The organism is Bradyrhizobium sp. LeoB3 (assembly GCF_055456055.1).
In genome coordinates this window covers 113,138-170,408 of the sequence record NZ_JBVBEF010000004.1, presented here as the reverse complement: position 1 = coordinate 170,408, position 57,271 = coordinate 113,138, and the positions used below count along the sequence as shown (strand labels likewise).

General features: G+C 64.7%; 48 protein-coding genes and 1 other RNA gene (1 of these 49 only partly in view). 37 read left to right on the top strand and 12 right to left on the bottom strand.

From position 1 onward, the window contains the following. Nucleotides 1–192 precede the first annotated feature (192 nt). The 3 genes from ACZXDY_RS06300 to ACZXDY_RS06290 all read left to right on the top strand — a co-directional run bounded on the left by ACZXDY_RS06300 (nt 193) and on the right by ACZXDY_RS06290 (nt 2,917). Complete coding sequence (locus ACZXDY_RS06300) at nt 193–1,788, top strand: hypothetical protein (protein WP_464344883.1); 1,596 nt, start codon at nt 193–195, stop codon at nt 1,786–1,788. Between the two features lie 87 nt (nt 1,789–1,875). Beyond that, nucleotides 1,876–2,418 (top strand): tetratricopeptide repeat protein, encoded by a 543-nt coding sequence (locus ACZXDY_RS06295; RefSeq protein ID WP_464344882.1) that lies wholly within the window; start codon nt 1,876–1,878, stop codon nt 2,416–2,418. An 82-nt stretch (nt 2,419–2,500) separates the two neighbouring features. After that, nucleotides 2,501–2,917 (top strand): ester cyclase, encoded by a 417-nt coding sequence (locus ACZXDY_RS06290; RefSeq protein WP_464344881.1) that lies wholly within the window; start codon nt 2,501–2,503, stop codon nt 2,915–2,917. 75 nt (nt 2,918–2,992) lie between these two features. Here ACZXDY_RS06290 and ACZXDY_RS06285 read toward each other — a convergent pair whose 3' ends face one another. After that, nucleotides 2,993–3,757: a tetratricopeptide repeat protein gene (locus ACZXDY_RS06285; protein ID WP_464344906.1), complete on the bottom strand. Its 765-nt coding sequence runs from the start codon at nt 3,755–3,757 to the stop codon at nt 2,993–2,995. 280 nt (nt 3,758–4,037) lie between these two features. Here ACZXDY_RS06285 and ACZXDY_RS06280 point away from each other — a divergent pair, with 280 nt between their 5' ends. From ACZXDY_RS06280 to ACZXDY_RS06250, 7 genes are all read left to right on the top strand, one after another. After that, nucleotides 4,038–7,577, top strand: a complete 3,540-nt coding sequence (locus tag ACZXDY_RS06280; protein WP_464344880.1) for an autotransporter domain-containing protein — start codon at nt 4,038–4,040, stop codon at nt 7,575–7,577. A 348-nt stretch (nt 7,578–7,925) separates the two neighbouring features. After that, nucleotides 7,926–9,137, top strand: coding sequence for an extensin-like domain-containing protein (locus ACZXDY_RS06275; RefSeq protein WP_464344879.1), 1,212 nt, complete (start codon nt 7,926–7,928; stop codon nt 9,135–9,137). Between the two features lie 248 nt (nt 9,138–9,385). Further along, on the top strand, nt 9,386–10,207 hold the full coding sequence (locus ACZXDY_RS06270) for an ABC transporter permease (RefSeq protein ID WP_130227684.1): 822 nt from the start codon (nt 9,386–9,388) through the stop codon (nt 10,205–10,207). Continuing rightward, nucleotides 10,204–11,010 (top strand): ABC transporter permease, encoded by an 807-nt coding sequence (locus tag ACZXDY_RS06265; RefSeq protein ID WP_130227683.1) that lies wholly within the window; start codon nt 10,204–10,206, stop codon nt 11,008–11,010. The genes ACZXDY_RS06270 and ACZXDY_RS06265 overlap by 4 nt, the downstream gene beginning before the upstream one ends. After that, nucleotides 11,007–11,765, top strand: coding sequence for an ABC transporter ATP-binding protein (locus ACZXDY_RS06260; protein ID WP_464344878.1), 759 nt, complete (start codon nt 11,007–11,009; stop codon nt 11,763–11,765). Before ACZXDY_RS06265 ends, ACZXDY_RS06260 begins: the two co-directional genes overlap by 4 nt. Next, nucleotides 11,762–12,094 carry a hypothetical protein gene (locus tag ACZXDY_RS06255; protein WP_130577548.1) on the top strand — a complete coding sequence of 111 codons (333 nt, stop codon included), beginning with the start codon at nt 11,762–11,764 and terminating at the stop codon, nt 12,092–12,094. The genes ACZXDY_RS06260 and ACZXDY_RS06255 overlap by 4 nt, the downstream gene beginning before the upstream one ends. A gap of 4 nt (nt 12,095–12,098) precedes the next feature. Beyond that, nucleotides 12,099–13,154 (top strand): ABC transporter substrate-binding protein, encoded by a 1,056-nt coding sequence (locus tag ACZXDY_RS06250; RefSeq protein WP_464344877.1) that lies wholly within the window; start codon nt 12,099–12,101, stop codon nt 13,152–13,154. Between the two features lie 325 nt (nt 13,155–13,479). Here the strand turns inward: ACZXDY_RS06250 and ACZXDY_RS06245 are convergent, their stop codons facing one another. Then, entirely contained in the window at nt 13,480–14,121 is a 642-nt protein-coding gene (locus ACZXDY_RS06245; RefSeq protein ID WP_028167516.1) for a TetR/AcrR family transcriptional regulator, read from the bottom strand. Between the two features lie 185 nt (nt 14,122–14,306). On the opposite strand from ACZXDY_RS06245, the gene ACZXDY_RS06240 reads away from it, so the two are divergent. The 3 genes from ACZXDY_RS06240 to ACZXDY_RS06230 all read left to right on the top strand — a co-directional run bounded on the left by ACZXDY_RS06240 (nt 14,307) and on the right by ACZXDY_RS06230 (nt 18,546). Then, on the top strand, nt 14,307–15,593 hold the full coding sequence (locus ACZXDY_RS06240) for an HlyD family secretion protein (protein WP_464344876.1): 1,287 nt from the start codon (nt 14,307–14,309) through the stop codon (nt 15,591–15,593). A gap of 42 nt (nt 15,594–15,635) precedes the next feature. After that, nucleotides 15,636–17,219 (top strand): DHA2 family efflux MFS transporter permease subunit, encoded by a 1,584-nt coding sequence (locus ACZXDY_RS06235; RefSeq protein WP_464344875.1) that lies wholly within the window; start codon nt 15,636–15,638, stop codon nt 17,217–17,219. 316 nt (nt 17,220–17,535) lie between these two features. Then, nucleotides 17,536–18,546: an ABC transporter ATP-binding protein gene (locus tag ACZXDY_RS06230; RefSeq protein ID WP_464344874.1), complete on the top strand. Its 1,011-nt coding sequence runs from the start codon at nt 17,536–17,538 to the stop codon at nt 18,544–18,546. Between the two features lie 72 nt (nt 18,547–18,618). On the opposite strand, the gene ACZXDY_RS06225 is transcribed toward ACZXDY_RS06230, so the two are convergent. The 3 genes from ACZXDY_RS06225 to rnpB all read right to left on the bottom strand — a co-directional run bounded on the left by ACZXDY_RS06225 (nt 18,619) and on the right by rnpB (nt 21,004). Next, nucleotides 18,619–19,554, bottom strand: a complete 936-nt coding sequence (locus ACZXDY_RS06225; protein WP_464344873.1) for a DMT family transporter — start codon at nt 19,552–19,554, stop codon at nt 18,619–18,621. A 73-nt stretch (nt 19,555–19,627) separates the two neighbouring features. After that, nucleotides 19,628–20,371, bottom strand: a complete 744-nt coding sequence (locus tag ACZXDY_RS06220) for a sulfite exporter TauE/SafE family protein (protein WP_464344905.1) — start codon at nt 20,369–20,371, stop codon at nt 19,628–19,630. A 208-nt stretch (nt 20,372–20,579) separates the two neighbouring features. Next, an RNA gene (gene rnpB, locus ACZXDY_RS06215) (RNase P RNA component class A) lies at nt 20,580–21,004 on the bottom strand. A gap of 151 nt (nt 21,005–21,155) precedes the next feature. Between rnpB and ACZXDY_RS06210 the strand changes: the two genes are divergently transcribed. Together ACZXDY_RS06210 and ACZXDY_RS06205 are read left to right on the top strand one after the other, a co-directional pair. Next, entirely contained in the window at nt 21,156–21,509 is a 354-nt protein-coding gene (locus tag ACZXDY_RS06210) for a YciI family protein (protein WP_464344872.1), read from the top strand. Between the two features lie 39 nt (nt 21,510–21,548). Continuing rightward, nucleotides 21,549–22,787: an RNA polymerase sigma factor gene (locus ACZXDY_RS06205; protein ID WP_464344871.1), complete on the top strand. Its 1,239-nt coding sequence runs from the start codon at nt 21,549–21,551 to the stop codon at nt 22,785–22,787. Nucleotides 22,788–22,889: 102 nt separating this feature from the next. On the opposite strand, the gene ACZXDY_RS06200 is transcribed toward ACZXDY_RS06205, so the two are convergent. After that, the gene (locus ACZXDY_RS06200) at nt 22,890–23,753 is read right to left on the bottom strand and encodes an N-acetylmuramoyl-L-alanine amidase (RefSeq protein WP_464344870.1); all 864 of its coding nucleotides are present in this window, start codon (nt 23,751–23,753) and stop codon (nt 22,890–22,892) included. A gap of 281 nt (nt 23,754–24,034) precedes the next feature. Here ACZXDY_RS06200 and rsmH point away from each other — a divergent pair, with 281 nt between their 5' ends. The 18 genes from rsmH (at nt 24,035) to recN (ending at nt 47,631) form a co-directional block, all read left to right on the top strand. Next, nucleotides 24,035–25,210, top strand: coding sequence for a 16S rRNA (cytosine(1402)-N(4))-methyltransferase RsmH (gene rsmH, locus ACZXDY_RS06195; protein WP_464344869.1), 1,176 nt, complete (start codon nt 24,035–24,037; stop codon nt 25,208–25,210). Between the two features lie 3 nt (nt 25,211–25,213). Further along, complete coding sequence (gene ftsL / locus ACZXDY_RS06190; RefSeq protein WP_464344868.1) at nt 25,214–25,615, top strand: cell division protein FtsL; 402 nt, start codon at nt 25,214–25,216, stop codon at nt 25,613–25,615. Beyond that, nucleotides 25,612–27,357 carry a peptidoglycan D,D-transpeptidase FtsI family protein gene (locus tag ACZXDY_RS06185; RefSeq protein WP_464344867.1) on the top strand — a complete coding sequence of 582 codons (1,746 nt, stop codon included), beginning with the start codon at nt 25,612–25,614 and terminating at the stop codon, nt 27,355–27,357. Before ftsL ends, ACZXDY_RS06185 begins: the two co-directional genes overlap by 4 nt. A gap of 94 nt (nt 27,358–27,451) precedes the next feature. Further along, entirely contained in the window at nt 27,452–28,909 is a 1,458-nt protein-coding gene (locus tag ACZXDY_RS06180) for a UDP-N-acetylmuramoyl-L-alanyl-D-glutamate--2,6-diaminopimelate ligase (protein WP_464344866.1), read from the top strand. Continuing rightward, the gene (locus ACZXDY_RS06175) at nt 28,906–30,339 is read left to right on the top strand and encodes a UDP-N-acetylmuramoylalanyl-D-glutamyl-2,6-diaminopimelate--D-alanyl-D-alanine ligase (protein ID WP_464344865.1); all 1,434 of its coding nucleotides are present in this window, start codon (nt 28,906–28,908) and stop codon (nt 30,337–30,339) included. Before ACZXDY_RS06180 ends, ACZXDY_RS06175 begins: the two co-directional genes overlap by 4 nt. Nucleotides 30,340–30,348: 9 nt before the next feature. After that, on the top strand, nt 30,349–31,455 hold the full coding sequence (mraY, locus tag ACZXDY_RS06170) for a phospho-N-acetylmuramoyl-pentapeptide-transferase (protein ID WP_028167502.1): 1,107 nt from the start codon (nt 30,349–30,351) through the stop codon (nt 31,453–31,455). After that, nucleotides 31,452–32,855, top strand: coding sequence for a UDP-N-acetylmuramoyl-L-alanine--D-glutamate ligase (gene murD / locus ACZXDY_RS06165; protein ID WP_464344864.1), 1,404 nt, complete (start codon nt 31,452–31,454; stop codon nt 32,853–32,855). Before mraY ends, murD begins: the two co-directional genes overlap by 4 nt. A 197-nt stretch (nt 32,856–33,052) precedes the next feature. Next, entirely contained in the window at nt 33,053–34,204 is a 1,152-nt protein-coding gene (gene ftsW / locus ACZXDY_RS06160; RefSeq protein ID WP_028167500.1) for a putative lipid II flippase FtsW, read from the top strand. Nucleotides 34,205–34,229: 25 nt separating this feature from the next. Next, a complete protein-coding gene (gene murG, locus ACZXDY_RS06155) occupies nt 34,230–35,330 on the top strand; it encodes an undecaprenyldiphospho-muramoylpentapeptide beta-N-acetylglucosaminyltransferase (protein ID WP_463327865.1) in 1,101 nt (366 codons plus the stop codon). A 110-nt stretch (nt 35,331–35,440) separates the two neighbouring features. Next, nucleotides 35,441–36,844, top strand: coding sequence for a UDP-N-acetylmuramate--L-alanine ligase (murC, locus tag ACZXDY_RS06150; RefSeq protein ID WP_130227668.1), 1,404 nt, complete (start codon nt 35,441–35,443; stop codon nt 36,842–36,844). Nucleotides 36,845–36,887: 43 nt separating this feature from the next. After that, the gene (murB, locus tag ACZXDY_RS06145) at nt 36,888–37,769 is read left to right on the top strand and encodes a UDP-N-acetylmuramate dehydrogenase (RefSeq protein WP_464344904.1); all 882 of its coding nucleotides are present in this window, start codon (nt 36,888–36,890) and stop codon (nt 37,767–37,769) included. Nucleotides 37,770–37,877: 108 nt separating this feature from the next. Next, nucleotides 37,878–38,870 carry a D-alanine--D-alanine ligase family protein gene (locus ACZXDY_RS06140; protein WP_464344863.1) on the top strand — a complete coding sequence of 331 codons (993 nt, stop codon included), beginning with the start codon at nt 37,878–37,880 and terminating at the stop codon, nt 38,868–38,870. A 422-nt stretch (nt 38,871–39,292) separates the two neighbouring features. Next, a complete protein-coding gene (locus ACZXDY_RS06135; RefSeq protein ID WP_028167495.1) occupies nt 39,293–40,291 on the top strand; it encodes a cell division protein FtsQ/DivIB in 999 nt (332 codons plus the stop codon). Continuing rightward, nucleotides 40,288–41,607, top strand: coding sequence for a cell division protein FtsA (gene ftsA / locus ACZXDY_RS06130; protein ID WP_028167494.1), 1,320 nt, complete (start codon nt 40,288–40,290; stop codon nt 41,605–41,607). The genes ACZXDY_RS06135 and ftsA overlap by 4 nt, the downstream gene beginning before the upstream one ends. 90 nt (nt 41,608–41,697) lie before the next feature. Then, complete coding sequence (ftsZ, locus tag ACZXDY_RS06125) at nt 41,698–43,491, top strand: cell division protein FtsZ (RefSeq protein ID WP_464344862.1); 1,794 nt, start codon at nt 41,698–41,700, stop codon at nt 43,489–43,491. A gap of 350 nt (nt 43,492–43,841) precedes the next feature. After that, nucleotides 43,842–44,801, top strand: a complete 960-nt coding sequence (lpxC, locus tag ACZXDY_RS06120) for a UDP-3-O-acyl-N-acetylglucosamine deacetylase (protein WP_464344861.1) — start codon at nt 43,842–43,844, stop codon at nt 44,799–44,801. 241 nt (nt 44,802–45,042) lie between these two features. After that, nucleotides 45,043–45,939 (top strand): outer membrane protein assembly factor BamD, encoded by an 897-nt coding sequence (locus tag ACZXDY_RS06115; RefSeq protein WP_028167491.1) that lies wholly within the window; start codon nt 45,043–45,045, stop codon nt 45,937–45,939. 18 nt (nt 45,940–45,957) lie between these two features. Next, entirely contained in the window at nt 45,958–47,631 is a 1,674-nt protein-coding gene (recN, locus tag ACZXDY_RS06110; RefSeq protein WP_464344860.1) for a DNA repair protein RecN, read from the top strand. Nucleotides 47,632–47,725: 94 nt separating this feature from the next. On the opposite strand, the gene ACZXDY_RS06105 is transcribed toward recN, so the two are convergent. Next, a complete protein-coding gene (locus ACZXDY_RS06105; RefSeq protein ID WP_464344859.1) occupies nt 47,726–48,013 on the bottom strand; it encodes a GIY-YIG nuclease family protein in 288 nt (95 codons plus the stop codon). Between the two features lie 78 nt (nt 48,014–48,091). Between ACZXDY_RS06105 and ligA the strand changes: the two genes are divergently transcribed. Then, nucleotides 48,092–50,239 carry an NAD-dependent DNA ligase LigA gene (gene ligA, locus ACZXDY_RS06100; RefSeq protein WP_464344858.1) on the top strand — a complete coding sequence of 716 codons (2,148 nt, stop codon included), beginning with the start codon at nt 48,092–48,094 and terminating at the stop codon, nt 50,237–50,239. Between the two features lie 128 nt (nt 50,240–50,367). Here the strand turns inward: ligA and ACZXDY_RS06095 are convergent, their stop codons facing one another. Together ACZXDY_RS06095 and ACZXDY_RS06090 are read right to left on the bottom strand one after the other, a co-directional pair. Then, entirely contained in the window at nt 50,368–51,645 is a 1,278-nt protein-coding gene (locus ACZXDY_RS06095; RefSeq protein WP_464344857.1) for a multidrug effflux MFS transporter, read from the bottom strand. Between the two features lie 213 nt (nt 51,646–51,858). Next, nucleotides 51,859–53,688, bottom strand: a complete 1,830-nt coding sequence (locus ACZXDY_RS06090) for an aminopeptidase P family protein (protein ID WP_464344856.1) — start codon at nt 53,686–53,688, stop codon at nt 51,859–51,861. Nucleotides 53,689–53,880: 192 nt separating this feature from the next. On the opposite strand from ACZXDY_RS06090, the gene ACZXDY_RS06085 reads away from it, so the two are divergent. After that, complete coding sequence (locus ACZXDY_RS06085; RefSeq protein ID WP_028167486.1) at nt 53,881–54,066, top strand: hypothetical protein; 186 nt, start codon at nt 53,881–53,883, stop codon at nt 54,064–54,066. Between the two features lie 31 nt (nt 54,067–54,097). Here the strand turns inward: ACZXDY_RS06085 and ACZXDY_RS06080 are convergent, their stop codons facing one another. Together ACZXDY_RS06080 and ACZXDY_RS06075 are read right to left on the bottom strand one after the other, a co-directional pair. Then, nucleotides 54,098–54,259, bottom strand: a complete 162-nt coding sequence (locus ACZXDY_RS06080) for a hypothetical protein (RefSeq protein ID WP_464344855.1) — start codon at nt 54,257–54,259, stop codon at nt 54,098–54,100. Nucleotides 54,260–54,606: 347 nt separating this feature from the next. Next, entirely contained in the window at nt 54,607–55,494 is an 888-nt protein-coding gene (locus tag ACZXDY_RS06075; protein WP_464344854.1) for a 50S ribosomal protein L11 methyltransferase, read from the bottom strand. Nucleotides 55,495–56,068: 574 nt separating this feature from the next. Here ACZXDY_RS06075 and ACZXDY_RS06070 point away from each other — a divergent pair. Together ACZXDY_RS06070 and ACZXDY_RS06065 are read left to right on the top strand one after the other, a co-directional pair. Further along, nucleotides 56,069–56,401, top strand: coding sequence for an H-NS histone family protein (locus ACZXDY_RS06070; RefSeq protein WP_028167483.1), 333 nt, complete (start codon nt 56,069–56,071; stop codon nt 56,399–56,401). A 236-nt stretch (nt 56,402–56,637) separates the two neighbouring features. Further along, entirely contained in the window at nt 56,638–56,910 is a 273-nt protein-coding gene (locus ACZXDY_RS06065) for a hypothetical protein (protein ID WP_456642454.1), read from the top strand. A gap of 58 nt (nt 56,911–56,968) precedes the next feature. Here the strand turns inward: ACZXDY_RS06065 and ACZXDY_RS06060 are convergent, their stop codons facing one another. Beyond that, on the bottom strand, nt 56,969–57,271 hold the final stretch of the coding sequence (locus ACZXDY_RS06060; protein WP_464344853.1) for a phytoene desaturase family protein. The gene runs 1,305 nt beyond the window's last position; only the last 303 of its 1,608 coding nucleotides appear in the window; its start codon lies beyond the right edge, outside the window; the stop codon is at nt 56,969–56,971.

Here is a 57,271-nt window from a genome sequence, read left to right as displayed (position 1 = left end):
CTTTCGAGACGGGATTTGCCGACGTCTCCGCTAGAGCCGAATGGGCAGCGAAACATGCTGTCGGCAGGCATCGCACGCTCCTAAAACCGACAATCCTTTTATGCCGGTCTCTCACTGAGCATTTGCACTGCGCACGACCGCGCGGCGGTGATTGCGCTGAAACTGCCATTTCGACCCAAAGGAGAGAGCGCCATGAGACCGAATTTGGGAACGTTCGTCACAGCGCTGTTGGCGAGCACCTTCGCCACCGCGGCCTGGGCGCAAGGACTTGGCCGCGTGCACTTCGAGACCTCGTGTACGCCGCAGGCGCAAGAGAAATTCGATCGCGGCCTGGCGATGGTGCATTCATTCTTTTATCCGGACAGCATCCAGGTTTTCACCGAAGCGGCGACCGCCGATCCGCAATGTGCGATTGCGTACTGGGGCATCGCCATAAGCAGCCGTCCCAATCCATTGATCCTGCCGCTCACCGCCGCCGCTTTGAAGAATGGATGGGAGGCGGTGGAGAAGGGCAAGGCGATCGGTGCCAAGACCGAGCGCGAGCGCGACTGGCTCAACGCGATCGAGGTTTACTACAAGGACTTTGACAAAGTCGATCAAACCAAGCGCGGGCTTGCCTACGAAAAGGCGATGGAAGCGCTGATGCAGAAATATCCGGATGATCCGGAGGCGGCCGTTTTTTATGCGCTCGCCCTCAACGAGACGGCCCTGCACAGCGACAAGACCTTTGCCAATCAGCTCAAGGCCGGCACGATCCTCGAAAAGGTCGAGGCCAAACTGCCGGAGCACCCGGGCGTGCTGCACTACCTGATCCACACCTACGATTATCCGACGCTAGCGCAGCGCGGTCTTGATGCCGCCAACAGATATGCCGAGGTCGCCCCCGCGTCTCAGCATGCCCAGCACATGCCTTCGCACACCTATTCCATGCTCGGGATGTGGACGCAATCGGTCGCATCGAACACGAAATCGCTCGCGCTCGCCGAAGCGCAAGCCGCGAAGCTCTGGCCTGGGGCGGCACATCCAGGTCAGCCGCACCATCTGGATTTCATGGAGTACGCCCTGCTGCAGATGGGACAGGAGGGACCGGCGAAGCAGCTACGCGACGAGAGCAATGCGATAAAGAAGCTCGGGTTTGACTATCTCGCCAGCTATACCGCTCTTGCGGCGGTGCCGGCGCGCTTTGCGTTGGAACGTCAGGCATGGACGGAAGCGGCAGTGCTCGAGCCGAGAGGCAGCCAATTTCCACAGGCCGAGGCCATCACCTATTTTGCCCGCGCCATGGGATCGGCCCGCAGCGGCGACCTTGCCGCCGCCGAGCGCGATGTCGCCAAACTTAAGGAGCTTCACGCTGCGCTGGACAACGCAAGTCAGTCCTATTGGGCGGGCCAAGTCGAAATCCAGATGTTGGCGGTATCGGCTTGGCTTGCGCAAGCCAAGGGCGAGAAGGAGATGTCGCTGAAGCTGATGCGAACGGCGGCGGACCTGGAGGATGACAGCGAAAAGCACATCGCGATGGAGAACCGACTCTATCCGATGCGGGAATTGTTGGGCGATCTGCTGATTCAACAGCAGCAACCGGGAGCAGCGCTGACGGAGTACGAGACGTCGCTGGTGTCGGCGCCCAATCGGCTTCGCGGCTTGTACGGTGCAGCCACCGCGGCGAAGGCCATAAATCAGCCGGAGAAAGCCGCGCGGTATTACCGCAAGCTTGCCGAGATGACGAAAGACGCGGACACGGATCGGGTGGAAATCAGCGAGGCCAAGGCATCCATGATGCAGCAGTGAAAATAACGAGGTTGCCGCGCACAGATGTGCGGCAACCGGCTAACCGGCATGATGACCATGATGCGATCAATCCTAATCGCCGCCGTGATGGGCGTGATGACCGCAGTGGCGGCGGCGTACATCCTGACCGCATCCGGTCGGCACGATCAGGTCGCGGCTGCTCGTGGAGACGACGCCAAGTCCGCGGCGGCGATCGCGGTCGACGCCTGGCCGATCTGCTCGACGATGGGATCGATGGTGGAGACCGCGGATTGGGCGGTGCTCGATCCGGATTTCGCGGCGGGGAAACGAGCGATCGCCGCCGGCGAATGGGATGAAGCAATCAAAGCGCTTACATCAGCTGCGCTCCGTGATGACCGCAATGCCGACATTCAGAACTACCTTGGTTACGCCTATCGGCGCCTGCGGCAGTTCGATCCGGCAATCCGGCATTATCAGCAGGCTCTGGCGTTAAATCCCCGGCATCGCAGCGCACATGAACATTTGGGCGAAGCCTACTTGACGCAAGGTGATGCTGCCAAAGCCAATGAGCATCTCGCGGCTCTGGAACGAATCTGCCTGATACAATGCAACGAATATGACGATTTGAAGCGCATCATTGCAACGTACGACAAAGTCGCGAAACGCTGATCGACTTCGATTCGTTCGCGGCCCGCAACGGCCGAAGTGCTAAAAAAGAGACATTCCGTCCACGCGCACAGGGGAAGCAGCCATGGCGTCGATCTCGGCAATTGCCAAGGATTTCTTTGCCGCTTGCGAAACTGGAAAGGGCTGGGAGATCTGCAAGATCTACTGTGCCCCAGATGCGAGTTTCGCCGCTCAGGCGGAACCGCTAGCCGATATCAAGACTCTTGCGGAATATACTGACTGGATGAAGGGGGTAATGACCACCTTGCCGGACGGCAGCTATCAGGTGAAATCCTTCGCCACCGACACCGAACGGAACAACGTCGCAGCCTATGCCGTCTTTTCGGGCACCCATACCGGTCCCGGTGGTCCATGTGAGCCGACCGGCAAAAAGACGAATTCGGACTACGTCTACGTGATGCAATTTACTGGCGACAAGATCAGCCATATGACGAAGATATGGCATTCAGGCATGGCGCTGAAGGAACTGGGCTGGGTTTGAGCGGCCGCGTTCCCGTGATCGCGACGCTGCACTTAGGACGCAACAGGTCTGGTTCGGCTAAGCAGGCTTTCCGCCTTAGCCCGTCAAAAATTTCGCGGCGGCGCTGGGGCGCAGGAAGAAGCGGCCGTGCGAGGCGGCGGCGAGCGACATGATTGCGCGACCCATCATGTCCGGCCTGCCGCGTGCGGCTTCGCGCAGGCTTGCCTCGCCGGCGGCGCGTTCATTCATCTCCATCAGGCAGATGCCGAGGTTGGCGCGCGTTGGCGTATCATCCGGGCGCAGCGCGAGCGCGCGGCGGAAGACATCGACGGCCGCGGCGTAGTCACCGTCCAGCACCATCACGCGCGCGAGTTCGGCCAGCACGTCGGGGCGCGCAGCCGCCGTCTGCTGCAGCAACGCGCGCGCCTCGGCACGCTTGTTGCGGCCGATGTAAAGGGTTGCCAAACGAAGTTGCAGCTCGACGATTCCAGGCGCGAGCGCAAGACCCTGTTCGAGCGCGGCGATCGCCTCGTCGATCTTTCCGCCCGATGCGAGCTGGCCGGCATATTCAAGGAAAGCCGGCGGGAAGGCAGGCCGTCGCGTGATCGCTTTGCGCAGGAGAGCAAGCGCGTCGTCGCGCCGGCCGGTGGCCGCAAACGCCGCCGCAAGCAGGGTCTCGGCTGCGGGGTCGTCGCCGCGACGCGAGGCCTTCTGCAGCGGAGTGATCGCCTCATCGAAGCGGTTCTGCAGCATCAGCGCGCGGCCAAGCAGCGCCGCGGCCGCCACGTTGCCGCGGTTCGCCTTGAACACCGCTGCCGCCAATCTCTCGGCCTCGTCGGGCCGCTGCATCTGCAGTGCCAACGCGGCGCGTTGCAACGTCTGGTCGGCGACGCCGGGTCGTTCAGTCTTTGAAGACAAGTGAGATCTTCGGTCGTTGTAATTATATCACAAGTGCCACGCATGTCTTACACGCAAATGCGTTGTTATCAAACTGTTACATGCAGACTCCAGATTGCCGCGCACTGCAGGTTTCAGGGGACTGGTGGTGAAAGTTGAATTGTTGAGCCATGCGAGCAAGCTCGCATTGGTTGTTGCTGCGTCGTCTATTGCGTTTGGTTCTGCCTTAGCTGCAAGCTTCAGTGTGCCACCGGACGATCCGGCGACCGCGAAGACGGTCTCGAATAACGATACTGGTTTTGTCGCAGATGGAAGCACGCTCTCGGTCATCGGGACGGCGATCGCATGGACCACCGGGCTTGCTTCGCCCGGCGTGGTCATCACCAACGACGGCACGATTTCCGCGACGTCGCGCGGCATCGATACGTCCAACAGCGCGATCAGTGGCAACTTCACGCTGATCAACAACAAGGATGCGCTGTTCACTTCGTCCAACGATGCGTTCCGGATCCAGAGCGGTCTCACCAGCGGAGCGGTCAAGGTCGACAATTTCGGGACCATCCAGTCGACGAACAACGGTCGCGTGTTCGACTTCAACTCGGTGACTTCGAACGCGGCGGTGTTCTCGATCACCAACCAAGCCGGTGGCACGCTCAAGGCGACCGGCAATGACGTGATGCGCATCGGCGGGGGCACCACCACCATCACCAATTCCGGATTGATCGACGCCTCGGCCCGCGCGATCCGGGCGACCACCAATCTCGACAACGTCACGTCGCTCACGATCATCAACAATGCCGGCGCGACCATCCAGTCGGTCGACGACGCCATCCAGATCAACGGCTCCGGCAGCGGACTCAGCGACACCGATTTGAGCACAAGGGCGTCGTTCTCGATCGATAATGCCGGCACCATCAAGTCGGCGACGGGGCAGGCGCTCGACTTCGACAACCTGACCTCGACCGCCGCGACGGTCACGATCACCAACCGCGCCAGCGGTCTCATCACCGCTGACAATGCCGACGCGATGCGGCCGGGCCAGAATTTCACGGTCTACAATTACGGCCAGATCGTCGCCAATTCGGCGCCGGAGCCGACGGACCGCCCTGGCTCCGATGGTATCGACCTGCAGGAGGGACATAGCGGCACCGTCTACAACTACGCGGGCGGCCTGATCTCGGGCGCCAAGAATGGCACCGCAGGCGGCCTTGGCAGCAACATCACGGTCTACAACTACGCCGGCGCCACCATCATTGGCCGCGACGGCGCCGGTGTCGGATCCGGCGGCGATGCCGTGGTGACCAACTACGGTACCATCACGGGCGCGATCGATACCACGTCGGCGCGCGGCGACGGCGACGGCATCGATGTCGACTTCGCGCTCACGTTGACGAACTACGGCACCATCCAGGGCACGGGCGCGAAAGGCGCGGATGATGGCCTCCGCTTCAACAACAGCGAAGGCCTTGCGATCGGCGGCGGCGCGATCCGCAACTATGGCACCATTTCGGGGGCCGCTGCGGGTATCGTCGTCAACAATGATTCCAACCCCGATGGTTCGCGCAGCGGATCGTCCGCACTTGATCTGATCAACTATGCCGGCGGCATAATTGTCGGCAACAACAGCTATGCAATCCGTTCCGAGAACAAGACCGGTACCGCCGCCGACAAGGACACCATCGTCAACTACGGCACCATCATCGGCAATGGCACGATCCCGGACCCGAACGGAACGACGCTGCTGCAGAACGGCAATCCCGATCCCGGTTCGGTCGGCACGCTCAATGGCGTGACCTATACCGGCACCGGCTCGACCCGCTTCATTCGCGGCGACGGCGCGGCGATCCAGACCGGCGAGGGCGATGACGTTCTCTCCAACTACGGCGTGATCATCGGCAATTCCGGCCGTGCCATCAGCATGGAAGGCGGCAACGACACGCTCAATCTGTACGGCGGCTCGAGCATCGTCGGCCGGATCGACGGCGGCGTCGGCACCAACACCATCAACCTGTTCGGCCCGGGTTCGGGCACGCTGTCGAACGTTATCAACTTCCAGGCGTTGAACGTGCAGGGCGGCAGGTGGACCATCACCGACGCACAGACCTATCAGAACGGCACCGGCGTGTTCGCCGGCGCCACCTTGCTGGTGAACGGCGCGCTGGCCAGCGACGTCACGGTCAATAATGGTGGCACGCTCAGCGGCATCGGCAGCGTCGGGAACACCGCGGTCAGCGGCGGCGTCCTCGCCCCGGGCACGACGACGTCAGGCACGCTGACGGTGCGGGGCAACCTCAGCTTCACGGCGGCTTCGATCTATCTGGTGCAGGTCGACGGAGCGGGCACCGGTCGAACCAACGTCACCGGCACTGCGACACCGGGCGGCGCGGCGGTGAATGTGTCTTTGCTCAGTTCGTCCCTGCAGAAGCACTACACGATCCTAAACGCGAGCGGCGGCGTCAGCGGTACCTTTGGCTCATCAGTCGCGACGAACCTGCCTTCGGTCAGCGGCGGCCTGAACTATGACGCCAACAACGTCTATCTGGACCTGGCGCTCAACTTTGCGCCCAACTCCGGCCTCAACATCAATCAGGCCAGGCTGGCGAACGTGCTGACCGGCTTCTTCAACGCCGGCGGCAGCATCCCCGTCGCTTTCGGCGGCCTGACGCCGGCTGGGTTGACGCAGGCCTCAGGCGAGACGTCGACCGGCTCGCAGCAGACCACCTTCAACGCGATGAACATGTTCATGGGGATCATGACAGATCCCACCATCGCCGGACGTGGCGACAACGTATCTCCATCGCCCGGCGCTGCGCAGTTCGCCGATGATGATTCCGAGAGCGCCAACGCCTATGCGCCGGCGCGGAAGCCGCGATCGCGCGCCGAACGCGATGCCTATACCGCCGTGTATCGGAAGGCGCCGCCGCCGGTGCAGGCCTTGCAACGCTGGAGTGTCTGGGCGTCCGGCTTCGGCGGCTCGCAGACGACCGACGGCAACGCCGCGCTTGGATCGAACAACACGTCCAGCCGCATCTACGGCGCGGCTGTTGGGGCCGACTACCGGATCGCACCGAACACGCTCGTAGGCTTCACGCTCGCCGGCGGTGGCACCAATTTCTCGGTCGCCAATTCGCTCGGCAGCGGTCGCTCCGACCTGTTTCAGGCTGGCGTCTTCGCGCGCCACGATGTCGGTGCGGCCTATGTCCTGGGCGCGCTCGCCTATGGCTGGCAGGACATCACGACCGATCGCACCGTGATCGGCGCCGGCCTCGATCGATTGCACGCTGAGTTCAATGCCACTGCTTACTCGGGCCGCGTCGAGGGCGGCTATCGGCTGCTGACGCCGTGGATCGGAGCGGTCACGCCCTATGCCGCCGCACAGTTCACGACGTTCGATCTGCCGGCCTATACGGAACAGGTCGTGGCCGGCGTCGGTGCGTTCGCGTTGGCCTACGGCGCCAAGACCGTCACCGCGCCGCGCAGCGAATTGGGCGTGCGAACCGACAAGTCCTTCGCGATACCGGATGCGGTCCTCACCTTGCGCGGCCGCCTTGCCTGGGCGCATGATTTCAACACCGATCGCAATGTCGCAGCGACCTTCCAGACGCTGCCCGGCGCGTCCTTTGTCGTAGGCGGCGCGGCGCTGGCGCATGATGCCGCGCTCACCACCGCGTCTGCCGAATTGAACTGGATGAACGGCTGGTCGGCAGCCGCGACCTTCGAGGGCGAGTTCTCCGACGTTACGCGCTCCTACGCCGGCAAGGGCGTCGTGCGTTATAGCTGGTAGCAATCAAACTGGCGCCCGGCGGGAGAGCCGCCGGGCGCAAGTCCAATCCAGGTTTCCAGGGAAAGCCTACAGCAGGCCAAGCACGATCGCGCCGACAAAGGCGAGCGCAACATAGGCGGCGACGACACTCAGCCGGCTGACGAGAAGACTCATAGCCATCGAGAACGCTCCCAGCGTTTGCGCCTGCCCGCATAGAACGCCGAAATTTACCAAACCGTTCCCCGCCGAAAAAGCCAGCGGTGCTGTCCGTCCTGCCTGAGGCGTCCCGGGCCGGCGGCCGTATGGTTAAAGATGTGTAAAAACAACGCGTTGAAGAGTCCTTAAATAAATTCGCCGAATCTGCCGCGCATGACGCGTGGAGTTCGTTTGTATCTCGTCGGCTCCGTCGTCCTTGTTTCGCTGGTAGGTTGCGGTCGCGGTTTCTTCCAGGCCGAGCGTGAACCCTGGCGGGCCGAGGCCGAAGTCGCTTGCCTGAAATCCGGAGCGGTGAAGGAAGGGCCGGACCTCGTGCGCATCGACCCGATCTCGGGTCCCGGCGCGTGCGGTGCGCAATTCCCGCTCAAGGTCGCAGCGCTCGGCGAGAGCGACCAGACTCTTGGTTTCGTCGACGATCTGCGTCCGCCGGCCGATATCGGATCGAGCCGGAGCCAGCCGCGCTGGCCGATCGCGCGGCAACCGGCGCCGCCGCCGGCCCCTTATCCGAATTCGGCCGCGGGCCAACCCGGCTACGGCGCGCCGTCGAACGGGCCGATCTCGCTGAGCGCTCCCGGCGTCGCGCCGCAGCAGGACGACATCGATTTGCCGGCGGAGGGCTCCCCGGAGCCGCCGGGCGGTCCGGCCTATGGCACACCGCAAGGCTATCCGCCGCGCGACCGCGCTTCCGCACCTTATTCCCCCGGGCCTTATTCGCCGTCGCAAGGCGCCGCCGCGCCGTTGCCGCGGCTCGGGCCGGAGCGCGGCAATCCCGTCACTGCAGTCGGCCCGGTTACGCTGAAACCGACCGCGACGCTCGCCTGTCCGATCGTCTCCGCGCTCGACCGCTGGCTTGCCGATTCCGTGCAGCCCGCGGCGACGCGCTGGTTCGGCGCGCGCGTGGTCGAGATCAAGCAGATTTCCGCCTATTCCTGCCGCGGCATGAACGGCAATCCGAGTGCGCATATTTCCGAGCACGCCTTCGGCAATGCGCTCGACATCGCCGGCTTCACGCTCGCCGACGGCCGCCGCATCTCGGTGAAGGATGGCTGGCGCGGCCTGCCGGAAGAGCAGGGATTCCTGCGTGACGTCCAGGGCGGGGCCTGCCAGCAGTTCAACACCGTGCTGGCGCCGGGCTCCAACCGCTTCCACTACGATCACATCCACGTCGACCTGATGCGCCGCGCCAGTCGCCGCATCATCTGCGAGCCCGCCGCCGTCTCCGGCGAGCAGATCGCCGCGCGCGCCAACTCGCGCAACCCCTATGCCTCGCGCGATCCTAATGTCACGGGCTCGCTCGGCGGCAAGAAGTCCTCCTGGTTCGGCAAGGCCAAGGTCAACGAAGAAGACGAATTCACCGACGAATAGCCTTTGCTCGCTTGTGTGAGGGTAGCGCGCTGAGGCAGTGCAGGGATCGCCGAGATCCGGTGCTGCGCACATCCTTTGGTTGTTTGCTGGGCGTCCGGCTCCCGCCTGGGTGATCTACGCAGGATAGGCGATTGCGCGACATCACAATTTGCGCAACATGAGGCATGGCGTCGCGTGTCTAAGGCGGCACGGACGCGATAAACGACAATAAAGGCCGGCAAAGGCTGCATCATATCAGGGGAGGCGGCATGGAGGTGACGCGCAGTCTGAAGCGGCGATCGCCGTGGCTTGCGCGCAGCGTCAATTCGCTCGCGGGGGCTGCGATGTTCGTCGCCCCGCTGCTTGCGCTGGTTGCGATCTGGGCCATCGTCGTTCCGCTGTTCGATATCAATCCGCGGGTCTTCCCCTCTGTTGGCGCGGTCGGCACGGCCGCGATGGATTCGATCCGCGACGGCACGCTGCTTGCCCATGTCGGCGCGAGCCTGCTGCGCGTCGGCCTCGGCACGCTGATCGGCGTCGTCACCGCCGTACCGCTCGGGATCGCGATGGGCGTGAGCCCGACGGTTGCCGCGTTCCTGACGCCGCTGTTCCGCTTCTTCTCCGTGCTCGCCGGCATCGCCTGGATTCCGATCGCCACGCTCTGGTTCGGCTATGGCTTCGGCGCCATCGTCTTCGTGATCTTCAACGCCGTGTTCTTCGTCGTCGCCTACAACACGCTGCTCGGTGTCAAGACCATCCCGCACACGCTACGCAACGCCGCAAGCTCGCTCGGCGCCGGCCGCTGGGCCTTGCTGACGGAAGTGCTGCTACCGGGCGCGCTGCCGAACATCGTCACCGGCGTTCGCACCGGGCTCGGCTTTGCCTGGCGCGGCCTGATCGCGGCCGAGATGATCGCGACCAATGTCGGGCTCGGCTACATGCTGTTCGTCGCCCGCGATTTCTACCGCACCGAGGTCATCGTGTTCGGCATGATCGTGATCGGCGTGCTGTGGCTCTTGATCGACCGTCTGCTGCTGGTTCCGCTGGAGCGGGCGACCATCGAGCGCTGGGGCATGGTGAGGCGCGCATGAATGTTCTCTTGCAATGCTGGAGCGGCTACGCACGGATGACGCGGCGCTGGCCCGCGCTCGCGGCCATCATCCCCTTCATTCCGGTGGTGGCGCTCTGGAGCGCGGTTGCCGCAGCCGGCATCTTTCCGCGTGCGTTCTTCCCCGGCCCGGTCGATGTCGTGAACTCCTTCGTCACGCTGACCTACAAAGGCATCCTGCCGGATTATCTCGGCGACAGCGTGATCCGCCTGTTCACCGGCGCCGCCGTCGGCATGGCGCTCGGGATTCCCTTGGGCGTATTGATCGGCACCAGCCGCTGGGCGCATCGCATCTGCTGGCCGATCCTGTTGTTCTTCCAAGCGATCGGCGACATCGCCTGGCTGCCGATCCTCCTGATCTGGTTCGGTTTCGGGCTCACGACGATGACCTTCGTCATTGTCTACACCGTGCTGTTCCCGGTCGTGCTCAACACCGTGCTCGGCGTCGAATCGGTGCCGCGCGATCTCGCGCGCGCCGCACGCAGTCTCGGCGCCTCGCCGGCGCGCGTGCTCTGGGAGGTGACGCTGCCCGGCGCGCTGCCCAACATCATCACGGGCCTCCGCAACGGCCTCGGCTATGGCTGGCGCGCGCTGATCGCGGTCGAGATGATCGTCGGCACCAGCGGCATCGGCTTCATGATGTTCGATGCGCGCCGTTCCGGCTCCACCGTCGAGATCCTGCTTGGCATGATCATTCTCGGACTGCTCTGGTACATCGTGGACGCCTGGATCCTCGCGCCGCTCGAGCGCGCGACCGGCCAGCGCTGGGGATTGGTGACATCATGAAGACGCTTTCGCTCAAGAACCTCGCAAAGACCTATTTCGATCCCTATGCCGGCTCGCATGTCAACGCGGTCCACGACGTCTCGATCGACGTCGAGCAGGGCGAATTCGTCTCCGTGGTCGGCCCGTCCGGTTGCGGCAAGACCACCATCCTCAACATGATCGCCGGCTTCATTCCCTATACCGGCGGCGAGATCCTGCTCGACGGCAAGCCGGTCAAGGGACCGGGCCCGGAGCGCGGCGTCGTGTTCCAGTCGTTTGCGCTGTTTCCCTGGAAGACCGTGCTCGACAATGTCGGCTTCGGCCCGAAGATGCGCGGCGTGCCGAAGGCCGAGCGCGACCGCATCGCGCGCGAATATCTCGCGCTCGCCGGCCTCTCGCATGCGGCGCATCGCTACCCCAATGAATTGTCCGGCGGCATGCAGCAGCGCGTCGGCGTGGTGCGCGCGCTCGCCAACAATCCGGATGTGCTGCTGATGGACGAGCCCTTCGCCAGCGTCGACGCGCAGACGCGCATGACCTTGCAGGAGGAGCTGACGCGGATCTGGCAGGAGCGCAAGCCGACGGTGCTCTTCATCACCCATGACGTGTCGGAGGCGGTGTTCCTTGCCAACCGCGTCGTCGTGCTTTCGAAGGGGCGCGTCCTCGACCAGATCGAGATCGATTTGCCGCGGCCGCGGGTGTGGGATGATCTGGTCAAGGACGACAAGTTCAAACAGCTCTCCGCGCGCGTGCTGCAGATGGTGCGCGCCGCATGAGCCTCGTCGCGCAAGCCTTCCGCTCGACCAAGGGCCGCATCGTGCTCGGCGTCATCGCCGCCTGGGCCGGCTTTCAGCTTTGGCTGACCCTGGCCGCGCCCGGCAAGATTTCGCCGGAGCTCGCCGGCACGTCCGAGAAGGTCAATGTGCAGATCGAGCTGCCATTCACGCCCGAGCGTTTCCACGTGCTCGCATTCCAGCAATATGGACGTGTCTCGGGCACTGACGAGCATTCCATTGAATTGCGTGGCGTCAAACGAACGGACCTCAACGCCGTCGCCCGGCCGTACTGGGTGACGGCGGTGGGGCCGATAAAACCGGGAGGGTAGGAGAATGAAACGATTATTGCTGCTCGCGATGGCGTTCGCGCTGCTCTGCACGCCGTCGGGCGCGCAGACGCTGACCAAGCTGAAGGCCGGCATGGTCACCGGCATCGACCAGATCGGATTGCCGATCGCGCTCGAGCGCGGCTTCTTCGAGAAATACGGCCTCGACGTCACCATCGCGCGGCCCTATGCCACCGGCGTCGATGCCCTCAACGCGCTGCAGGCCGGCGAGAGCGAGATCGTGCAGGTCGGCGTGCCCATGATCGGCGCGGTGCTGCGCGGCATGGATCTCGTTGCGCTCGGCAATTACAGCGGCAACGCCACCAAGGCCGGCTCTGATGCGACCATGGCGATTGTTGCGCGCGAAGGCTCAGGGATCGTTAAGGGCGACCTTGCGAGCCTGAAGGGCAAGAAGATCGCGGCGTCCTTCGGCACCATCAATCACCTCTACATCCTCGGCATCCTGGAGAAGGCCGGGCTGAAGCCGGAGGAGGTCACCTTGGTGAACACGCCGCCGCCGGACATGACCGTCGCCCTGCTCGCCAAGGGCATCGACGCCTTCTCCGGCTGGGATCCGTGGCCGATCGTCGCCGGCAAGGATGTGCCCGGTGCGGTCGAGATCATCCGCGGCGGCGACGTGATCTCCTATCTCGGCTTCAACGTCGCCTTGCGTCCATGGGTGCAGGCCAACGGGGACACCATCGAGAAATTCCTGGCGGCGGTCTCTGAGGCCGACCAGTGGATGCGCAAGAACCCGAAGCAGGCCGCGCAGGTCGCAACCCGTTGGATCCCTGGCCTCAAGCAGGAAATCGCCGAAGCCGCGATGCAGTTCAACATCCAGCAGGCGGACCGCCGTCTGTCAGCGAACAATTACCGCGCGCTCTTTGGTGCTGAAGACCGCCTGTCACGGCTGGGGATCATCAAGGCGACCTTCGATGTCAACAAGCATATCGAGCCGAAATACATTCTGAAGGTGATGAAGGATCACCCCGAACTGTTCTCCGACCTGCCGCCAATCCCGGAGGCCGTAGCGATCGGTCCGGGCTACGTCTTCAAGCCGTGAGCACCTCCGATGTCATTCCGGGGCGCGCGTAGCGCGAGCCCGGAATCCATCAGGCCACAGGCGCAAGCGACGAAATGGATTCCGGGCTCGATGCTTCGCATCGCCCCGGAATGACGGCTCTCGGTGATTGCGAACAGGGACGATGGAGAGAGTTGCGACCCCAGTCTATCTCCTCACCCTGAGGAGGCCGCGTAGCGGCCGTCTCGAAGGGCGAGGCCCCTAGCGGGGCCTCATCGTTCGAGACGCGCGGAGCCTGTCATCGGGCCGCGCCTTGCGCGGACCCGTTGGCGCTCCTCACCATGAGGGGGCAAAACCGGCGTCGCCGCTACGCGGGCTTCGGCCGATACGCCGCCAGGAACACGCGCGTTGCGCTGTCGACGACGGTGGCGATCTGCTCCGGCGATGGCGAGGGCTTGGCCTGGAAGATGAAGGCCTGGAACAGCGTCGCCTGGCACATCTGCATGAATTGCCAGGCAGCGAGCTCGAAATTGTCGATCGCAAGCTCGCCGTGCGCGGCGCGAGCTTCGAGATAGGTCGCGAAGCGTTTGACGTTGCTCGCGATCACCTGTTCGTAAAATCGGCTGCCGACCTCCGGCATCCGCTCGGCGATCGCCATCACCGTGCGGATCGCCGAGCCGCCGCCCGGCCGGCACAGCAGGGCGATGTAGGCCCGCCCGAATTCGGGCAGGGTGGTATCGACGTCGCGCTGCGGATCGAAATTGAAAGCCGCCTTGCTCTGCTCGATCTTCTCTTCCTCGACGATCGCCTCGAACAGCCGGCACTTGTCGTCGAAGTAGACGTAGAGCGTGCCCTTGGAGACGCCGGCGGCGCGGGCGATCTCGCCCATACTGGCTCCGTCGAAACCCAATTCCAGGAACACCTTGCGGGCACCGTCGAGAATCTGCCGCCGCTTCGAGGAGTCCTCCTCGGCAACGATCTGAAGCGGGGATGTCCGGCCTGCAACCATTGGTTTAGTCTCTCGGAGAACATTTCCGTCCGGGCTACTGTCCGGAAGCGATTTTCTCCTTAGGGTTCCTCCAAAGTAATGTAACTTGACCGAACCGTTCGGTCAATGATAGATGTAAAGACACGATGCCGCACCAGCCGCAGGGCCTCGCTTGCGTCGTGACGGGGTAAATGAGGAGTCCGGCCATGGCCGCGGCGAGAGATCAGGCTGCACGCGTCGTTCGCTCCGAGCCGGAGGTCGAGGGCGAGTCCGTGCGCAACACATCAGCTCAGCCGGCAGAGCAGCTTCGTAGCCCCGCTCCCGAAGAAGCCAAGCGCCGGCCTGCCGAAACGCCGGCCGCGCCTGCACCGGAGCAGCCGGCAGCGCCAGCCGCCGCGCCAAAACCCGCCAAGCGCAGATTCGTCATGATGGGTGTGCTCGGCCTGCTCGCACTCGCCGCCGTCGGCTACGGCGTCTACTGGTTCGTTGCCGGACGCTTCTACATCTCGACCGACGACGCCTATGTGCGCGCCAACAACTCCATGCTCGGCGCGCGTGTCTCCGGCCATCTGGCGGCGATCCTGCCTGCCGACAACGCGATCGTTCGCGCCGGCGAAGTGATCTTCCGGATCGACGACGGCGACTACCGGATCGCGGTCGACGCGGCGCGCAGCAGGATCGCCACCCAGCAGGCGACCATCGAGCGCATCGGCCGCCAGGTCACCGCGTTGGAAAGCGCAGTCGAGCAAGCGCAGGCACAACTCGTCTCCGCCGAAGCGAACCTGAAGCGCTTCGGCCTCGATTTCGACCGCCAGCAGGCGCTGAGCACCAAGGGCTTTGCCTCGCGCGCCACCTTCGAAGTCTCGGAGGCAAACCGTGACCAGGGCGTTGCCGCGGTGAAGTCGGCGCAGGCCGCCTATGACGCTGCGCGCGACAATGTCGAGGTGACCAAGGCGCAGCAGAACGAGGCCCGCGCCACGCTCGCCGAACTGCAGACCCAGCTCGCCAAGGCCGAGCGCGATCTCGATTTCGCCACGGTGCGCGCGCCGGTCGACGGCACCTTCTCCAACCGTCTCGTCAATGTCGGCGACTTCATCCAGGTCGGCCAGCGGCTCGGCAATGTGGTGCCGCTCGACGATGTCTTCATCGACGCCAACTATAAAGAGACGCAGCTCAAGCGTGTCCGCCCGGGCCAGCCGGTGACGATCTCGGTCGACGCCTACGGCCACCGCAAGTTCAAGGGCGTGGTTGACAGCATTTCACCGGCCGCAGGTTCGGTGTTCACGCTGCTGCCGCCGGACAACGCCACCGGCAATTTCACCAAGATCGTGCAGCGATTGCCGGTCCGCATCCGCGTGCCGAAGAGCGTCGCGCGACAGAACCTGCTGCGCGCAGGCATGTCGGTCTACACCACCGTGGATACAAGCGAGGGTGCACACGACGCCGACAATGATGCCGATCTCGACGCACCGATGATGATTCATCCGCAGTGATAGTTTGAGCCCGGAGAACGCTCCGCGCGCAGGTGAGCAGATATGGCCGACGCCACCACCGCTTCGCCGAACATGATGAATGCCGCGGCCGCCAGCGAGCGCATCGAGCCGAAGCGGGTGGTCGCCTTCGTCATCATGGTGTTCGGGATGTTCATGTCGATCCTGGACATCCAGATCGTCTCCGCATCGCTCTCGGACATCCAGGCCGGCCTCTCGGCGAGCTCGAGCGAAGTCTCCTGGGTGCAGACCGCCTATCTGATCGCCGAGGTCATCGCCATTCCCCTGTCCGGCTTCCTGTCGCGCGCGCTCGGCACGCGGCTGCTGTTCGCGATCTCCGCCTTCGGCTTCACCGTCTCGAGCTTCCTGTGCGGTTTTGCCACCTCGATCGAGCAGATGATCCTCTGGCGCGCCCTGCAGGGATTTCTCGGCGCCGGCATGATCCCGACGGTGTTCGCCTCGGCCTACACGATCTTTCCGCGCTCGAAGTTCCACATCGTCGCGCCGATCATCGGACTGGTCGCGACGCTGGCGCCGACCGTCGGTCCCACGGTTGGCGGCTACATCACGGACCTGATGTCGTGGCACTGGCTGTTTTTCATCAACATCGTGCCCGGCATCGGCATCACCATCGGCGTGCTCGCGCTGATCGATTTCGACCAGCCGAATTTCTCGCTGCTCGAGCGCTTCGACTGGTGGGGCCTCTTGTTCATGGCGGGCTTCCTCGGCTCGCTGGAATATGTGCTGGAGGAGGGGCCGCAATACGAGTGGCTGCAGGACACCTCGGTCGCGTTCTTCGCCGCGGTCTGCCTTATCTCCGCGATTGCCTTCTTCTGGCGCGTATTCGCGGTGGAAGAGCCGATCGTCGATCTCAGGACGTTCGGCAACCGCAATTTCGCGATCGGCTGCGTGCTGCAGTTCTGCATCGGCATCGGCCTCTACGGCCTGACCTACATCTATCCGCGCTATCTCGCGGAGGTTCGCGGCTACAGCGCGCTGATGATCGGCGAGACCATGTTCGTCTCCGGCATCACGATGTTCCTGATGGCGCCGGTCGTCGGGAAGCTGATGCAGAAGGTCGATCTGCGCTACATCATCGCCTTCGGCCTCGTCACCTTCGCGCTTGGCTCCTGGCAGATGACCTGGATCACGCGCGACTATGACTTCTACGAACTCTTGGTGCCGCAGATCCTGCGCGGCATCGGCATGATGTGCGCGATGGTGCCGACCAACAACATTGCGCTGGGCACGCTGGCACCACATCTGGTCAAGAATGCCTCCGGCCTGTTCAACCTGATGCGCAATCTCGGCGGCGCGGTGGGACTGGCCATCATCAACCAGGTGCTGAACGAGCGCACCGACCTGCACATTTCGCGTCTGCACGATCGGGTGCATTGGGGCAATGCGACGGCGGTCGAGACGCTCAACATGTTCACCCAGCGCATGCAGGGCATGGGCGATTCCGCGATGATGGCGCTGAAGCAATTGTCGCAGATCGTGCACCGCCAGGCCGCGGTCATGGGTTATGGCGACGCCTTCTTCATGCTGACGGTGTTCTATGTCGGCCTCAGTCTTCTCGTGCTGCTCCTGAACAAGCCGTCGGCGGCGGCACCTGGCGGCGGCCATTAGCGCGAAGGCGCAGCTCACGGCTTTGTCATCTTGCAAATCAGGCGTGACGCATTTATAAGCAACGCGTCGTCGCTCGAACCGGGGAGATTTGCATGATTTTGGCTTATTCGCAGATCGCGCGCCCCCGTTCGATGCTTGTGCTGGGTATTCGGTCGCACCACTGACCGCCGGTTCTGACCGGGGCTGACGTCCCGGTCCTCCAAGCCTTCCAACAACTTACCGATCTTTCAACGACGTCCGCGTTGCGCGCTTTTGCGCCGTCGCGCGTCAATTCAGATGGAGCCGGCCTGCGCGACGAGCGCGGCCGGATTGCGCCATGACTCTTTCGACTAGCAAACGTCCCGCCGCGATCCGCGTCGTGATCCCGTTTGTATTCCGCCACTGGCTGAGGCAGCCCATCCGCGCCACCACCGTAATGGTCGGCTTTCTCGGCGCCACTGTCGCCGACCTTTTCATGCCGGTCTATTCCGGCCATCTGGTCGACGCGCTTACGCTCGGCACCGCGGACCAGGCGGCGCGGCATGCGGCGATGGTTGCATTCGGCGGCATCGTCGCGCTCGGCCTGTTGTCGATCATCCTGCGGTTCGACAATGTCACCTTCCTCTACGGCGGCCATCGCACGCCGCTCTATGACGCGCTGTCGATCGATATCCGCGCCGGCGAGCGTGTCGGCCTGGTCGGCAGGTCCGGCTCGGGCAAGACCACGTTCGTGAAACTGGTGCAGCGGCTCTATGACGTCTCGGGTGGACGGATCCTGATCGACGGCCAGGATATCGCTCACGCCACGCAGCAATCGCTGCGCAGCCAGATCGCGATCGTCCAGCAGGAGCCGATCCTGTTCCACCGTTCGCTGGCGGAGAACATCGCCTATGGCCGGCCCGGCGCCAGCATGGCGGCGATCGAGCAGGCGGCGCGGCTTGCCAATGCGCACGATTTCATCATGCGATTGCCGAAGGGCTACGGCACGCTGGTCGGTGAGCGCGGCGTCAAACTGTCCGGCGGCGAGCGGCAGCGCGTCGCGCTGGCACGCGCGTTCCTCGCCGATGCGCCGATCCTGATCCTGGACGAGGCGACCTCGAGCCTGGATTCGGAATCGGAGGCGCTGATTCAGGAGGCGATGGAGCGGCTGATGAAGGGCCGCACCTCGATCGTGATCGCGCACCGGCTGTCGACGGTGCGCGGCCTCGACCGCATCCTGGTGTTCGATCGCGGCGAGATCGTCGAGCAGGGCACCCATGCCGCGCTGACCGCGCGGCCGGGCGGCATCTATCGCAGCCTGTTCGAGCGGCAGACGATGGAGTTCGACGAGGTCTCCGCGGCGGAGTAGTCGCCGTCATTCCGTGGCGCGCGTGAGCGCGAACTACGATGCGCAATTGCGCATCTGAGAATCTCGAGGTTCTCAGGTGCGCAAGTGCGCACCATAGTTCGGGGCTTTGCGCCGCTCCGGAACGACAGCCTTTCGCCCCCGCGTGCGCGCGCTGATCGCGACCGTCGCCACCACGGCGGCGGCGAACAGCACGACCTGCCAAGTGATCGTCTCGCCATTGAACAGCGAGGCGAGCACGAAGGTGACGAAGGGCTGCAACAATTGCACCTGCGACACCCGCGCGATCCCGCCCATCGCCATGCCGGCATTCCAGGCGAAGAAGCCGATCCATTGCGAGAACAGCGCGACGTAGAGCAGACCAAGCCAGGGTTTAAGCGAGATGTGCATCGGATCGGCCGGCATCGTCAGCGCCGCCGCCGGCAGCGCGAACGGCAACGCAATCACCAGCACCCAACTGATGACTTCCCAGCCCGGCATCTCCGCGGTGAGCCGTCCGGAGAAGGCATAGCCAACGGCGGAAACCGCAACGGAGGCGAACAGGAAGAGGTCGCCCGTCGACAGCGTGCCGCCGCCGTCACGCAGCGCAAAGGCGATCACGAGCGCGGCGCCGACGACAGCGGCGACCCAGAACAAGGGCCGCGGCCGCTCGTGGGTGATGGCGACCGCCACCAGCGCGGTCGCGATCGGCAGCACGCCGAGCACGACGCCGCCATGGGAGGCGTCAACCCGCTGCATGCCCTCGGCCATCAGCAGTGGAAACAGGATGGCGACGCACAGCATCACCAGCGCAAGCTGCGGCCATAGCGCGCGCCGCGGCAGCGGCCGCCGCAACACGAGCAGGAGCGCGAGCGAGCATAGACCGGCGATTGCGGTGCGGATCGCGGTCAGGGCAATCGGATCAATTTCCGCGACGGCAAGCCGCGTCGCCGGCAGCGTGCCGCCGAAGATCGCCATGCCGATGAAGCCCAGCAACAGGCCGAAACGTTCGCGCGAGGAGGATGACGACATGATAGGCGTGGATAGCGGGTTCACTGCCCCGCGTACAGCAATCTACTCGGTGCATATGGCAGCCATGCGCGCGCTATCTCGGAGCAATTCCGCTCCACACCAGCCCGATCCCGGAGAGAAACAAAAGCCCGAGCACGATGTTTGTGAAATTCCGGTCGCTCAGCGCGTGATAGATTCGCGCGCCGAGCCAGGCGCCGGCCACCGTTGCCGGAAAGGTCACGACAGCGAGCGTGAGAACTTGCTTTGTGACGAAGCCGGCGAATGCCTGAAGCACCAGCGCCGTCGCCAGCACCGTGAAGTTGAAGGTCTGGAAAATCCCGCGCCGCTGCTCCTTGGTCCAGCCGCGCACGCTGGCCCAAAGAATCGGAAGTGGGCCGGACAGGCCGGCGAGGCCGCCAAGGATGCCGCCGGCAAATCCGATGGCGCCGTCGAACGGCTTGCCGCCAAACTTGATCGCCATTGGCCTGCGCTGAAAATAGAGCGCGATGGGAAAGACCAGCAGAAACACGCCGATGCTCAGCTTGAAGGTGTTGGGATCGGCATGGGCAATCAGCAGCGTGCCGAGCGGCACGCCGGCGAGCCCGCCGACCACAAATGGCCAGACCAGCCTGAAATCGATCGAGCGCCAGATCGAGGGCAGGGTCGTGAGCTGGCCGACGACCGAGCAGATCAGGACCAAAGGTACGGCAACCGCAGGCGGCGCAACGTAAAGCCAGATCCCCAGCGCCATCAGCGCGGTGCCGAAGCCGGCAAGGCCGGATACGAAGCCACCAGCGAGCGCGCCGACAAACAGCACCGCCAGGGCGAATCCGCCCATCATCGTCTTGTTCTCATTGCCATTGGCCTGACGTTTACACGACGAGCCGGGCAGGGACTATCGCAATCCGCCCCGGAACGATGGTCAAAGCGAAGCTGCCAAAAATGGCGAGGGGTCCAGCGTGTTTGCGCCGAACCCCTCATTTGGTCCACCAAGAGGCGTTTTCTTCACGCGAACCGGAAACCCACTTCGCTTGAAAACGCTTTAGAACATCAGCCGGCCTGTAAGCCGGGTTCTGTAGGGCACCATTCTCGCGAATGGTACGTGACGGCCATTCCTCTGGGACCGCCTTTGCAGACGGCCTCGAGCAACCTACCCGGACGGCGGGCCTGACATCGCCCTGCGGTGTTATCGCTTTCGCGAACCATCCGCGGTGCCGTCCCTATTCGGTTTTGCTCCCGGTGGGGTTTGCCATGCCGTTTCCGTTGCCGGAAACGCGGTGCGCTCTTACCGCACCTTTTCACCCTTGCCGCGCCAAAGCCCCGAGGGGCGAGGCGGGCGGTTCGTTCTCTGTGGCACTTTCCCTGGGGTTGCCCCCGCCGGACGTTATCCGGCACCGCATGTCGATGGAGCCCGGACTTTCCTCCCCCGCGGCCTTTCGGCGCTTGCGGGAGCGGCCGTCCGGCCGACTGACGCCCGTAGGCATGAGGGTTTGTGGCCGCAAGGTCAAGGCGAAAGCGGCCTGCGGAACCTCGCAAAAATAAACTATCCTGAAGATGTCGTTTTGCGTCCGCCCCGCTCGACTGGATGTCGGCGATCCAGCCGATGAAAAGGAGACTTCGCGATGCGGTATCTGTTGATGATCTACCAGAACGAGGTCGAGTACGCGAAACTCGACGCGGCAACGAGTCAGAAGATGATGGAGGAATACGGCAAGTTCACCCAGTCCATCATCCAGAGCGGCAATTTCAAGGCCGGCGACCGGCTGCGGCCGACGACGACCGCGACCACGGTGCGCGTGCGCGACGGCAAGACGCTGACGACGGATGGACCGTTCGCGGAGACGCGCGAGCAGCTCGGCGGCTACTATCTGATCGAAGCCAAGGACCTCGATACGGCGCTCGCGATCGCCGCGCGCATCCCGAGTGCAAGGCTCGGCGCGATCGAGGTGAGGCCGATCTGGGTGTATGATAAGTGATGGCCTAGCGCCGCCACTCCGGGGTAATGGCGTCACCGTATGACTCCGACCCAGATCGAAAAGATCTTCCGCGACGAGGCGAGCCGGGCGCTGGCGACGCTGATCCGCCTCGTCGGCGATTTCGATCTTGCGGAGGATGCGCTGCAGGAGGCGTTCGCGGTGGCGCTGGAGCGTTGGTATGCGGGCGAGCCGCCGGAGAATCCACGGGCGTGGCTCGTCAATGTCGGCCGCAACAAGGCGATCGATCGCATCCGTCGCAACTCCGTATTCCGCGGCAAGCAGCAGGAGCTGACGCACGAACTTCTGCTCAACGCATCCACTCCTTCCGAACTCGCCGATGCCACGCTCGACGACGACATGCTGCGGTTGATCTTCACCTGCTGTCATCCGTCGTTTGCGGACGAGGTGCAGGTCGCCCTGACGCTGCGCACGGTTTGCGGCCTCTCGACGGCCCAGGTCGCGCGCGCCTTCCTCATCAGCGAGGACGCGATGGCGCAGCGGCTCTTGCGCGCGAAGCAGAAGATTCGCCTCGCCGGCATTCCCTATGAGGTGCCGGAGCGCGAGGCGCTGGAGCCGAGGCTGCGCGGCGTGCTGGCGGTGATCTATCTCGTCTTCACCGAAGGCTATGCTGCGACCTCCGGCGAGGACCTGATGCGCCCGGATCTGGCGCGCGAGGCGATCCGGCTGGCGCGGCTGATCGATGCACTGATCCCCGGCCGCGGCGAGATCAAGGGACTGCTAGCATTGATGCTGCTGCACGACGCGCGCCGCGCCGGCCGCGAAACCGCAGGCGGCGACATCGTGCTGTTGGAGGAGCAGGATCGCTCGCTGTGGGACATCAGCCAGATCGCCGAAGGCCTGCGATTGGTGGAGGAAGCGCTGCGCATGCCCGGCCGGCCGCAATCCTACACGGTGCAGGCCGCGATCGCGGCGCTGCATGCCCGCGCGCCGAGTTATAATGACACCGACTGGCCGCAGATCGCCGGCCTTTATGAAGTGCTGCTCCGCATCAGCCCCTCACCGGTGATCGAGCTGAATCATGCCGCGGCGGTGTCGATGGTCGACGGCCCAGCGCGCGCACTCGATTTGATCGACGCGCTGGAAGCGCGCGGCAGCCTTAAGGGTTACGAATTGCTGCCGGCCGTCCGCGCCGATCTGCTGCGCCGCCTCGGGCGCACCGACGCCGCGCGCCAAGCGTATCGGGCGGCAACCGCCGCGACGCAACTGGAGCCGCTGCGCCGGCTCTATGCGCGGCGGATCGCGGAGATGGACCAGTAGTCGTCATGGCCGGGCTTGTCCCGGCCATCCACGTCCTTACGCGCGAAGAACGCGTGGATGCCCGGAAGAAGCCCGGGCATGACGGCGACGAAAAAGACTTGCCTACTTCTCCGCAACCACTGTCGCGGTCGCTTCCGGCGGCAGGCTCTCCAGCAGCGCATGCAACGTGGTCATGGTCGAGCGATCGACGATGCCGTCGACGCGCTCCTGGCGGAAATGGCGCTGGAATGCGGTGACGACTTCCATGGTGGGGCCGTCGAACTTGCCGTTGGTCGGGATGTTGTAGCCGTAGCGGGCGAATGCCTGCTGCATGTTGGTGACGTTATCGTTGATCGCGCCGAGCTGGAGCGTCTCCCCGCGTACGATCGGCGCCGGCTGAACCCAATGCCCGACGCCGGAATTGGCCAGCGAATGCCACGGGAATTTTTCGCCGGGGTCCTTCTTGCGCGCCGGCGCCACGTCGGAATGAGCGAGCACGCGATACGAAGGCACGTTGCGGCGGAGCATGACGCCGCGGCACAGCGCGATCACCGCTGCGATCTGGCGCAGCGGATAATCCGGATAGCCCCAGTCATGGCCGCGGTTGATGATCTCGATGCCGATCGAGCAGGAATTGATGTCCTCTTCGCCGGCCCAGCAGGAGACGCCGGCATGCCAGGCGCGCTTGCTCTCCGGCACGCACTGCACGATGCGGCCGTCCTCCAGCACGATGTAATGTGCGGAGACCTCGGTGCCGGCGGTGCAGAGCTGGGCGATGGCGCCCTCGACGTCGGGCATGCCGGTGTAATGCAGCACGATCATGTCGGGCTGCCGGTCGTTGGCGCGTTCGCCGAAATTCACCGAAGGGATGACGTCGGAGACGATCGAGGAGTCCGGAGTAAAGGTCTTCATGTCGGCGATGGCCCTCGGAACGGGAAGGGCGCGTTGACGCTTCGAATCAGCAGACGCGAACGAACCAGACGACATCCCAAATCTCAAATTCAAAACGGCAGTCCTGCAATTTCCGGGCAGCCTTCAATTTACTATTCCTTTACCCTGCCGCGGGCGCAATCACATCGGCGCCATCCCGCGAATTTTAGGTCCGCCTGTGGATGGTGCGCATCAGCGAGTTCCACGTGTGACTAAAAAGCAAAATAAACCGTGAAGGATTCGGCAACGCTTTCTTAACGCTAAGTGCCGTTACTAAGTGGTGAATAGCCGAACCGGTTTTTGAGGGGCGGCCGAGGCCCGCTTGCGCGCGAAATCCCATGGCAGCCCAGCAAACTCCGGTCGGGAATCAGGATTTGCGGCCTGATATGGGAACCGGCGCGTGCTCCGTGCCGCGGCTGCTCGGACGGAACCGCGGCGTGACGCGTAACTATTCGAGGCGCCATGGGCTGGTCCGTGTCCAGTTTCGATCCCCTACGCCGGACAACATTCGGAGCCGGCGCATGACGCCTGCTGCGCCGCACATTTCCGTGCTCGGCCGCGAGGCGGTCGACATGCTGAATCCGCGCACCGGCGGCATCTATATCGATGCCACCTTCGGTGCCGGTGGCTACAGCCGCCTGATTCTCGACGTGGCTGGAACCCGCGTCATCGGTCTCGATCGCGACCGGTCGGCGATCGCGCGCGGCTTCGATCTGGTTGATCGCTCCGAAGGCCGGCTGACGCTGGTCGAGGACCGCTTCTCCAATCTCGCTGACGTCTGTGCCGCCCAAGGTGTGGAGGCCGTCGACGGCGTGGTGATGGACATCGGCGTCTCCTCGATGCAGCTCGACCAGGCTGCGCGCGGCTTCTCGTTCCGTCTGGCGGGCCCGCTCGACATGCGGATGGGGCATGCGGGGCCGACCGCGGCGGATGTGATCGCAACCGCGTCGGAGCGCGATCTTGCCGACATCATCTATCTCTTTGGCGAGGAGCGGCACTCGCGCGGCGTGGCGCGCGCCATCGTGGCCGCGCGCAAGGAAGCGCCGATCGAGACGACGCAAGCGCTGGCCGACATCGTCGCCAGGGTCGTCCGCTCCAAGCCGAACGATATCCATCCGGCGACGCGGACGTTCCAGGCGCTGCGCATCTTCGTCAACGAAGAGCTCGATGAGTTGCTGCGTGCGCTCACCGCCGCCGAGCGTGTGCTGAAGCCGGGCGGACGGCTCGTGGTTGTTTCGTTCCATTCGCTGGAAGACCGCATCGTCAAGAATTTCTTCGGCGAGCGCGGAAAGGTTTCCAGCGGTTCGCGGCATCTGCCCGAAGTGGCGCAGATGGCGCCGAGCTTGAAGATTTTGACCAAGCGCCCGCTGACGCCGTCCGAGGACGAGATCGCGGCCAATCCTCGCGCGCGGTCGGCCAAACTGCGCGCCGCCGAGCGCACCGAAGCACCAGTGCATGCCGAGGGTGAGCCGCCGTCATGGCCGACGCTCGAACGCGTGATGAGGGGAGGCTAGCGCATGCGCATCCTCCATTTCCTCGTGATCGGTTTCCTCGTGGTCTGTGCGGCCTATGTCTACCGCATCAAGATGGAATCGACGGCCCGTACCGAGCGCGTGCTGCGGCTGAATGCGGAAATCCGCGAGCAGCGCGATGCGATCGCGACCCTGCGCGCCGAATGGGCCAAGCTCGACTCGCCGCTTCGGCTGCAGGGATTGGCCGAGCGTCATCTCGCGTTGAAGCCGCTCATCGCCAATCAATATGACTCGTTGAAGAACTTGCCCGAACGTCCGCCGAACTTCGCGCGGCCGGGCGCGCCTGACCCGATCGGCGCGATGATCAACACCATCGAGGCCGCCGCCGACCAGGAGAGCGTGACCGGGTCGGTACCAGACCCCGCGCAGCAGGGAGATCAGCAATGACCGACCGCGCGCCAAGTACAAAGCCGGCCGAGCCGTGGCGGCAGCGGCTGATCCGCGGCCTGCTCTACGGGCGGAATGTCGACCGCAGCGCGAAGGCGCGCGCCCGGGTCGGTCTCGCGATCATCGCGTTTGCCGCCGTCTACGCCATCATTGCCGGGCGGCTCGTGATGTTCGCGATGGGCGCCGACAGCCACGGCGCGCGCCGCACCGCCTCGCAGGATGCGATCGCCACCGCGCGCCCTGATATCATCGACCGCAATGGCGCAATCCTCGCGACCGACGTCAAAGCGCCGAGCCTGTTTGGCGAACCGCGCCGCATCATCGACAAGGACGAGGCGATCGAGCTTCTGACCGCGACGCTGCCTGATCTCGACACCGCCGAAGTGCGCGACCGTCTGTCGTCGCGAAAAGGTTTCGTCTGGCTGAAGCGCGAGATCACGCCGCAACAGCAGCAGGATATCCATCGCCTCGGCGTTCCCGGCATCGGCTTCCTGCGCGAGAACAGGCGCATCTATCCGACCGGCCCCACCGTTGCCCATTTGATCGGCCTTGTGAACATCGACAACCAGGGCATCGCCGGCATGGAGAAGTGGCTGGACAATAACGGTCTGGCCGATCTGCATCGCGCGGGCTTTGCCACCGACCGCTTGCAGAAGCCGGTGGAACTGTCGATCGATCTGCGCGTCGAGCATGCGCTGCGCGACGAGCTCCTGAAGGCCAAGGAGAAGTACAAGGCCAAGGCGGCATCGGGCCTCGTCTCCAATGTTCGGACCGGCGAGATCGTCGCGCTGGTCTCACTGCCCGATTTCGATCCCAACAATCCGAAGGAAGCGCACGATCCCGATCGCATCAACCGCCTGACCACGGGCGTGTTCGAGATGGGCTCGACCTTCAAGACGCTGACGCTGGCGATGGCGCTGGATTCCGGCAAGGCCACGCTCCACACCATGTATGATGCGCGCGGCGCGCTGCACTATGGCAAGTTCGCGATCCACGACTCCCATCCGCTCGGCCGGGCGATCTCGCTGTCGGAAGTGTTCACCTTCTCCTCCAATGTCGGCGCGGCGCGCATCGCGCTTGCGCAAGGAGTCGAGGCGCACAAGGCGTTCCTGAAGAAGGTCGGCCAGCTCGACCGTCTCCGCACCGAATTGCCGGAGAGCGCATCGCCGATCGTGCCGAAGCGCTGGGGTGAACTGAACACGATCACCATCTCCTTCGGCCACGGCATCGCGGTTGCGCCGCTGCAGGCGGTGATGGGCATCAATGCGATGGTCAATGGCGGCAATCTGATTCCGCCGACCTTCCTCAAGCGCTCGGAGGAAGACGCCAAGGCGATCGCCAAGCGGGTGATCAAGCCTGAGACGTCGGACAAGATCCGTTACCTGATGCGACTTAATGCCGAAATCGGAACCGCCAAGTCGGCCGACGTGAAGGGTTATTATATCGGCGGCAAGACCGGCACTGCGGAAAAGGTGGTCAATGGCCGCTACTCCAAGAAACAGGTGCTGAACTCCTTCACCGCCATCCTCCCGGCCGATAATCCGAAGTACCAGCTTCTGGTGATGCTGGATGAGCCGAAGGCGCTGCCGGAGACCCATGGTTTCATCACCTCGGGCTGGAACGCGGTGCCGACCGGCGGCAAGGTGATCGCCCGTATTGCGCCGCTTTTGGGGCTCGAGCCGCGGTTCGACCTGCCGCCGTCCGACCGCCTTATTCTTGCGGCATCGAGGACAACCCAGTAAGGCGTGGGGGCAGGCATGATCCGGAAGCGCGGATACGGGGTTTCCGCGAGGATCATGATCTGAGCGTGTGAGCAGCCGGCCGGACTGGAAGATCATGAGACTTCGCGACCTTTTCAGCGCTGATGCCACGATCGATCCGCAGGCGGAAGCCATCGAGATCGGAGGGGTGACGGCTGATAGCCGCGCGGTGAAGCCGGGCGATCTGTTCTTCGCGCTCGCGGGCTACAAGACCGACGGGGCGCGCTTCATCGATGCCGCGATTGCCGCAGGCGCGGCCGCGGTCGCCGTCGATCATCGGCCGCAAGGCGCTCCGCACGTGCCTTTTGTCGTGACGGCAAATCCGCGCCGCGCATTGGCACTGGCCGCGGCGAAGTTCTTCCCGCGCGAGCCCGAGACAATCGCGGCTGTGACCGGCACCAGCGGCAAGACATCGGTGGCGGCTTTCACGCGCCAGATCTGGCAGCGACTGGGGCACGATGCCGCGAGCATCGGTACCATCGGCCTGGTGTCGCCGAAGCGTACGGTCTATGGCTCGCTGACCACGCCTGATCCGATCGCGCTGCATCGCCAGCTCGACGAGATCGCCCGCGATGGCGTCACGCATCTCGCATTCGAAGCGTCCTCGCACGGGCTCGACCAATATCGGCTTGACGGCGTGCGCATTGCCGCCGGCGGCTTCACCAACCTGTCGCGCGACCACATGGATTATCACCCCGACGTGGCGCACTATCTCAACGCGAAGCTGCGGCTGTTCCGCGATCTCGTGATGGATGGCGGCGCGGCGGTGATTTCGGCCGATCATGACTGTTCGCCTGACGTGATCGATGCGGCGCGCACGCGCAAGCTCAGGATCATTACGGTTGGCCGCAACGCCGACGGCGGAGATGGCATTCGCCTGCTCGACGCTTCGATCGAAGGTTTTGCACAAAAGCTTACGATCGAGCACCGCGGCGGGAAGCGCGCCATCCATTTGCCGCTGGTCGGCGAGTTCCAGATCGAGAATGCGCTGGTGGCTGCCGGCCTTGCGATCGGCACCGGCAGCGACGCCGATGCCGTCTTCGCAAGCCTCGAACATCTCGAGGGCGCCAAGGGCCGGCTCGAACGCGTCGGCGAGCGCAACGGCGCGCCGATTTTCGTCGACTATGCGCACAAGCCGGACGCACTCGCCAAGGCGCTGCAGGCGCTGCGGCCCTATGCGAAGCGCAAGCTGATCGTCGTCTTTGGCGCCGGCGGCGACCGCGACGCGGGCAAGCGTCCACTGATGGGCGCGATTGCCGCTGACAATGCCGACAGCGTCATCGTCACCGACGACAACCCGCGCAGCGAGAATCCGGCGGCGATCCGTGCTGCCATCCTCGCCGCCGCGAAGGGCGCGAGCGAAATCGGCGATCGCGCGGAAGCGATCAGGGCCGGCATTGCTGCGTTGCAGCCGGGCGATGCGCTCCTGATCGCCGGCAAGGGGCATGAAGTCGGGCAGATCATCGGCGACAAGACGCTGCCGTTCAGCGATCATGAGGCGGTGGCCGCGGCGCTGGAAGCGAGAGGCGCATGAGTACATTACTGTGGACGTCGGCGGCAATGGCGGATGCGATGCGCGCCGCAACGCAAGGGACCTTGCCCTCCGGGGTCACCGGCCTTTCTATCGACAGCCGCACGCTGCGGCCGGGTGAGGCCTATTTCGCCATCAAGGGCGACGTGCATGATGGCCACGATTTTGTCGAGGCCGCATTGAAGGCGGGCGCCGCCCTCGCGGTGGTCGAAAGCGCACAGCGCGACAAGTTCCCCGCCGATGCACCGCTCTTGATCGTCGACGACGTGCTCGCCGGTCTCGTCGATCTTGCCCATGCCTCTCGCGCGCGGCTCACCGCGAGGATCATCGCGGTCACCGGCTCGGTCGGCAAGACCTCGACCAAGGAAGCGCTGCGGCACGTGCTCTCGGCGCAAGGCGAGACCCATGCCTCCGTTGCTTCCTTCAACAATCACTGGGGCGTGCCGCTGTCGCTCGCGCGCTGTCCGGCGTCGGCGCGGTTTGCGGTGTTCGAGATCGGCATGAACCATGTCGGCGAGATCACGCCGCTGGTGAAGCTGGTGCGGCCGCATGTTGCCGTCGTCACCACCGTGGAGCCGGTGCATCTGGAGTTCTTCTCCGGCATCGAAGAGATCGCGGACGCCAAGGCGGAGATCTTTCTGGGTCTCGAGCCCGATGGCGCCGTCGTGCTCAACCGCGACAATGCGCAATTTGGAAGGCTGGAAGCCCGCGCGAAGGAACTCGGCATTTCACGCATCGTCGCCTTCGGCACGGACACGCAATCCGAGGCGCAGCTCCTCGACGTCTCGCTGCACGCGACCTGTTCCGTCGTACATGCCAACATCCTCGGCCACGACGTCACCTACAAGATCAGCATGCCTGGTCGCCATATGGCGATGAACTCGCTCGCCGTACTCGCCGGCGCGTCGCTGATCGGGGCGGACCTTGCGCGCGCGGCATTGTCGCTGTCGCAGCTCAAAGCGCCGGCGGGCCGTGGTGCGCGGCGCACCCTCGAGGTCGGCGCTGGCGAGGCGACGCTGATCGACGAGAGCTATAATGCCAATCCGGCGTCGATGGCGGCTGCGCTGAACGTGCTCGGGCAGGCGCAACTCGGTGCGCACGGCCGCCGCATCGCGGTGCTCGGCGACATGCTCGAGCTCGGGCCGACCGGCCCTGCGCTGCATCGCGGTCTGGCTGAGGCTGTCAACGCCAACAATATCGACCTCGTTTATTGTTGTGGTCCGCTGATGCGCAACCTCTGGGACGCTCTTTCCACGGGGAGGCGGGGAGGCTATGCCGATAGCTCGGCGAGTCTGGAGACCCAGGCGGTCACGGCCATCCGCCCTGGCGACGCCGTCATGGTCAAGGGATCGCTGGGTTCGAAGATGAAGCGGATCGTCAACGCGCTGGAGAAGCGCTTTCCCGGCAAAGCCGCGCGTGAAGAAGCGGTATAGGCATATTGAATGTTTTATTGGCTGATCGACCTTTCCAACACGGTGCCCGGCTTCGGGGTGTTCCGGGGGGCGCTCAACGTGTTCCGCTACATCACGTTCCGCACCGGCGGGGCGATGGTGACGGGCGCGCTGTTCGTGTTCCTGTTCGGGCCCTGGATCATCGATCATCTGCGGTTGCGCCAGGGCAAGGGCCAGCCGATCCGCACCGACGGCCCGCAATCGCACCTGATTACGAAGAAGGGCACGCCGACCATGGGCGGGCTGATGATCCTGTCCGGCGTGGTGGTGGCGACGCTGCTCTGGGCCAACCCGATCAATCCCTATGTCTGGATCGTGCTGGCGGTGACGCTGGGTTTCGGCTTCGTCGGCTTCTATGACGATTATCTGAAGGTCACCAAGCAGAGCCACAGCGGCTTTGCCGGCAAGCTGCGCCTTGCGATCGAGGCGATCATCGCGCTCGCCGCCTGTTACGCGCTGGTGCGGCTCGGGCGCGACGTGTCCTCGACCTCGCTCGCGATTCCCTTCTTCAAGGATGTGGTGTTCAATTTCGGCTGGTTCTTCGTGATCTTCGGCGCCTTCGTCATGGTCGGCGCGGGCAACGCGGTGAACCTGACCGACGGCCTCGACGGTCTCGCCATCGTTCCGGTGATGATTGCGGCCGCCAGCTTCGGCATGATTTCCTATCTCACCGGCAATGCGGTGTTCTCCGATTACCTGCAGATCAACTATGTCGCCGGCACCGGCGAGCTCGCAGTGCTCTGCGGCGCCGTGCTGGGCGCAGGTCTCGGGTTTTTGTGGTTCAACGCGCCACCGGCCTCGATCTTCATGGGCGACACCGGCTCGCTCGCGCTCGGCGGCATGCTCGGAGCGACGGCGGTCGCCGTGAAGCACGAGATCGTGCTGGCGGTGATCGGCGGCCTGTTCGTGCTGGAGGCGGTTTCGGTGATCGTGCAGGTGGCCTCGTTCAAGCTCACTGGCAAGCGCGTGTTCCGCATGGCGCCGCTGCACCATCATTTCGAGCAGAAGGGCTGGACCGAGCCGCAGATCGTGATCCGCTTCTGGATCATCGCCGTGATGCTGGCGCTCGCCGGCCTGTCCACGCTGAAGCTACGATGATCCCTGTCACCTCCTTCGCGGGCAAGACGGTCGCCGTGTTCGGGCTCGGCGGTTCGGGGCTTGCGAGCTGCCATGCGCTGAAGGCGGGTGGGGCGGAGGTGATTGCCGGCGACGACAACTCCGACAACGTCACCAAGGCCGCGCAGGCCGGCTTCGTCACTGCCGATCTGCGCTCGGTCTCCTGGACGAATTTCGCCGCGCTGATCCTGACCCCCGGCGCGCCGCTGACCCATCCCGCGCCGCATTGGAGCGTGCTGCAGGCGCGCCAGGCCGGCGTCGAGGTGATCGGCGATGTCGAACTGTTCTGCCGCGAGCGCCAACGTCACGCGCCGCAAGCGCCGTTCGTCGCCATCACCGGCACCAACGGCAAGTCGACCACGACAGCGCTGATCGCCCATCTGATGAAGGTCGCCGGCTACGACACCCAGATGGGCGGCAACATCGGCACTGCGATCCTGTCGCTGGAGCCGCCGCGGATGGGCCGCGTGCATGTGATCGAGATGTCGTCCTACCAGATCGACCTCACGCCCTCGCTCGATCCGTCCGTCGGTATCCTGCTCAATGTCAGCGAGGACCACATCGATCGCCACGGCACCTTGGAGAATTACGCCGCGGTGAAGGAGCGGCTGGTCGCGGGCGTGCAGCCGGGTGGCACCTCGATCGTCGGTGTCGACGACATCTTCTGCCGCAACATCGCCGATCGCCTGGATCGGGCGGGCAAGCGCGTGGTGCGGGTGTCCGTGAAGAACCCGCTGCCCGACGGCATCTATGTCGAGCACGAGACCATCGTGCTGGCGTCGGGTGCCGCGCGCAGTGAGGTCGCACGACTGGGCGGCATCGGTTCGCTCCGCGGCCTGCACAACGCGCAGAACGCGGCGTGCGCGTCGGCCTGCACGCTGGCGATGGGCATCTCGACGGATGTGCTGCAGAACGGCCTGCGCAGCTTTCCTGGGCTGGCGCACCGCATGGAGCAGGTCGGCCGCCGCGGCAACGTGCTGTTCGTCAACGACTCCAAGGGCACCAATGCGGATGCAGCAGCGCATGCGCTGTCGTCTTTCACTGACATTTTCTGGATCGCCGGCGGAAAGCCGAAGGCCGGCGGCATCACCAGCCTGACCGGTTATTTCCCGCGCATCCGCAAAGCCTATCTGATCGGCGAGGCAGCGCAGGAATTTGCCGGCACGCTCGGCGAGGCCGTGCCGCACGAGATTTCGCAGACGCTCGATGTCGCAGTCGCCAACGCCGCGCGCGATGCGGAAGCCTCCGGCCTCACTGACGCGGTCGTCCTGCTGTCGCCGGCCTGCGCCTCCTTCGACCAGTACCGCAATTTCGAAATCCGCGGCGCCGCCTTCCGCGACCTCGTCACGGCACTGCCCGGCGTCAAGCCGGTGGTGATGTAGCCCGTCATGGCCGGGCTTGTCCCGGCCATCCACGTCTTCCCTTCGTTGCGGCGGCAAAGAGGTGGATGCTCGGCACAAGGCCGGGCATGACGACGGGAGAGAGGTTCGCTCTATCTCCAAAGTTGCTCAATCCATTAACCCTTCGGAAACCATCCTCGTCCACCAATGGCCGTTACCTCGGCATTCTGGGGACGCCCATGCTCGCCCGTGATCAACGCACCCCGTTCTCCGACTGGTGGTGGACCATCGACAAGCCGCTGCTGGCTGCGGTCATCGCGCTGATGTTCGGCGGTGTCATCCTGTCGCTCGCGGCGAGCCCGCCGGTCGCGACCCGGATCGGGCTCGACCCCTTCCATTTCTTCAGCCGGCACGTGATGTTCCTGCTGCCATCCTTCATCGTGCTGATCACGGTCTCCTTCCTGTCGCCGCGCCAGATCCGGCGCGCCGCGATGGTGGTGTTCTTCGTCAGCATCGCGCTGATCGTGATGACCCTCCTGATCGGCCCGGAAGTGAAGGGCTCGCGGCGCTGGATCACGCTGGTCGGCGTCAATATCCAGGCTTCCGAATCGGCCAAGCCGGCCTTCGTCATCCTCGCGGCCTGGTTGTTTGCGGAATCGACCAGGCGTCCGGAAATGCCGGCGACCTCGATGGCGCTGGTGCTGCTGTTGATGCTGGTCTCGCTTTTGGTGATGGAGCCCGATTTCGGCCAGACCATGCTGATCCTGATGGTGTGGGGCGCGCTGTTCTTCATCGCAGGCATGCGGATGATCTGGGTCGCCGGGCTTGCGGGCGCGGCGGGCCTCGGCCTGTTCAGCGCCTATCTGTTCGTCCCGCACGTTGCCGGCCGCATCAAGCGCTTCATGAATCCGGCCTCGGGCGACACCTTCCAGGTCGACATGGCGATGGAGGCGTTCTGGAACGGCGGCTGGTTCGGGCTCGGGCCGGGCGAGGGCATTGCAAAGCGCAGCCTGCCGGACAGCCACACCGACTTCGTCTTTGCGGTCGCCGCGGAAGAGTTCGGCATCATCCTTTGCCTTGCGCTGCTGGCGCTGTTCGCCTTCGTCGTGATCCGCACGCTCTCGCGCGCCTACACGACCGAGGACATGTTCGCGCGCTTTGCGGCGTCGGGGCTCGCAATTCTGTTCGGCGTGCAGGCTGCGATCAACATGGCGGTCAACCTGCAATTGATCCCGGCCAAGGGCATGACGCTGCCGTTCATCTCCTATGGCGGCTCGTCGATCGTCTCGCTTGCCTACGGCGTCGGCATGATGCTGGCCTTGACCCGGCAGCGCCCACGCACCGAGATCGAATCGACCAACGCGGCCAGCGCAGCGCCGGGCTATGCCTGACTAGCGCGGTCGGCTATTTGAGGCCATGGACAACGCGCCCCTCATCCTGCTTGCGGCCGGCGGCACCGGCGGCCATTTGTTCCCCGCCGAGGCGCTCGGCGTGGAACTGAACAGACGTGGCCTGCGCGTGCGGCTCGCGACCGACGCACGCGCGCTGCGCTACAGCGGACTGTTCTCCAAGGACAATATCGATGTGGTGCCGAGCGAGACGGTGCGCGGACGCAATCCGATCTCGCTCGCCCGCACCGCGTTCACGCTGGGCTATGGCATCGTGGTTGCCGCCAATCTGGTGCGCCGATTGAAGCCGGCCGCGGTGGTCGGCTTCGGCGGCTATCCCACGGTGCCGCCGCTGCTCGCCGCGCGCCTGCTCGGCGTGCCCGGCATTATCCATGACGCCAACGCGGTCCTCGGCCGCGCCAATCGCTTCCTCTCCAGCCGCGTCAATGCGATCGCGACATCGCTGCCCGGCGTGCTCGACCGCGATCCGGCACTGGCCGCTAAGACCACCACCGTCGGCACGCCGATGCGGCCCACCGTCCTCGCAGCCGCCGCGGTGCCGTTTGCCTCGCCGGAACCGAACGGCCCGCTGCGCCTGCTTGTGGTCGGCGGCAGCCAGGGTGCGCGGGTGATGAGCGACATCGTGCCCGGTGCGATCGAAAAGCTCGAGCCGGCGCTGTGGAGCCGCCTGATCCTCACGCAGCAGGTGCGGGAGGAGGACATGGCGCGGGTGCGCGCGGTCTATGACCGCCTCAAGATCAATGTCGAGCTCGCGCCGTTCTTCACCGACCTGCCGGCAAGGTTAGCCGCCAGCCATCTCGTGATCTCGCGCTCCGGTGCCGGCACCGTCGCCGAACTCGCCGCGATCGGCCGGCCCTCGATCCTGGTGCCGCTGCCCGGCGCGATCGACCAGGACCAGTTCGCCAATGCCGGCGTGCTGTCGCAGGCCGGCGGCGCATTGCGGATTCCACAGGCCGAATTTACCCAGGACAGGTTGGCTGCTGAAATCTCTGCTTTGGCGGCCGAACCGGCGAAATTGACGGCAATGGCGTCCGCCGCGCGCGGCGCCGGTCGGCTCGACGCGGCGGAGCGACTGGCCGATCTGGTGGTGAAAGTGGCTGGAATTTAGGCGATTCTGCAGAAATTGCCCTTGTCATGCCCCGCGAAAGCGGGGCATCCAGTAATTCGCAGAGCCGATTTGAATCTCTCGGGCTGCGCAGAATATCGAAGGATTGTCTCATGAGACTGCCGCGCGAGATCGGACCTATCCACTTCATCGGGATCGGCGGCATCGGCATGAGCGGCATTGCCGAGGTGCTCTGCAATCTCGGCTACACCGTGCAGGGCTCTGATGCTTCCGAGAGCGGCAATGTCGCGCGGTTGCGCGAGAAGGGCGTCAAGGTTTCGGTCGGCCACAAGGCCGAGAACGTCAACGGCGCCGACGTCGTCGTGGTCTCGACCGCGATCAAGCGCGATAATCCGGAATTGATGGCCGCCCGGGCGCAGCGCATTCCGGTGGTGCGCCGCGCCGAGATGCTCGCGGAATTGATGCGGCTGAAGAGCTGCGTTGCGATCGCCGGCACCCATGGCAAGACCACGACCACCTCGATGGTTGCAGCCTTGCTCGATGCCGGCGATTTCGATCCGACCGTGATCAATGGCGGCATCATCAATGCCTACGGCACCAATGCGCGGCTCGGCGCCGGCGACTGGATGGTGGTGGAAGCCGACGAAAGCGACGGCACATTCCTGAAGCTGCCGACTGATGTCGCCATCGTCACCAATGTCGACCCCGAGCATCTCGATCACTTCGGGACCTTCGAGGCGGTGCAGGACGCATTCCGCGCCTTCGTCGAGAACGTGCCGTTCTATGGCTTCGCGGTGATGTGCATCGACCATCCCGTGGTGCAGACGATCGTCGGCCGCATCGAGGATCGCCGCATCATCACCTATGGTGAGAATCCGCAGGCCGATGCGCGACTGGTCGACCTGCAGCCGATACCCGGCGGCTCCAAGTTCAAGGTCGCCTTCCGCAACCGCAAGACCGACGTGACGCACGAGATATCGGACATCGTGCTGCCGATGCCGGGTCGCCACAATGCGTCGAACGTCACCGCGGCGATCGCGGTCGCGCATGAGCTCGGCATTTCCGACGAAGCGATCCGCAAGGCCATCGCAGGCTTCGGCGGCGTGAAGCGGCGCTTCACCCGGACCGGCGAGTGGAACGGCGTCATCGTGATCGACGATTACGGTCACCATCCCGTCGAGATCGCCGCGGTGCTGAAAGCTGCGCGCGAGTCCTACAGCGGCAGGATCATCGCCGTGGTGCAGCCGCATCGTTTCACCCGCCTGCAGTCGCTGTTCGAGGAATTCTGCACCTGCTTCAACGATGCCGACGCGGTTGTCGTCGCCGAGGTCTATCCGGCCGGCGAAGCGCCGATCCCGGGCATCGACCGCGATCATTTCGTGCTCGGCCTGCGCGCGCACGGCCATCGCGACGTGATCCCGCTGCCGAATGCCGGCGAGCTTGCGAAGATCGTTCGCGGCCTTGCGAGGCCCGGCGATCTCGTCGTGTGCCTCGGCGCCGGCAACATCACGCAATGGGCTTACGCATTGCCCGGCGAATTGAAGGCGCTGGGCTAGCGTGGCCGGTTTCCCCGACATCACCCTCGAACTGAAAGCCGCGATGCCGGATTTGCGCGGGCGCCTCTTGGCGAACCAGTCGCTGGCGGAACTGACGTGGTTTCGCGTCGGCGGACCGGCGCAGGTGCTGTTCACGCCGGCGGACGAGGACGACCTCGCTTATTTCCTGGCGCGCCTGCCGCAGGATTTGCCGGTTTATGTCGTCGGCGTCGGCTCGAACCTGATCGTGCGCGATGGCGGGATGCCGGGCGTCGTGATCCGCCTCGCGCCGCGCGCATTCGGCGAGACCAGGGCCGAAGGCGACATCGTCAGCGCCGGCACTGCTGCGCTCGACAAGCGCGTGGCTGAGACGGCGGCGGCTGCAAATATCGGCGGCATGGAGTTCTTCTTCGGCATCCCCGGCACTGTCGGCGGTGCGCTGCGCATGAATGCGGGTGCCAACGGCGGCGAGACCAAGGATGTGCTCTTGGATGCGACCGGCATCGGCCGCGACGGCACGAGGCATGTGTTCACGAATGCCGACATGAAATTCGTCTATCGCAGCAGCGGCGTCGATCCCTCGATCATCTTCACCTCCGCGCGCTTTCGCGGCAGGATCACCGCGCCCGAGGCGATCCGCACGCGCATGAACGAGGTGCAGGCCCACCGCGAGACAGCGCAGCCGATTCGCGAGAAGACGGGCGGCTCGACGTTCAAGAACCCGCCGGGCAACAGCGCCTGGAAATTGATCGATGCCGCCGGTTGCCGCGGCCTGCGCGTCGGCGGCGCCCAGGTCTCGGCAATGCACTGCAATTTCCTCATCAACACCGGCAATGCCACCGGACACGATATCGAGACGCTCGGCGAAACCGTACGGCAGCGGGTGAAAGAGACGTCGGGAATCGAGCTACACTGGGAAATCAAGCGAATCGGAATTCCACTATAAGCGTCATTCCGGGATGGTCCGAAGGACCAGACCCGGAATCTCGAGATTCCGGGTTCGATGCTTCGCATCGCCCCGGAATGACGGATGTGGGGATCGGCGGACGAAACGATGCGAACGACCATTCTCTTCGGCGGCAGCAACAAGGAACGCCTCGTCTCGGTGGCAAGCGCGCAGGCGCTGCACCAGGCTTTGCCGGAAGCCGATCTCTGGTTCTGGGACGTGGCCGACAATGTCCATGTCGTGCGGTCCGAGCAGCTTCTCGAACATGCGAGGCCCTTCGAGGACGAGTTCAGGCCCGGCACCCGCGGCGTCCCGCTCGCGCAAGCGCTTGACCAGGCTGCCCGCGAGGATCGCGTGCTGGTGCTTGGCCTGCACGGCGGCAGCGCCGAGAACGGCGAATTGCAGGCGATGTGCGAGATGCGCGGCATCCCCTTCACCGGTTCGGGTTCGGCGTCCTCGCATCTTGCCTTCGACAAGGTCGCGGCGAAGCGATTCGCGGCGATCGCGGGCGTGCCGGCGCCGGGCGGCATCGCGCTGGACGAGATTGACGCTGCCTTCGCCGAATATGGCAGGCTGATCGCCAAGCCTGCGCGCGACGGATCGAGCTACGGCCTGATCTTCGTCAATGCGAAGCAGGACATCGTTGCCGTCCGCAACGCCGCCAGGACGGAGGACTATCTGATCGAGCCGTTCGTTGCGGGTGTGGAGGCAACCTGCGGCGTGCTGGAGCGCTCCGACGGCGCAATCTTCTCGCTGCCGCCGATCGAGATCGTGCCGGCGGAGGGCGCGTTCGACTACACCGCAAAATACCTGCTCAAATCGACCCAGGAGATCTGCCCCGGGCGCTTTTCGCCTGATATCAGCGCCGCGATCATGGACCTCGCGCTCCGCGCCCACCGGGCGCTGTCCTGCACCGGTTATTCCCGCACCGACTTCATCGTCTCCGCGAAAGGACCGATCTATCTGGAGACCAATACGCTGCCCGGGCTGACCAAGGCCTCGCTCTATCCGAAGGCGCTCAAGGCGCAGGGCATCGAATTCGTCGATTTCCTGCACGAGCAGATCGAATTGGCCAAGCGGCGGGCGGGTAGGGTGGGTTAGTCAGCGCCATCCCTTCGTCCGTCATTCCGGGCCGCGCTTCGCGCGGACCCGGTGGCATCGCCCCGGAATGACGGGGAGTGTTCAGAAGTGCCAGGAACCGGGTTCCATCCCGAATCGGACCCCGGGATTGCTAAAATCCTAAGGATTGCGTGGCAAAGTACGCACATTGCTCATCAAAACCTGTTCTGCGTTAACCGCTTTTACCTTTTGTTTACCAGGAAGTCCGAAGGTTAACGCCGGCGGCGCATGTAGCGCTTGGCTGCCGGGCGTGAGCTGTCGCGGGAACTTTCACTTCGACACGCGTAACGAGGGACGGGGGGCCTCTCTTACTGGCTTCGACACCCAGGCCGGCATCACCGAGACGTCGCGTGCGCCAGGACCCGCAAACGTGTTGCGGGCACAAGATTTGACGAGCTCGTGCAATGGATGGTGCAGGCCGCCTCACTCGATCACTGCGATCGCTGAGGCCCGAAGCTGACCTGAAAGCAGCCGCTATTGGAGCGGCGGTGCTGCTGCGCGAGTATTTTGCCCGCCGTCGTGCCAGTCGTCGTGCCCGCCGCGCCCCGCCCGTGATCGATCGCGATCCGCCCAGCCGCTTCATCCTTCTGATCGAGCGCTATCTGCCGCGCCGCGTCGGTCTTGCCGCCACCGTCTTCATCCTGCTCGGCAGCGCCGGCCTCGGCATCGTCAAGGGCGGCCATGTCGACGAATTCGTCACGGGACTTTCGGATGCGCGCAACGCGCTCGCCAACTCGGCAGGCTTCCGAATCACCACCGTGGCCATCAACGGCCGCAAGCAGTTGAGCCAGGACGAGGTGCTGGCGATCGGCGGCGTCAATGGCCGCTCCTCGCTGTTGTTCCTGGATGCCGCGACCGTGCGTGATCGGCTGAAGGCCAATCCCTGGATCGCCGACGCGACGATCCTGAAGCTTTATCCGGGCCAGCTCCAGATCGACATCGTCGAGCGCAAGGCGTTCGCGCTGTGGCAGCAGGATGGGCGCCTGTCCGTGGTCGCGGATGATGGCGCGGTCCTCGAGCCCTACGTGTCGCGCCGCTTCCTCACGTTGCCGCTCGTGGTCGGCAAGGGGGCCGAGACCAGGGCCAAGGATTTCCTGGCGCTGCTCGATCGCTATCCGCAGGTGCGCTCGGTGACCAAGGCCGCGATCTTCGTCGGCGAACGGCGCTGGAACCTGCGGCTCAAGGATGGCCTCGACATCCGCCTGCCCGAGAACGACGTCGGCAATGCGCTCGCCGCGCTCTCCAAGCTCGACAAGGAAGACCGGCTGTTCTCGCGCGACATCGTCGCCGTCGACATGCGCCTGCCCGACCGGTTGACGGTGCAACTGTCCGAGGACGCGGCAAAGGCGCGCGAGGAGCTGTTCAAGGACAAGAAGTCCAAGAAGAAGGGCGGTGACGCATGACCGTCCTCGATCGCAATCTGACGCCGAAGACACGCCCGATGGCCCACAAGCGCACCGCGCTTGTGGCTTCGCTCGATATCGGCACCAGCAAGATCGCCTGCATGATCGCGCGGCTGAAGCCGTCGCCGCCGAGCGAAGCCCTGCGCGGCCGCACCCATGCGGTGGAATTGATCGGCTACAGCCAGATCCAGTCGCGCGGCGTCAAGGCCGGCGCGGTGGTCGATCTCGCCGAATGCGAAAAGGCGGTGCGTCATGCGGTGGCGCTTGCCGAGCGCATGGCCAAGGTCCGTGTCGAATCCGTGCTGCTGCCGGTTGCCGGCGGCCGGCCTGCGGGTCAGCTCGTCGAGGCTGCTGCCGACATTCGCGGCGGCTCGGTGACGGAAGCCGACATCAGCCGCGTTACCACAGCCGGCATGATCCACGCGACCGCCCATGGGCGGACCGTGCTGCACGCGCTGCCGGTCGGCTACGCGCTCGATGGGGTCAAGGGAATCCGCGATCCGCGCGGCATGGTGGCGCGCCAGTTCGGCGTCGACATGAACGTGGTCACGGCCGACGCCACCGTCGCCAAGAACCTGATGCTCGTGGTCGAGCGTTGCCACCTCAACGTCGAGGCGATGGCGGCAAGCTCCTATGTCGCCGGCCTTTCGGTGCTCACCGATGACGAAGCCGATCTCGGCGCCGCCGTGGTCGAGATGGGCGCCGGCTCGACCACGATCGCGACCTATTCGGGCGGACGCTTCGTGCATGCGTCGGGATTTGCGCTCGGCGGGCAGCACATCACGATGGATCTCGCGCGTGGCATCGGCGCGTGCATTGCGGATGCCGAGCGAATCAAGACGTTATATGGCACCGTGCTGACTGGCGGCTCGGATGCGCGCGAGCTGATGTCGGTCCCGACCGCCGGCGACGAACGCGATACGCCGCAGATCGTCTCCCGCGCCACGATTGCGAACATCGTCCGGCATCGCGCCGAGGAGATTTTTGAGATGGTCCGGGACCGGCTCAAGGCCTCCCCGTTTGCGGCAGAGCCGAGGGCGCGGGTCGTGCTCAGCGGCGGCGCAGCGCAGCTCACCGGCATGATCGAACTCGCCACCCGCATTCTCAATCGGCCGGTGCGGATCGGCCGTCCGCTCGGCTTCGGCCGTCTACCCAACGAGGCCAAAGGGCCGTCGTTCGCGGTGCCCACCGGGCTTCTGGTCTATCCGCAATACGCTCACCTCGAACATGTTGAACCGCGGCACACGCGGCAGCTCAAGACAGGGACTGACGGTTATTTCGGAAAGGTCGGACGATGGCTTCGCGAGGGCTTCTGATGACCACTCATAAGGCCCACAGGATTTTCACCAGCTCCCGCGGCCGCAGGCCGGGGCGAACCTACGCGCGCGCGTAATCGAGAGGCAACCATGGCACTCAATCTGACCCCTCCTGACATCAGCGAGCTGAAACCGCGGATCACCGTCTTCGGCGTCGGTGGCGCCGGCGGCAACGCCGTCAACAACATGATCACCGCCGGGCTGCAGGGCGTTGATTTCGTCGTCGCCAATACGGACGCGCAGGCGCTGACCATGTCGAAGGCGCAGCGCATCATCCAGATGGGCACGCAGGTGACCCAGGGCCTCGGCGCCGGCTCGCAGCCGGATGTCGGCGCGGCCGCCGCGCAGGAGGTCATCGACGAGCTCCGTGATCACCTCACCGGCGCCAACATGGTGTTCGTCACCGCCGGCATGGGCGGCGGCACCGGCACCGGCGCTGCTCCCGTGATCGCCAAGACCGCGCGCGAGATGGGCATCCTCACCGTCGGTGTGGTGACCAAGCCGTTCCACTTCGAAGGCCAGCGCCGCATGCGCACCGCCGAGAATGGCATCTCCGAGCTGCACAAGGTGGTCGACACGCTGCTGATCATCCCGAACCAGAACCTGTTCCGAGTCGCCAACGAGAAGACCACCTTCGCCGACGCTTTTGCGATGGCCGACCAGGTGCTCTATTCGGGCGTTGCCTGCATCACCGACCTGATGGTCAAGGAAGGCCTGATCAACCTCGACTTCGCCGACGTCCGCGCCGTCATGCGCGAGATGGGCAAGGCGATGATGGGCACGGGCGAGGCGACCGGTGAGAAGCGCGCGCTCACCGCCGCCGAGGCCGCGATTGCCAATCCGCTGATCGACGACTCCTCGATGAAGGGTGCCAGGGGCCTCCTGATCTCGATCACCGGCGGCAAGGATCTCACCCTGTTCGAGGTCGACGAGGCCGCCACCCGCATCCGCGAGGAGGTCGACCCCGACGCCAACATCATCGTCGGCGCCACCTTCGACGAGACGCTCGATGGCATCATCCGCGTCTCCGTGGTTGCGACCGGCATCGAGCAGGCCGCGATCGCCCGCAACGCCGCCGCCGCGGCCCCCGCTGCGCCTGCGCCGACCGGCAACGGTTCGCCCGAGAGCCGGCTCGCCGACCTGACCGCGCGGCTGCGCGCCGACAACCAGCGCCTGGCCGAGCGTGCCCATAAGCTGGAAACCGGCGGCGCCCCGATGGCTGCGCCCGCCGCGCCGGCGCCTGCCGCCCCGCCGCCGCTGCGCCAGCAGGGCAGCGTCGAGCGTGCCGCGCTCGCCGCCATCGCCGCCGCCGTGTCGCCGGAACAGCAGGCCGCGCCGATGCAGCCGGCGTCCTATGGCGACGTCACCGTCCGTCCGATCGCGCAGAAGCCGACTCTGTTCCCCGATCCGGAAGCGACCAAGGTCGAGCACCATGAGCCGGCGACGCCGGAAACCTTCATCCCGCCGACCGCCGAGCGGCCGCCGGTGCGCACGCCGCGGATGCCGAAGTTCGAGGATCTGCCGATGCCGGCCCAGGCCGAGATTCGCCACGCCCGCGGCGAGGCCGAGGAGGAACATCCGCAGAAGACCCGGCTGTCGCTGTTGCAGCGGCTCGCCAATGTCGGCCTCGGCCGCCGGGAGGAGGAGAGCGAACCGCCGGTGGCGGCCCGCGCCTCCGGACCGGCCATGCCGCCGCTGCCCGAGCGCAAGCCGCAACGCAGCGTGGCGCAGCAAATGGCGGCGCACGATCCGGTATCAGAGTATGCGAAGCGTCCGGCGCCCCAAGGATTGGATGCCCATGGACGGCCGGCACCTGTTGCGCCGACGCCACAGGGAGACGATCATCTTGATATCCCGGCCTTCCTGCGCCGGCAGGCAAACTGAGCTTTGTTACAGTGCTGACCATCCAAAGAGCCCCGGCGGAACCCGCCGGGGCTCTTTTCTTTTACCCTCTCCGCAGTCGTAGAGGGGCAAACAAGTAACTGAAATTAAATGATTAATCAGGTACTCCATGACTTGGTCATGGTACCGAAAGGGTGTCCGGCCGCTCCGCAATTTGGTTAAGCCTTGGCGCGATTGCGGCGGAGATGGGGTAACAATCGGTAAAGAAGCGTGAGTTGTACGCTTTCGGGCGGTGACTATGGTCTGTCCAACTTTGGGGATGCCTAAGCGAGTCGGTTGGGGAAGTAAGGCCGCCTCGTCTTAGGTTACGTCGGGTAGTGGGCGCATATCGGATGAAATTGAGCCGTCAAACAACGCTTCGGTCGCAGGCCACCGTGACGGGCGTCGGCGTTCACTCCGGTTTACCGGTCAGCCTGACCATTGGACCTGCTCCCGTTGATACCGGCTACACTTTTATCCGGACGGGTCTCGACGGGGCCGACCGCGAAGTTCACGCCACCGCCGACGCCGTGATCGCGACTGAATTCGCGACCGTCCTGGGCGACCGCGAGGGACCGCTGGTATCGACCGCCGAACATGTGCTGGCTACGCTGCGCGGCATGGGGGTCGACAACGCCACCATCGAAATCGACGGTCCGGAAGTGCCGATCATGGACGGCAGCGCCGCGGCCTTCGTCGCCGCGGTCGATCAGGCTGGTATCGTCACCCAATCCGCCGCCCGCCGCGTTCTCCAGGTCCTAAAGCCGGTGCAGGTCGCGATCGGCGACTGCTTCGGTGAGTTCCGTCCCTTTGCCGGCGGCTTCCGCGCCGAAGTCGAGATTGACTTCGCCAATCCCTTGATCGGCCGCCAGAGCTACTGCTTCGATCTCTCCGCCGAGAGCTTCCGCCGCGAGATTTCGCGTGCCCGCACCTTCGGCTGCATGAACGACGTGGCGCGGCTGTGGAGCGCAGGTTTCGCGCTTGGCGCCTCCTTCGAAAACTCGGTGGTGTTCGACGAGACTCGTCTGCTCAACACCGAAGGTCTGCGGTTCCGTGATGAATGCGTCCGCCACAAGGTGCTGGATGTGGTCGGCGATCTCGCGCTGGCCGGCCTCCCGATCCTCGGCGCCTATCGCTCGGTTCGCGGTGGTCACAAGCTGAACCACGCGGCGCTGACCGCGCTGCTTTCCGATCGCAGCGCCTGGCGGGTGGTCGAATCGGAGACCGCACGCCGTTCGCGCACCGTCGCCGAAGCCGGCGGTGCCACCGTCGGCGGCCTGATCGCGCCGGCCTACGGCCCGGACGTGTCCTAAACACGCTTTCCATTAGCGTTTTTCCGCAATTTCCGCAGTAACCACAGCCGATCATGACCGTCTTGGGGCCGCCTTAATCCGGGCGAAATGGCTCCGTATTCGATTGGTCGAGGGTCGTTTTTCGGCTAGACAGGCCTGCGGTTGCACGGGGCAGCACAGGCGCGGGGAAAATTTCCGTCCATGGCCTCGTTCGTGGACAGATCGCCATCAATCACTTCCAAGCCGCCGGGTTCTCACATTCATGCCCTTATCGCGTAGCACGCACGAATCATGCACCTCATCGGCCGGCCGCGCCGGATGGGCGTCATTGTTGCGGCTGGCCGCGGGCCTGATCGTGCTGGCGCTGCCGTTGGGTGGTTGCGGTACCGGCCCGCTGTGGGACAAGTTCCTGGCCAAGGACGACACCTTCGTCGAGGAGCCCGCGGACAAGCTCTACAATGAGGGCTTGTACCTGATGAACCAGCGCAAGGATCCTCGTGCGGCCTCGAAGAAGTTCGAGGAGGTGGACCGGCAGCATCCCTATTCCGATTGGGCGCGCAAATCGCTCCTGATGTCGGCCTATTCCTCCTACCAGCAAGGCGACTACGATACCTGCATCGGCTCGGCGACACGTTACGTCACCTTGCATCCCGGCAGTCCGGATGCTGCCTACGCGCAATACCTGATCGCAGCCTCGCATTACGACCAGATCCCGGACATCACCCGCGACCAGACCCGCACCGAAAAGGCGATCGCGGCTCTGGAAGAGGTGATTCGCAAATATCCGACCTCGGAATATGCGACCTCCGCCAAGGCCAAGCTCGAAGGCGCGCGCGACCAGCTCGCCGGCCGCGAGATGAATGTCGGCCGCTACTACATGGAGCGGCGCGACTTCACCGCCGCAATCAACCGCTTCAAGACCGTGGTTACGCAGTATCAGACCACCCGGCATGTCGAGGAGGCCCTGGCGCGGCTCACCGAGGCCTATATGGCGATCGGCATCCCGAGCGAGGCCCAGACCGCAGCCGCCGTGCTTGGGCACAATTTTCCTGACAGCCGCTGGTACAAGGACGCCTATAATCTAGTAAGGTCCGGCGGTCTCGAGCCGAGCGAGAATCAGGGTTCCTGGATCAGCAGGACCTTCAAGAAGATATTATAGGCCTGGAATAGTCCTCACATGCTGGCGCGTCTGTCGATCCGTGACATCGTCCTGATCGAACGGCTCGATATCGAATTCTCCCGTGGCCTTGCGGTGCTGACCGGCGAAACCGGCGCGGGCAAATCGATCCTGCTCGATGCGTTCGCGCTGGCCCTCGGCGGCCGCGGCGATGCCGGGCTGGTGCGGCACGGCGCCGAGCAGGGGCAGGTGACGGCGACCTTCGACGTGCCCAAAAATCACCCGGCGGCAAAGCTGCTGGCCGATAACGGGCTCGACGACAACGGCGGGATGATCCTGCGCCGCGTGCAGCTCGCTGACGGCCGCACCCGCGCCTTCATCAACGACCAGGCGATCTCTGTGCAGACCCTGAAGGCAGTGGGCGCCGCACTGGTCGAAATCCACGGCCAGCATGACGAGCGCGCCCTGGTCGATGCCTCGACCCATCGGCGGCTGCTTGACGCCTTTGCCGGGCTCGAGAAGGACGTAGCGGCGCTGGAGTCGCTGTGGGAGGCGCGGCGCAGCGCCAACGCCGCGCTGGAGGAGCATCGCGCCGGCATGGAACGCGCCGCGCGAGAGGCCGATTACCTGCGCCACGCCTCGCAGGAACTGAAGACGCTGGCGCCAAAGGACGGCGAGGAGACCGAGCTGGCGGGCCGCCGCACCACCATGATGCAGGGCGAGAAGATCGCCACGGACCTGCGCGAGGCGCAGGAGGCGATCTCGGGCCCGCATTCGCCGGTGGCGGCGCTGTCGGCCGCCGTGCGCCGCCTGGAGCGCCGCGCCGCCAGCTCGCCGGCGCTGGTTGAACCGGCGGTGAAGGCGATCGATGCCGCGATCAACGCGCTCGAAGAGGCCGATCAGCACCTCAATGCCGCGCTTGCGGCGGCCGATTTCGATCCGGCCGAGCTCGAGCGCATCGAGGAGCGCCTGTTCGCACTGCGCGCGGCTTCGCGCAAATATGCGACCCCGGTCGATGGACTGGCCGCGCTCGCCAGCAAATATGCCGCCGACGTCGCGCTGATCGATGCCGGAGCCGACCAGTTGAAGAAGCTCGAAGCCGCGGCAGCGGAAGCCGACAAGCGCTACGGCGCGGCGGCAACAAGATTGTCGGCGGCGCGGACCAAATCCGCCGAAAAGCTCAACAAGGCGGTGAACGCCGAACTGGCGCCGCTGAAGCTCGAGCGCGCGAAATTCATGACGCAGGTCGAGACCGATGCGACCTCCCCCGGGCCGGAAGGCATCGATCGCGTCGAGTTCTGGGTCCAGACCAATCCGGGGACAAAACCGGGGCCGCTGATGAAGGTCGCTTCTGGCGGCGAGCTGTCGCGCTTTTTGCTGGCGCTGAAGGTCGTGCTGTCCGACCGCGGCTCGGCGCCGACGCTGGTGTTCGACGAGATCGACACCGGCGTTGGCGGCGCTGTGGCGGACGCGATCGGCGCGCGGCTGTCGCGGCTTGCCGACAAGGTGCAGGTGATGGCGGTGACGCACGCGCCGCAGGTCGCAGCCCGCGCCAGCCAGCATTTGCTGATTTCGAAGGACGCGCTCGACAAGGGCAAGCGCGTCGCCACCCGCGTCAACGCGCTTGCCGCCGACCACCGCCGCGAGGAAATCGCCCGCATGCTCGCCGGCGCCGAGATCACCGCCGAGGCGAGAGCGGCGGCGGAGCGCCTGTTGCGCGCGGCAACCGCGTGATCCTCTCCGTCATTCCGGGGCGATGCGAAGCATCGAACCCGGAATCTCGAGATTCCGGGTTCGATCCTAACTGACCGCTCCGGAATGACGGGGATTAGTTACAGATCGACTCGTACAGATCGTCCCACTTCGCGTTCTGGGCCTCGATCAACTGGACTTTCCAGTCCCGCTTCCACTTCTTGAGCTCTTTCTCGCGCGAGATCGCGGAGATCGGATCGTCATAGATTTCGAACCACACCAGCCGTGTGATATTGTATTTGGAAGTGAAGCCGGGGACCGCCTTGATGCGGTGCTCGTAGACCCGGCGCACGAGATCGTTGGTCACTCCGACGTAGATTGCTCCATCCTTCCGGCTCGCCAGGATATAGACGTAGTAAGCCATGACAGCCGCGCCCACAATCTCGAGGTTCCGGGTCTGGTCCTTCGGACCATCCCGGAACGACGAACAATAACGTGCACGATGGCGAAATCCAAGAAAGCCGTCCTCCCCGACGTCGACAAGCTCACCAAGGCGCAGGCCAAGGTCGAGCATACGCGGCTCGCGCTCGAACTGGAGGCGCACGACCGGCGCTATTACCAGGAAGACGCGCCGACCGTCACCGACGCCGAATACGACGCGCTGCGTCAGCGCTACAACGCGATCGAGAAGCGCTTTCCCGACTTTGTCACCCCTGATTCGCCGTCGCAGAAGGTCGGCGCTGCGCCGTCGGGACGATTCAAGAAGGTGCGGCATTCGTTGCCGATGCTCTCCCTCGACAACGCCTTTGCCGAAAGCGACCTGCGCGATTTCGTCGACCGCATCGTGCGCTTCCTCAGGCTCAGTGACGACAAGATCGATTTCTCCGCCGAGCCGAAGATCGACGGATTGTCGATGTCGCTGCGCTATGAGGGTGGCGAGCTCGTCACCGCCGCGACTCGCGGCGATGGCGCCGAGGGCGAGGACGTCACCGCCAACATCCGAACGCTGGAGGATGTCCCGCAAAAGCTGAAGGGCCGCAACGTGCCTGACATCTGCGAGGTGCGCGGCGAGGTCTACATGACCAAGAGGGCCTTCCTCGCGCTCAACGAACGCCAGAAGGCTGCCGGCGACACCGTCTTCGCCAATCCGCGCAATTCGGCCGCGGGCTCGCTGCGTCAGAAGGATCCGACCATCACCGCCTCGCGGCCGCTCGGCTTCTTCGCCTATGCCTGGGGCCAGATGAGCGCGATGCCGGAGGACACGCAGAGCGGCATGATCCATTGGTTCGAGCGCTGCGGCTTCAAGACCAATCCGCTGACCAAGCTCTGCCACTCCGTCGACGAACTGCTCGCATTCCATCGCAAGATCGAGGAGCAGCGCGCCGAGCTCGACTACGATATCGACGGCGTTGTCTACAAGGTCGACCGGATCGACTGGCAGGAGCGGCTCGGCTTCGTGTCACGCACGCCGCGCTGGGCGATCGCGCATAAATTCCCGGCCGAGCGCGCGATGACCGTGCTGCGCGATATCGAGATCCAGGTCGGGCGCACCGGCTCGTTCACGCCGGTCGGCAAGCTCGAGCCGGTCGGCGTCGGCGGCGTCATCGTGCAGAACGTCACGCTGCACAACGAGGATTACATCAAGGGCATCGGCGGTCACGGCGAGCAGCTTCGCGAAGGGCGCGATATCCGGATCGGCGACACCGTCGTGGTCCAGCGCGCCGGGGACGTGATCCCGCAGGTGGTCGATGTCGTCATCGACAAGCGGCCGAAGAACGCCAAAGAGTTTCATTTCCCGAAGAAGTGCCCGTGCCCGCTGCATACTGACGTGGTGCGCGAGGAGACCGCGACGGGCGAGGAGGGCGCGCGCGCCCGCTGCACCGGCGAGTTCGCCTGTCCGTTCCAGAAGATCGAGCACCTGAAGCTGTTCGTCTCGCGCCGCGCCTTCGACATCGACGGCCTCGGCGAGAAGCAGCTCGAATTTTTCTTCGAGAAGGAATGGGTGCGGGAGCCCGCCGACATCTTCACGCTGCCCAAGCGCAACCAGAAGCTCAAGCTCGAGGCGATCGAGGGTTACGGCGAGACCTCGGTGCGCAACCTGTTCGCCGCGATCGAGCACCGGCGCCGGATCCCGCTCGAACGCTTCATCTACGCGCTCGGCATGCGCCATGTCGGCGAGACCACGGCGCTGGCGCTCGCGCGCGGCTATGGCTCGTGGGAGGCGTTCCACGATGCCTGCCTGCGCGTCGCCAAGGGTGACGAGGAGGCGATTGCCGAGATGGATGCGCTCGACCAGATCGGCGACACCGTGATCAAGAGCGTTGCCGCCTATTTCGGCGAGAGCCACAACCGCGGCATCGTCGAGCGTCTGGTCAAGGAGCTCGACGAGATCATCGATACCGAAAAGCCCAAGAGCAATTCAGCGATCGCCGGCAAGACCGTCGTGTTCACTGGCTCGCTGGAGAAGATGACGCGCGACGAGGCCAAGGCGACCGCCGAGCGATTGGGCGCGAAGGCGGCCAGCTCGGTGTCGAAGAAGACGGACTATGTGGTTGCAGGTCCCGGTGCAGGATCGAAGCTCGCCGAAGCGCAGAAGCACGGCGTGGCCGTGCTGACCGAGGACGAGTGGCTGAAGCTGATCGGGGAGTGAGCCCATTCCTCCGTCATGGCCGGGCTTGTCCCGGCCATCCACGTCTTTCGTCTCGGGCATCTGTGCTGCGTGGATGCCCGGGACAAGCCCGGGCATGACGAGTTTGTTGCGGCGCTGGAGGTCAACAGCTACATCATCCCCGCTTCGTCCTGTTCCGCCTGCTCGATCATCTCTTCGCTCACCACCGTGTTCCGCTTCGGCACCAGGAAGATCATGCTCGAGGCACATGCGATCGAGATGATGAGGATGGCGGTCGTCAGCGGCAGCGTGGTGGTGGAGTGGCCGCCGAGATAGGCGCCGAACTGCGACACCAGCGAGCCGATGCCCTGCTGCAGGAATCCCATCGCGCCGGAGGCGGTGCCGGCGGCTTCGGGCCGGATGCTGATCGCGCCGGCGGCCGAGTTCGCCATCACGAAGGCGTTGCCGGCCATCACGATCATCTGGGTGCCGAACAGCCAGAGCGGGGCCTGGTTGAGCCCGGTGAGGCTCAAGACGAGGTTCAACAGGCTGCCGCCGAGTTGCAGCGCGAGCCCCAACCAGATCAGCCGTTCCAGCGAATGGCGCGGTGCGAAGCGCACGCAGAGCAGATTGCCGACCAGATAGGCAAAGCCCGTGGTCGCGAACCACGCGCCATATTCGGCGCTGCTGCGTCCCATCTGGGTGACCACGATGTAGGGTCCGCCGCCGGCGAAGGTGAAGATGATCTGCGAGGCCAGCACCTGGCACAGCACATAGCCGATGAAGGCGCGGCTCCTGATCAGGCTGCCGACATCGCGGCGGAAGTTGCTGTCTTCGCTGCGGACGCGGCGCGTCTCCGGCAGCGCCAGCGCGATGCCGACGGCCACCGCGAGCGAGCCGGCGGTGATGGCATAGAAGATCGCGCGCCAGCCGAACGCGGTCTCGAGCAGGCCGCCGGTGAGCGGGCTCAGCATCTGCGCGATCATCATCACGGCGATCACCAGGCTGATCATGGCGCCGACGCGGTCGCGGCTGTAGAGATCGCGGATGATGGCGCGGCTCACCACCATGCCGCTGGCGCCGCCGAGCGCCTGGAAGAAGCGCGCCGCGATCAGTTGCGGCAGGGTTTCCGCAAAAATGCTGCCGATACCAGCCACCACCATCAGGCCGAGGCCGGCCAGCAGCACCGGCCGCCGTCCGAACTTGTCCGACAGCGGCCCCATGATGAACTGCGAGCAGGCGATGCCGACCATGAACAGCGACACCGTCATCTGCGCGATCGAGATGTCGCGGCCGAACGTCGTCGCCAGCACCGGCAGCGCCGGCACCAGCATATAGAGCGAGATCGGCGCCACGCCCGTCATGGCGACGAGCAACAGCAGCATGAGCTTCGATGTCGCGATGTCCTTCGTTGCCGCGTCGGGCGGCTTGCCCATCACGCCATGCATTCAGCTTCGTGTCCTTTCGTGGGGCGAATGTAACGAGATGCGCAGATGCGAATACGGATGTTTCGGCATGCGGCTATGCCGATTTTGGGAGGCCGAAAAAATACGGAGTCATTCCGGGGCGATGCGAAGCATCGAACTATGGTGCGCACTTGCGCACCTGAGAATCTCGAGATTCCGGGTTCGCGTCTTCGACGCGCCCCGGAATGACAGCAACTACTTCAGCGCCGCCGTCGCCTCATCAAGCCACAGCTTCGTGGCGTCATCGTCGAGCCGCGGGCGCACCTCGGCCCTGACGCGGGCATGGTAGTCGTTGAGCCACTTCAGCTCGGCCTCGCTGAGCATCGTCACGTCGATCAGCCGGCGATCGATCGGTGCCAGCGTCAGCGTGTCGAATCCGTTCATCGGCTTTTCGGCGCCTGATATTTCGATGCCGATCACGAGCTCGAGGTTCTCGATCCGGATGCCGTAAGCATCGGTCTTGTAGTAGCCGGGCTCGTTGGAGAGGATCATGCCGCGCTTCAGCGGCGTGATGCCGAGCTTTGAGATTCGCGCCGGCCCCTCATGCACGGAAAGATAGCTGCCGACGCCATGGCCGGTGCCGTGCTCGAAATCGATGCCGGCCTGCCAGAGATATTGCCGCGCCAGCGTGTCGAGCTGCGCGCCCGTGGTGCCGTCGGGGAACACCGCGCGCGCAATCGCGATATGGCCGCGCAGCACCCGGGTGAAGCGGTCGCGCATCTCGTCTGTCGGCTGGCCGATCGCGATGGTGCGGGTGACATCGGTGGTGCCGTCCTCGTATTGCGCGCCGGAATCGATCAAGAGCAGATCGCCGGGTGCGATCCGGCGGTTGCTCTTGCGGGTGACGCGGTAGTGCACGATGGCGCCATTCGGCCCGGTGCCGGCGATGGTCGGGAATGAGACATCCTTCAGCGCCCCGGTATCGCGGCGGAACGTCTCCAGCGCCTCGACGGTGTCGATCTCGGTAAGCCCGCCGGCGGGCGCCTCGCGGTCGATCCAGGCCAGGAATCGCGCCAGCGCCACCGCGTCGCGCTGATGCGCGGTTCGCGTGCCCTGGATCTCCGCGGCGTTCTTCACGGCTTTCAACAGGCTCACCGGATCGTTGCCGCGCACCGGCTTGCCGCCGGCAGCGGTGATCAGGCGATTCAGTGCGTCGGCGGCGGTCGCAGTGTCGAGCGCGATCGAGGAGCCGCGCTGCGCGAGTTCCGTCAGCTTCAACGTCAGCCGGTCCGGCTCCTCGACATCGGCGGATTGCTCGAGATGGTCGCGCGTGAGATTCGAAAGTTTTCGGTGATCGATGAACACCGTCGGCCGGCCCTCTCTCGGCACCAGCGCATAAGAGAGCGGCAGCGGCGTATGCGAGACGTCGGCGCCGCGGATATTGAACGTCCAGGCCACCGCGTGGCTGTCCGACAGCACCAGCGCATCGACGCCGAGCTTGTTGATCTCGTCCCTGATCCGCTCGACCTTTGCAGCCTCCGCCTCGCCGGCAAATGGCAGCCCGTGGATGGAGACCGGCCCGAGCGGCGGGCGCGGGCGCTCGGTCCAGATCGCGTCGACGGGATTGCTGTCGACCGCAACCAACTCGGCTCCGGCTTTGGCGCACGCCGCCGCGAGACGCTCGGCTGCCGCAGAAGTGTGCAGCCACGGGTCAAATCCTAGGCGGTCGCCGGCGGAAAGATGTTTCGTCAGCCAGTGTTCCGGCGGCGGATCGACCAGCGGCTGGATTTGCCAGGCCTTTTGGTCGACCTGCTTGCCCGCCTGCAGCGTGTAGCGCCCGTCCACGAACAAGGCGGCTTCCTGCATCAGCACGATCGCAAGCCCCGCCGATCCGGTGAAGCCGGTCAGCCACGCCAGCCGCTCCTCGGACGGCGCAACATATTCATTCTGCTGCTGGTCGGCGCGGGGAATGACGAAGCCGGTCAGCTTCCGTCGCGCCAATTCCTCGCGGAACGCGGCCAGCCGCGCCGTCAGCGCCACGCCGCCTTCGGGTTCTTCGAACGTCTGGAAATGGGCTTCGAACATGCCAGTCACTTTATGGCTGCGTGGACAGGTCCGCAATGTCAGCGGATATCGCCACAATTTGGCATAAGTTGTGCTTCAATACCGTCATGCAGGTTTAGAAAAGACAGAACGGTTTTCAAGGCAAGCCGTTCGATAACGAATGCCCGGGGAGGCTTCCAGGAGTGTCTCAACTCAACGGCGAGGGGATACACAATGCCTGCTTTCAGCTTTGAGAAGATTTCGCCGCCAGTTCGCCGCGGCCCGATTGCTCCGATCGAACAGAAGCAGCGCGGTGTCATCGTCCAGATCCTGGATCGCTTTGTGGAACGGCGCGTCAGGCGCCGGCTGAAGGCGGAGAAGGGCGAAACCGCGCTCGGCAAAAACAAGGCGGCCGAATAGGCCTTTCTTGCGACCGCCTGCGGGGTACATTTCACATCCGTTCGTCCAGATCGGAAACTTTCACTACGCTTGCGCCGATCACCCGGTTTCCTTCCAGCTCCCGAACGATCCTCTGATAGGGCCCGACGACACCCAGATCGAACTCGCGATCGGGCGTTACGAGCATCATCTTTGCTCCGATGATGACGAGCACGGTGACGTCATGCTCCTCGCCGGAAACAGCGAGCTTTGTGATCTCGCTTCGGATCGGCTCCCGTCGCCAAGCGTCCGGAAAGCCAGGATCGCACCGGATTTCGATCCCATCCTGAGACGTCGTCAGCACGAGTTTCGACTTGCTCGGCTTCCAGTGTGGTCCAAATCGCTGATCGGTCAGCCACAGGCAATTGAACGATCGGCACTCAGCCGGTCGGTTCTCATAACTCTGGCATCCGCGCCCAGGCTTGCATTCCGGGCACCACGCTCCTGCCGGCTTCGCGAGCGTCTCGATCGTCATGACCTTGCAGCAAAGCGTGCAATCTCCGCATTCCCTTGCCAGAGGGCTCACTTAACCGAGCGCAGCAGCAGGCTGCTCCATCCCTCGATTTTCAGATGCCGTAACGGTACCAGCCCGCGCGCGCGGTACGCGGCGATCACGCCTCTCGCCTGATGCGTCAGGAGCCCCGACAAGATCACGTGCGCGGAAGGCGCGAGATGGCGCGCCATCGTAGCAGCCAATTGCCGCAGCGGATTGGCCAGGATGTTTGCGAGCACGAGGTCGAACGGGCCATGCTGGGAAAATTGCGGCGCCGAGAAGCCGGTGGCGCGGATCGTCGTCACGAGGTGGCCGGTCTCGTTCAGTTCGGCATTCTCACGCGCCACGTTGACCGATGGCGGATCGATGTCGCTTGCCAGCACTGTGCCGTGCAGCGCCTTCGCCGCGGCGATCGCCAGCACACCGGTGCCGGTGCCGAGGTCGAGCACGCGGCGCGGATGATGCGCCTTCAGCATGTGATCGAGCAGTAAGAGGCAGCCGCGCGTGGTGCCGTGGTGGCCGGTGCCGAAGGCCAGCGCGGCCTCGATCTCGATGCCGAGCTTGTTCGGCGGCACGCGGGTGCGGTCGTGCTGGCCGTGCACGACGAAGCGCCCGGCGGGGACGGGGACGAGGTCCTCGAGGCTGGCCTTGACCCAGTCCTTGGCCTCGACGGTGTCGAAGGCAATGGTCTTGGCGAGGTCTTCGCCGGCCGCATTGGCGACGAGCTCGCGCATCAGCGCCTGGTCCGGCGCATCGGCAAAATGCGCGGTGACTTCCCAGCGCCCGTCCGGCCGCTCGAACGCGGCAATCGCCGTCTCGCCCTCGAAGAATATCTCGGTCAGCGTGTCGACCAGCCGCCTGGCGGTCTGCTCGTCGGGAAGCGCGAGGCTGGCACGATGGGTAGGTTTCGGTAGCATTTAGGGTAACCGTTTCGACTTCATCCGGAACGTCAGCATTAACCACGATCGCATTATCATCTTGGATTCCGGCGAGGCAGTAGGGAGCCGAAACTTCGAGTAACTCTTTGATCGGGCTCTCGGAGCGGGTACGCGTGCGTGCCAAAAGCCCGTGGTTTTCCTACAATTGAAAGTTCATATGAACAATGCATGATGGTACCCAGTTGCTTTTATTAAATTTACAGTTGTTTTATTTAGGAGTAATAATGAGTGGTTGTAAAAGGTTCTCGGCCAGAATTCTTCGCAGGAGCGTGAAGCTGATAGCCCAACGCGTTGCTGAACTTCACGACCTTCGACGACAGGTGCGAGAGGCGGAAGCGAGGGCGCTTGCCAGGCGACGGCAAACATCTTCCAGGCGGCCTCGAAGCGAGAGGACAGGACGTCATCGCGGCCGCCTGAATGCGCGAGTCTGATGTCTTGACGACAGGAAGCGGAACTTCTCCCTGTGAGGGATGCGCCAAGTGGTATCTGGACGCTTGTTTGTGTCCGGCGTCGTTGGTAAGTGCGCTCTGTTTTTATTCCTGGGCGCGACTCGATGAAAAATAACGGCTTCCGATCCATGTCCACAGACCAACTGTGGGCGCTTCATGAACGAGTAGCGGCCGAGCTGACGCAACGCATAATCACCGAGAAAGCCACGCTCGAGGACCGGCTGAGCAAGCTTCAGTCGCCCGGCGAAGCCGCGAAACCAGATCGTAGCCGCCGCCCTTATCCAAAGGTTCTCCCGAAGTATCGGAACCCGAAAAACCCTGGCGAGACGTGGTCGGGTCGCGGCAAACAGCCTCTATGGCTGGCAAAGCGACTTGGTACCGGCTCCAAGCTGGACGATTTTCTCATCGATCGCCCCGGCCGCCGCAAGCGGCGCTAAACCGGATCGATCACCGTAGTTCGCGACGCGATTGTCTTCCGGCGCGTGCACGGGCCGTCATGGAGAAGTTGCCAGCCGAGAATGCCGGGGTTTTCAACAGGGTTCTCCACCTGACTAGAGTGTGATCCGATCAGGTTGAAATGCCGCCGCGATGATGCTGCGCTCCTCTCCCGCAAGCGGGCGAGGTGAAGCAAGCGAAGTCGTGATAGGCTGGCTGACAAAACAAGGAGAGTCCCATGTCCCTGTTAAGACGGCCGCTCTATCAGCGCTCGGAAGGTGCCGACGAGGACCGCTGGCGCCTGGCGTTCGATACCGAAGCCAGCCGGCTGTTCGTCGAGCACGAAAAGAAGCGGGGTGACTTCCGCGGTGCCGGGTATGCCATCGAGACCGACGAGATCGAGCTCGCGGAATTCCTGAGCCAGCCGAGCCAGGGGCGGGAGCAGCTTGTGAAGCTGCTCGAAACGCTGTTTGCCGACGATCGCGACGTGTCGCGGCCCGCGGCGGCTTGACCGGGAGATGGATGCACATCCGCATCCACCTGATATCCACACCCTGTCCACAGGCTTTTCAACGCCTTGCGAACAGGGAGCGATGATCGCCCAGGATCACCTGCGCGGCGTTGTGACCGGGCGCGCCGGTGACGCCGCCGCCGGGATGAGCGCCGGAACCGCAGTGATAGAGCCCCTTGAGCGGGCCGCGGTAGTCGGCATGGCCGAGCATCGGGCGGGCGGAGAAGAGCTGGTTCAGCGTCAGCGCGCCGTGGAAGATATCGCCGCCCAATAGGCCGAATTGCCGCTCCAAGTCGAGCGGAGAGAGCACCTGCCGGCCGATGACGCTTGCGGCAAAGCCGGGCGCGTATCTGTCGACCGT

What these genes read in the sequence shown, in the direction of transcription:
- ACZXDY_RS06300 (WP_464344883.1), top strand. Translation starts at nt 193, where the DNA reads ATGAGACCGAATTTGGGAACGTTCGTCACAGCGCTGTTGGCGAGCACC.
- ACZXDY_RS06295 (WP_464344882.1), top strand. Translation starts at nt 1,876, where the DNA reads ATGGGCGTGATGACCGCAGTGGCGGCGGCGTACATCCTGACCGCATCC.
- ACZXDY_RS06290 (WP_464344881.1), top strand. Translation starts at nt 2,501, where the DNA reads ATGGCGTCGATCTCGGCAATTGCCAAGGATTTCTTTGCCGCTTGCGAA.
- ACZXDY_RS06275 (WP_464344879.1), top strand. Translation starts at nt 7,926, where the DNA reads ATGACGCGTGGAGTTCGTTTGTATCTCGTCGGCTCCGTCGTCCTTGTT.
- ACZXDY_RS06270 (WP_130227684.1), top strand. Translation starts at nt 9,386, where the DNA reads ATGGAGGTGACGCGCAGTCTGAAGCGGCGATCGCCGTGGCTTGCGCGC.
- ACZXDY_RS06265 (WP_130227683.1), top strand. Translation starts at nt 10,204, where the DNA reads ATGAATGTTCTCTTGCAATGCTGGAGCGGCTACGCACGGATGACGCGG.
- ACZXDY_RS06260 (WP_464344878.1), top strand. Translation starts at nt 11,007, where the DNA reads ATGAAGACGCTTTCGCTCAAGAACCTCGCAAAGACCTATTTCGATCCC.
- ACZXDY_RS06255 (WP_130577548.1), top strand. Translation starts at nt 11,762, where the DNA reads ATGAGCCTCGTCGCGCAAGCCTTCCGCTCGACCAAGGGCCGCATCGTG.
- ACZXDY_RS06250 (WP_464344877.1), top strand. Translation starts at nt 12,099, where the DNA reads ATGAAACGATTATTGCTGCTCGCGATGGCGTTCGCGCTGCTCTGCACG.
- ACZXDY_RS06245 (WP_028167516.1), bottom strand. Translation starts at nt 14,121, where the DNA reads ATGGTTGCAGGCCGGACATCCCCGCTTCAGATCGTTGCCGAGGAGGAC.
- ACZXDY_RS06240 (WP_464344876.1), top strand. Translation starts at nt 14,307, where the DNA reads ATGGCCGCGGCGAGAGATCAGGCTGCACGCGTCGTTCGCTCCGAGCCG.
- ACZXDY_RS06235 (WP_464344875.1), top strand. Translation starts at nt 15,636, where the DNA reads ATGGCCGACGCCACCACCGCTTCGCCGAACATGATGAATGCCGCGGCC.
- ACZXDY_RS06230 (WP_464344874.1), top strand. Translation starts at nt 17,536, where the DNA reads ATGACTCTTTCGACTAGCAAACGTCCCGCCGCGATCCGCGTCGTGATC.
- ACZXDY_RS06225 (WP_464344873.1), bottom strand. Translation starts at nt 19,554, where the DNA reads ATGTCGTCATCCTCCTCGCGCGAACGTTTCGGCCTGTTGCTGGGCTTC.
- ACZXDY_RS06220 (WP_464344905.1), bottom strand. Translation starts at nt 20,371, where the DNA reads ATGGGCGGATTCGCCCTGGCGGTGCTGTTTGTCGGCGCGCTCGCTGGT.
- ACZXDY_RS06210 (WP_464344872.1), top strand. Translation starts at nt 21,156, where the DNA reads ATGCGGTATCTGTTGATGATCTACCAGAACGAGGTCGAGTACGCGAAA.
- ACZXDY_RS06205 (WP_464344871.1), top strand. Translation starts at nt 21,549, where the DNA reads ATGACTCCGACCCAGATCGAAAAGATCTTCCGCGACGAGGCGAGCCGG.
- ACZXDY_RS06200 (WP_464344870.1), bottom strand. Translation starts at nt 23,753, where the DNA reads ATGTCGTCTGGTTCGTTCGCGTCTGCTGATTCGAAGCGTCAACGCGCC.
- rsmH (WP_464344869.1), top strand. Translation starts at nt 24,035, where the DNA reads ATGGCAGCCCAGCAAACTCCGGTCGGGAATCAGGATTTGCGGCCTGAT.
- ftsL (WP_464344868.1), top strand. Translation starts at nt 25,214, where the DNA reads ATGCGCATCCTCCATTTCCTCGTGATCGGTTTCCTCGTGGTCTGTGCG.
- ACZXDY_RS06185 (WP_464344867.1), top strand. Translation starts at nt 25,612, where the DNA reads ATGACCGACCGCGCGCCAAGTACAAAGCCGGCCGAGCCGTGGCGGCAG.
- ACZXDY_RS06180 (WP_464344866.1), top strand. Translation starts at nt 27,452, where the DNA reads ATGAGACTTCGCGACCTTTTCAGCGCTGATGCCACGATCGATCCGCAG.
- ACZXDY_RS06175 (WP_464344865.1), top strand. Translation starts at nt 28,906, where the DNA reads ATGAGTACATTACTGTGGACGTCGGCGGCAATGGCGGATGCGATGCGC.
- mraY (WP_028167502.1), top strand. Translation starts at nt 30,349, where the DNA reads ATGTTTTATTGGCTGATCGACCTTTCCAACACGGTGCCCGGCTTCGGG.
- murD (WP_464344864.1), top strand. Translation starts at nt 31,452, where the DNA reads ATGATCCCTGTCACCTCCTTCGCGGGCAAGACGGTCGCCGTGTTCGGG.
- ftsW (WP_028167500.1), top strand. Translation starts at nt 33,053, where the DNA reads ATGCTCGCCCGTGATCAACGCACCCCGTTCTCCGACTGGTGGTGGACC.
- murG (WP_463327865.1), top strand. Translation starts at nt 34,230, where the DNA reads ATGGACAACGCGCCCCTCATCCTGCTTGCGGCCGGCGGCACCGGCGGC.
- murC (WP_130227668.1), top strand. Translation starts at nt 35,441, where the DNA reads ATGAGACTGCCGCGCGAGATCGGACCTATCCACTTCATCGGGATCGGC.
- murB (WP_464344904.1), top strand. Translation starts at nt 36,888, where the DNA reads ATGCCGGATTTGCGCGGGCGCCTCTTGGCGAACCAGTCGCTGGCGGAA.
- ACZXDY_RS06140 (WP_464344863.1), top strand. Translation starts at nt 37,878, where the DNA reads ATGCGAACGACCATTCTCTTCGGCGGCAGCAACAAGGAACGCCTCGTC.
- ACZXDY_RS06135 (WP_028167495.1), top strand. Translation starts at nt 39,293, where the DNA reads ATGGATGGTGCAGGCCGCCTCACTCGATCACTGCGATCGCTGAGGCCC.
- ftsA (WP_028167494.1), top strand. Translation starts at nt 40,288, where the DNA reads ATGACCGTCCTCGATCGCAATCTGACGCCGAAGACACGCCCGATGGCC.
- ftsZ (WP_464344862.1), top strand. Translation starts at nt 41,698, where the DNA reads ATGGCACTCAATCTGACCCCTCCTGACATCAGCGAGCTGAAACCGCGG.
- lpxC (WP_464344861.1), top strand. Translation starts at nt 43,842, where the DNA reads ATGAAATTGAGCCGTCAAACAACGCTTCGGTCGCAGGCCACCGTGACG.
- ACZXDY_RS06115 (WP_028167491.1), top strand. Translation starts at nt 45,043, where the DNA reads ATGCCCTTATCGCGTAGCACGCACGAATCATGCACCTCATCGGCCGGC.
- recN (WP_464344860.1), top strand. Translation starts at nt 45,958, where the DNA reads ATGCTGGCGCGTCTGTCGATCCGTGACATCGTCCTGATCGAACGGCTC.
- ACZXDY_RS06105 (WP_464344859.1), bottom strand. Translation starts at nt 48,013, where the DNA reads ATGGCTTACTACGTCTATATCCTGGCGAGCCGGAAGGATGGAGCAATC.
- ligA (WP_464344858.1), top strand. Translation starts at nt 48,092, where the DNA reads ATGGCGAAATCCAAGAAAGCCGTCCTCCCCGACGTCGACAAGCTCACC.
- ACZXDY_RS06095 (WP_464344857.1), bottom strand. Translation starts at nt 51,645, where the DNA reads ATGCATGGCGTGATGGGCAAGCCGCCCGACGCGGCAACGAAGGACATC.
- ACZXDY_RS06090 (WP_464344856.1), bottom strand. Translation starts at nt 53,688, where the DNA reads ATGTTCGAAGCCCATTTCCAGACGTTCGAAGAACCCGAAGGCGGCGTG.
- ACZXDY_RS06085 (WP_028167486.1), top strand. Translation starts at nt 53,881, where the DNA reads ATGCCTGCTTTCAGCTTTGAGAAGATTTCGCCGCCAGTTCGCCGCGGC.
- ACZXDY_RS06075 (WP_464344854.1), bottom strand. Translation starts at nt 55,494, where the DNA reads ATGCTACCGAAACCTACCCATCGTGCCAGCCTCGCGCTTCCCGACGAG.
- ACZXDY_RS06070 (WP_028167483.1), top strand. Translation starts at nt 56,069, where the DNA reads ATGAAAAATAACGGCTTCCGATCCATGTCCACAGACCAACTGTGGGCG.
- ACZXDY_RS06065 (WP_456642454.1), top strand. Translation starts at nt 56,638, where the DNA reads ATGTCCCTGTTAAGACGGCCGCTCTATCAGCGCTCGGAAGGTGCCGAC.